Source organism: Candidatus Nitrospira nitrificans (assembly GCF_001458775.1).
Lineage (GTDB): Bacteria > Nitrospirota > Nitrospiria > Nitrospirales > Nitrospiraceae > Nitrospira_D > Nitrospira_D nitrificans.
On sequence record NZ_CZPZ01000001.1, the window covers coordinates 173,015 to 230,685 of the forward strand.

Consider the following 57,671-nt stretch of genomic DNA (forward strand, 5'->3'; position numbering starts at 1 on the left):
CAGGTCATTCCCGGCATGTTCATCACGGAAATGGATATCCCATGGTACCAAAGCCCCTTTCTCTCCCATAAACGTCTGATCAAGGACCTGCAGACCATCCAACTCATGAAGCAACATGGGATCAGGACGGTAACCATCGATACCGACAAAGGAACAGATCTCCCGCCGGAAGCCTCAACAACCATGCGGCACGCGGCAAACCGACAATCGCCCGACTCAGACGCGCCCGTTCTTCCGGATCCCGCTCCCAAACGCGCGCCTGAGGCCAAATCTGATGATCCTTCCGTCGCCGTGATCTATACACAAGCCCAAGAGACGGTTGAGCGCATCTTCGAGGATCTTGAGCGAGGCATTCCTCCGTCTCCCGAAGCGACCAAAGCCATCGTGTCGAACGTGTTGAGCCAAGTTCTGAGCAACCGCGCGGCAATGGCCACCCAGATCGCCATTCAGAAAATCAAGCAGTTCGACCGCTCCCTGACGACTCACGCGTTGGACACCTGCATTTTGTCGCTCGTGGTGGCCATTGAGAGCGAGTTGGATCAGCCGGCGCAAGAACTGGTCGGGATGGGCGCGTTGCTTCACGACGCGGGATATGTCCGTCTCCCGCGCAATCTCGTTCGTAAGCGAGAGGAATGCAGCAAGCAAGACAAGACACTACTCGAACAGCATTGCAAGCTCGGCGTCGCGCTCCTCTCCGAGCATCCCGGCATGCACGAAGATGTCATGCGCATCGTCAGAGAGCATCACGAGCGAGCCGATGGAAGTGGGTTTCCAGCCGGTCTAGGCAACGGTCAGATTTCGCGTCTCGCGCAGATTGTCGGCATCGTGGATTTTTACGACGGCATGGTCACGCGGCGCGGGACGCGTCCGGCCATGATTCCGCACGATGCCGTGCGGCAACTCTTTTTGGCTGGGGAACAGGGACTGTTTGAAAAATCTCTCGTGGAGCTCATGATTCGGAGCATCGGAGTCTACCCGGTCGGAAGCCTCGTCAGACTCAATACCGGCGAACAGGCGGTCGTCGTCGGAGTCAACCCTCAACAACGCCTCAAACCCCTGATCAGAGTCACGACCGACCCGCAGGGAGGCGTTTATGCAACGCCGATCGACATAGACCTGGCTACGCCGTCCTCCGGCCACACAGTCCGAACCGTGCTGCGCGTCCTAGACCCGGCCCGAGAACGTGTCAACATCGGCATACACCTGGACCAAGACCTCTCACGAGCCGCATGATGAAGCCTTCACGTCGGAAACGCAACCTCTTGGAACACCGTCTCACCGCCTCGCGTCCTGCTTCCACGAACCTCGATCTTCTTGAAGGGCTTCCGCTGGCCACCGTCATTCTCGATACCGATCTCACCGTATTGGCCGTTAATCGGGAGACTCTTCGGTTACTGGGCCCACGCTTCCCTTCCTCCACTGTCCGCTCCTTTCCATCCCTGTGGTCGATCCGCACTCAATCCGACACCGCCGCCATCGAGGCGCAACTGAACGGAGTGCTGAAAAGCCGCCGTCCGACGTCTGTGACGCAACCGCTTCTCTTGCGGAAGGCCGCTCGCCCCGTCCCGGTAGAATGGACCTGCGCGCCCAGCACGTTCAATGGGAAGACCGTACTGATTATCAGCATTCGCGACTTGTCACATGAGCTGGAATTGGAGCAGGACCGCAATCGGTTGGCTGCGATCGCCGAGGAAAGTCCCTTATCGATGATCGAATTGGACCGGCATATGAGCCTGCTGTATGCCAATCCGGCGATGATCTCCCTGCTCTCTCGTTTTGGATACAACCTCGAAGGACTTCCCAAGGTCGTCCCGGACCGCCTTCCAGACATCGTGCGCCACTGCCTCACTACAGGCCATGTCGTTCATGATGAAGCCGTGGTGCTACCGGAAGCCAGTTTTTCATGGACGTTCTGCCCGGTTCTCACGCATGGCGTCGTGCGAGGCTATGCGACCGATATGACGAGCATCCATAAGACGCAGCAGGCGCTCGAACTCTCCACCGACCAACTGCTCCGGAGCAATATATGCCTGGACCAAGCCCTCGAGGTGGCGAAGGAATCGGTGCGCGTCAAGACGGCCTTTCTCGCAACTGTCAGTCATGAACTACGCACCCCCATGAATGGGGTGATCGGGATGACGAGCCTGTTGATGGAGACATCCCTGACATCGGAACAACAGTCCTATGCGGAAACCATTCGGCACTCCGGCGAAGCGCTGTTGCAGCTGATCAACGACGTACTCGAATGCAGCAAGATCGAGGCCGGCAAACTGGAACTGGAATGCCTCGACTTCAATCTGAGAACCACGGTGGAGCAGGTGTTGGCGCAATTCGCCGAGCGGGCGGAGACAAAAGGGCTGGAACTGACCGGACTGGTGCATGCTGCGGTTCCGACGGGAGTTAAAGGCGACCCAGGCCGACTCCGCCAGGTCCTCACTAATCTGGTGGCCAACGCCGTGAAGTTTACGGATAAGGGCGAGGTGACCCTGCAGGCCTATCTCGAAACAGACCTGCCCGACACCGCCGTGATCCGCTTTGAAGTCACGGACAGCGGCATCGGAATCAATCCCGCTATTCAAGCCAAGCTATTCAATCCGTTCGTGCAAGCTGATAGCTCCACGACAAGAAAATACGGCGGCACCGGCCTTGGCCTATCCATTTCCAAGCAGCTCGTGGAATTGATGGGAGGACAGATCGGCGTACGCAGCACCGAGGGACAGGGCAGCACCTTCTGGTGTACCGCGCGTCTCCAGAAACAGACTGGTTCGCCACGGGCGATTCTTCCGACCGGAGACCTTTCCGGAAAGCGTGTGTTGATCGTCGATGACAATGAATCGAATCGTGTCATTCTCCATCATTTGGTATCCGGGTGGGGGATGATCGACGACCTTGCGGAAGACGCCGAATCGGCTTTGCACCGGATCGCGGAGGCGAGGCAGGGCGGAGTGCCGTACGATCTTGCGATCTTGGACGTCATCATGCCGGGAAAGGACGGGTTGCAACTCGCGCGAGAGCTGCAAAGTCATCCGGCCGGATCCGGCATTCGTCTTGTCGTCATGACCTCGATGCTGCAACGGGGCCATGCGGAACAAGCCCGCCAGGCCGGCGCGATGGGCTATCTGCCGAAACCCGTCCGTCACGATGAATTACGCGACTGCCTACGAACCGTGCTCGGCTTGACCGAAGGCCCTGCGCCGAAGGATGCCCCGACAGGCTCTGTCGTGGCTCAACTCGTCACCAGGCATATGGTCGCGGAGAATGTGCAACACCGGCGCGTGTTGGTCGTGGAAGACAACATCGTCAACCAGAAGCTCGCCGTGCGGATGGTGGAAAAACTGGGCTACCAGCCCGATGTCGTTGAGAACGGCCAAGAAGCTCTGACCGCGCTCGCCAAGGGAGACTATGCCGCCATCCTGATGGATTGTCAGATGCCCGTGATGGATGGGTTCGAGACCACCCGAAACATTCGGGAACGTGAAGCGTCCGGAACTGTTTCAAGTTTCGGGTCTCAGGTTTCAGGTTCAAACCAGGAGAATTCAATCGACCAACACGAAACCAGCGACTCAAAACTTGAAACTCGCCGGCATATTCCCATCATCGCCGTCACCGCCAATGCGATGCAGGGCGATCGCGAGCGCTGTTTGGCGACCGGGATGGACGATTATCTCGCCAAACCGATCAAACTCGACGAACTGCGGAGCGCCCTGGCTCGTTGGGTATCCGCGCCACCGGATGCGACGGCGGCCGACAACCAGAAGCCGATTCCGACCAGGGCCGACCCGACCAGAGGGATCTTTGATCCTGCAAAAATGTATCAGAACATCGGCGGCGACAGTGAGTTGTTCGCGCAACTCGTCTGCCTGTTTCTTGATCGTTACCACGCGATGCTCACTGACATTCGAACAGCCCTGGCCGATGCGGATTCGACCACCGTTGAACGACTGGCACACACCTTCAAAGGCACCGCCGGAAATCTTTGCGCCTCGGAGGTCGCACTGACCGCCGGTCGCCTCGAGGCAGTCGGCCGCCTCAATACGCTCCACGACGCCCCTTCCGTCTACGCGCAACTCGAACTCGAAGTCGCGCGGCTCGTGCGTGTCCTTGAATCCTACCGGCAGGGCTATCAGCCGATCACCCAGGCAGCGGCCTGATTGATGTCGGCGCAATAGCTTCCCTATTTTTTCGAGGATCGCTCAGGTCTGCGGCAGGCAGGCTCCGTCGGCTCGAACGGTCGGTATCACAAGGTCGGCGAACCATCCGGAGCACCGGAACCGTCGCAACAATGTCTTGGCTAAAGTTGACATTCTGCCGGATGAGACGCCTGCGCCGGTGTCGACGATGAGGACTCGAAGACAGGAAACAACGGGTGCCTGGTAGGAAAATCCTCGGAAAGGACCATCTGCTTGCCCAGTTTGGTCTGGTGGCTGATCACCAGCGGCCCTCGCAAATTGGCGGTGATCCGACCAGGATCATCCGATGGAATGGTCAAGATCACGACCAGTGCCAGCTCTTCTCTCTCTTCCGCTCGAATTTCCGCCAAGGCATCGGCAGGAACGTCGACCTGATAGCCAGGATGAATCATGGCCGGATCCAGAATGACAAATGCCAGGGACGGTTCTTCGACGGATTGCAGCCACTTGAACGGAGCCTCGGTGTCATGATCGAGGATGACGTACCGTTGCTGTTCAGGGAAACCGAGCAACCCGGAAGGGAACGTCAAGATGCTTTCGTCGCGGACTTCGAATGACCCAAACCTGGTCGATAGACTCTTCACGATGGTGCCCTCACGAAGCAATCCGAGGTTTCGCGGCGATCAAGCGACGCAATGCGTCTATGGGAACCACCTGCGTTTTCGCAGCCAACCGGTTCTCCTCTTGAATCCTCACATAGACTTCTTCCCGATGGACCGCAACCACCGGCGGCGCTTCGATTCCCAGCCGGACTTGGCCACTCTTTATCCCAAGCACGACCACCCGGATATCCGGACCGATCGTGACACTTTCTCCACATCGACGGCTGAGTACCAACATACCGGCCTTCCTTGGCGAGAGGCACGAGCCTCACCCTTTTCGGCCTACTCGGCCGGAAACTTTACACGGCAATCGGACTGACTCTATCAACCGGAACAACCAGAAACGCGCGACGCGCTATCAACGCCCCCACCTGTTCTCATATGTAATTCAACAGCGAGTTTTCAAACACCTTGGTCAACGTCCTGCTGGCCGCTTCGATCGCATATTGCTGCAAGGTCAGATCGGAGATCGCTTTGGCCAAATCGACGTCTTCCGTTTCGGAAAGCGTCTTAATGAAAAAGCTTTTCGCTTCTTCGAGCTGTGCCGCGCTCGCCGTCAGTCGGTTCGATGTCGCGCCTACCTCTCCCTGAATGGCGGCAATCTGCGACACCCCCTGATTCAATTGTCCCAACGCGCCGCTGATGCCGAGTCGATAATTCCCACGCAGCGCGGAAACCAGTTGTTTGACCTCGGCGAAGATATCGACTCCGCCTTCGATGAAAGCCCGGCTCCCGGCAACGTTGGTCGGCACAGTCTGGCCTGTCCCGACTTCGATGGCATGAACGCCCGCGTCTCCCTGGTACTGCAGCCCTGAAACGACGGAAAAGAGATCGCCGGTCGCCGGCCCGCCGCTCCCGTTGGCCAACGTCATGCGAATCCCCTCGAAGCTGATCTCACTCCCCGGCGCATAGGTTTGGTTGGTGAGAACATTCCTGGGCGACAGGCTGACGGAAAAGGTATCCCCGGTTTGTGGCCCTCCCTGTTGACCGTTCGCCAACACCACACGCAAGCCGGCGAACGAAATCGCCTCGCCCGTCACGTAGGTATTGCCTGACGACAACGTCGTGCTGGTCGTCTGGTCCACCACCGAATACTGCGTCGGAGAGGTGAACTGGATTTGATAGTTGTGCAACGTGAGCTGCGCCGCATCCACCATGCCGGCGTCCCGTACGGCCACGCCGCCGGTGTTGGATGCCCCGCGGGACGTCGTGACAGGAGCCGTCACGTTCATCACGTCGTAAGTGCCGGGAGAGGTGAAACGAATCACGTAGTCGTCCAACGTCGCCGCATTGTCGTCGACGACTCGACCCTGTCCGGCCAGCGCTCCTCCTGTGTTGCCGAGAGCGGACGTCACCGTCGCGGTAAGGGCAAACGGCGCGCCACCGGTCGTCTCACTGCCGCCCGCGAATCCGACCGCTGCGTGAGCCAGACCTCCAGTGACACGCACCGTGGACTGCGAGCCGTTCAAATCGGACGTGATGCTCAAACGATTGTCTTCAAATGTGACCGTCACACTCTTTCCGGCATTGGTCAGGGCCGTATCGGCGTTGATGCGGCTTTGGACGCGCGCGGCCAGCTGGGCGCCGGTCAAGGACTCTGTCCCGGCTGTCAAATCGATCGTTCCCGACGTGGTTCCATCGACCATCACGGTGAGGGTATCATTGCTGCCGTTTGTCAATGTCAACGGTGTCGTGATCGCAAGTCCCGTCGCCCGCCCATGTGTGCTGGTGCCGGTGAAGATGGGCTGATTGTTCAATTCCATATTGGCCGTTTGTTGGAGCTGCGCGAACAGTTGGCGTACTTCCTTCGCCCCGATCACCCGATCCGCCGCGCTGTTCGTGTCGTTACGAAACTGTACGGCAAGCTGTTGCACGCGGGACAACGACGTCATCGCGTTGCTCAGCGCCGTATCCGAAAGATCCAGCCTTGTCTGCCCGAATACAATATTGCGCTTCCGTTGCTCAATCGCGGCAAGCGAGGCCTTGTCCAATGCAATATGGTTGAAGGCGCTGGGATCGTCGGACGGCTGACGCACCAATTTTCCGGTCGACACCTGTTGCTGGAATTCCAAACCCCGCGCGCGCGCGCGGGCCAGATTATTCGTCAACACACCGAAGGTCTGTAACTCTGTCACCCGCATAGAGACCTCGACGCTAAGGTTTGATCGACAACAGCGTTTGGAACATTTCGTCAGTGAGGCGCACCAGCCGCGAGGCGGCTTCGAATCCTCGTTGGAACTTGATCAGATTCACCAGTTCCTCGTCCATCGAGACGCCGGACACTTGAGCGCGCAATGTCTCGATCTGGTCCTTCAAAATCTCCTTCGCTTCTTTTTCACGGTCAGCCGTTTGCGCAGCGACACCGAGCTCTGCCGCGACAGACCGATAGGCATCCTGCAAGCTCCCGTTTTCCAGACTCGCAAATCGCTGGTGCTGGAGCGCAACCAGCGAGAGCAGGTTGGTATTGTTGCCGGGAGTCCCCGTTCGCGTGGATGAAGCCGCAACAGACGACGGATTGGTGAGCGTGACCGCCAGATCGCGCGCGGCATGACTGTACGAATCCACCTCGAAGACGTCCCCGGCCGCAGCCGCGCCGGTCAACGTCACACTGAGACCGTCAAACGTCAACGTCGCCGGGCCTGCGTACGTGCCTGAGGCCGCCGTACTGAGACCGGCGCTCAAGCCAAGCGATGCTCGAGCTGTCCCTCCGGTCATGTCGACCGCCGATGCCGCGGTCGTGTCATTCGATGTCATGACCAATCGGTTGGTTGTGGCGTCATAGGTGACCGCCACGGTTTTACCCGCCGCTTGCAACGCTCCATCGGCATTGATTTTTGCTTGCACTTCCTGCGCGAGGGCCGAGCCGGAAGTATACGACAAGCCTGGACTCGCAGTGCCTGCGAGTGTGATGGTGCCGGAAGCCACCCCATCGACGGTCACGGTAAGTGTGTCATTCACACCCGTTACAATGGACAAGGGCGCATCGGTGGACGGTGCCGTGATCGCTGTGCCGGTATAGTTACCGCGAATTGTCGCGCCCGTCGTGGCATCCACGATGGAATAGGCCGTTGCGGAGGAAAAGCGGATCTCGTAATCGTGAAACGTGAGCAGACTGTTTGCGGCAATCGCACCGCCATTGATCGCGGCAACTCCCTGGTTGGCAGTCACGGCCCGCGCAGACACCGCCGCGGGATTAAAGAAGTCGAGCCCGGTTGATCCGTCGAGTCCATACCCTCGCCGATGAATCATATTCACGGCGTTCGCCAGTGTCGCCGAGAGCCGGTCGAATGAGGCGTTCAGATCGCGAACGGTGGTATCACGGACATCCAAGAGGCTGCGTAAGCGGCCGTTCGAGATCAGAGCATCGATGCTCAAGGGACGTGTACCCCCTGTGGAATACCCGATGGAAAACAGCCCCTCGTTGTCCGAATCCTCGATGGCATTCAACTGCCGAATGGTGGTTCCTTCCACCAATACCTGCCCGCGCGCCGCAAAAACCGTCAGCGCGCCCGTGCCGGACTCGACGGTCGTGATATCGATCCGCACCGCCAACTCATTCAGTGCGAGCTCGCGCTGATCACGGAGGTCATTGGCGTTCTGACCCGTCACCTCGGCCGTAACAATCTGGTTATTCAGCTCGGCGATTTGTTTCGACAGGCTGTTGATTTCCATGACCGTCTGCTGGACCTGAAAGTTCAATGATTGTCGCGCGGCGACCAGATCGGAAGATACCTGATTCAGACTCGAGGCCAACTGTCTCGCGTTGGCCAACAGCACCGAACGAGCCGCCAACCCTCCCGGATTGGTCGACACATCTTGCAAACCACGAAAAAAATCATTCATTCGCGCGGCAACACCTTGATTGTTACTGTCTCCAAACAAGTTTTGGAGTCGGAACAACTCCTCTCTCGACACCGATAGTCGTCCGAGATTCTGCTGGACGGTCGTAAGCTGCCGGTTGATGAATTGGTCTGTATAGCGCCTGATGGACGTGGCCTGCACGCCGGTCCCCACCATGCCAGGTTGGCCGTTCAGCGGCGGACGTTCGGTAAGCACGGCTTCCTGCCGGGAATAGCCGGGTGTATTCACGTTGGCGATGTTCTGTCCGGTCACCGTGAGGGCTTGCTGCGAGGTGACCAGTGCGCTTCTGGCGATATCGAAGAGAGACGAGAGACCAATCATGCTTAGCCTTGCTGATGAATGAGCACGTTGACGCGGCCTGTGCCGATCGCTTGTCCATCGGCTGCATACAGATCCTTGGCCGGGCACACAGGAGCACCGGTCGACAGCGCTTGATCCACCACGCCGCGAATCCCCTCGATGAGCACCACGTTCTGTCCGATCTCGTCACGGACGGTCTTGGCCACCGTCATGTAACTTCGGTAGACGGCTCGCACGTCGTCTGATGAGGGGTCTTGGACATGGTCGATGAGTTCATGAATCGAGACGGTTCCCGGATGCAGACCATAGCGCCTCGCTAGGTCTTGAACGAGCTGCTGTCGTTCATCGGCAAGAGATTGCAACGATTCTAGAATCGACAGTCGACGGCAATTGATGGCATGAAACTCCGTAATCGCAAGCGTTCGAATAGCGGCTCGTTCAGTGTGGACCGTTTCAAGCAGCTGACGGCACGTGGCCTCTTCTTGGCGCAACAAGCGGCATAGTTGGGTGATCGCTGGGGGGAACGTGGACATACAGACTCCTTCTGACCGTACACATGCGCTGCGTTCCGCCATCCATCCCTTGCCCTCTTTCCCGAAGGGACCAGGACAAAAGGGACCACGGCGAGTGAAGATTCAGGAGCCTGAGCAGATGGATCTTACAGTATGGCGTCGGTTAGAACTTGCTTGACGATGGCATCTCCGACGGCGCGACCGCTGACGTCATACGTGCCGCTGTCAAGGGCACGCCTCACACGCTCCACCTGTTCAGCCCGTCCAGGATCAGGCTGATTGGCCAACTCCCGAATCCGATGAAGTTCCTTCGCTTGGGCCGAAATCTGAACCTCATCCTTACCCACCGGGGTGCGGGCAGCCGCCTGTCGACCGCCGGTCCCCTCGGTTTCCTGAACCCCAAGCAACAGCTTGGCAAGATGATCGACCTTCCCATGACCTGAAATCTGCATGTTGCCGCTCCTTCTCCCGGCTTCTCCTCTCCCAGCGACCAGGCTGAGAGAATTATGGACTTTACCCCGGTCGAGCCTCTTATCGGTTTTTACTCAGAAGAACTTGAGTGTTCCAAGGGAGATGATGAAAAATATTGTTGCGCATACTCCTGCACCATCTTGGCAATGCCTATCCCCCCAGATTCAGCCGCCCGTTTCCCGATCTCCTCGTCATAAAATGAGTAAAAATACGCCCCTTGCTTATTGGTGACGGTGCCCTCTGGAACCGTCTCCCTCATAACCTTCAGTAAATACGAGACAAAGTAGGCTTCGAACTGCCGCCCAGCTTGGACCATTTGTTGACGCGCCTCGGCAGGGTCCTGCGATTTCGAAGCAGTCGCCTGAGAAACAAGATGACCAACGCGCCCGGTCAATCCAGGATCCACATATCCTGGCGCAGATAACCCGGAATGGATTCCGTATGGTTCAGTAGTTTTCATATCTCGTGCATCTAAATGATTTCGAGGTTTGCTTGCAGCGCTCCTGCCGACCGCAGAGCCGAGAGGATTGCGACAAGGTCGCGCGGCGTCACCCCCACTGCATTGAGAGCCCGCACGACCTCTCCCAATGTCACCGTCTCATCCACGACCAAAAGCCGCGATTCTTGCTCCTTGACCTCCGTCTGCACATCGGGGGTCACGGTCGTCTGGCCTGCGGACGAACCGATAAGCGGCGCCGGCGGCTGCGACACGTTCAACGTGTTTTTCACTGAGATCGTGAGATTGCCATGAGAAATCGCGCACGTGGAGATCCGCACATGTTCTCCCAGCACGACTGTGCCGGTCCGTTCATTGACGACGACCTTGGCGATTGAATCGACGGTCACGTCAAGCCCCTCGATCGAGGCGATATATTCGACGACACGGCCTTGAAACACCTGAGGAATCGTCGCCTTCACAGATCCGGCATTCACGGCCGACGCGCTGCCTTTCCCGAACGCGCTCTCGATGGCCTCGGCGGTCCGGATGGCGGTCGTAAAATCAGGTTGCCGGAGAAGGACGGAGACTGTTTCCCATGAGTCGATATTGACGGGAAGCTCCTTTTCGATGATGGCCCCCCCGGGAATCACGCCGGCCGATTGATGATTCTTCACCACCGTCGCTCCGCCGGCCCCTCCCGTCCCGCCGAGAAAACCACCGATCGAGACGGGTCCCTGCGCGACGGCAAAGACCTGCTGGTTGGCCGCCTTTAACGGTGTGAGCAAGAGCGTCCCGCCTTGCAGGCTTTTGGCGTTCGCCATCGACGAGACCACGGCGTCCAGCGTCATCCCCGGTTTCGAGAACGGAGGAAGCTTGGCGGTCACCATCACCGAAGCGATGTTTCTCGTCAATAACTGGATGGGATCGATCACCAGATTGACGCCCATCTTGTTCAACATGGACATCATCGCCTGAATCGTGAACTGTCCACCGATGACTCGGTCCCCGGTGCTGTCCAGCCCGACCACCAAACCGTACCCGAGCAACTGGTTTTCTCGCACTCCTTCGATCACACCGATGTCCTTGATCCTCACCGCATCGGCGCCGGAGGGCATCAAGAGACCACCCGTCAGTATCAGTGCACTGACTATGGAGATACTTCGTTTGACCATGCGCGGGACACCTATCCTCTCCACAAACGTTTGGGAACGGAAACCGGCGACCGGCGACCAAGTATGATGCGCGACAGCCATCCTTGCGTAGAGGCGACTTCATTGTTCGAGTCGTGAGCCGCCTCTTCAAGCGCGTGGAATCGTGCCCTGCTCCCGAAGGTGGGAGGATCGAAGTCAGCGCGCCGCACCACCCCGCTCTGCACCATCATCTGCAGCGTACGCAGATTCATGGGGCGCCGCTTGAGCATGCTCCGCTGAATCGGTTTACGTCTCGTCGCAACCGTCATAACCCTCCTTCTCAGAACGGATAGACCCAATCGAGAATGCGAATGAACCACCCGGGGCGCTGCACATCGTCGAGCACCCCGAGACCTGAATATTCGATTCTGGCGTCGGCGATGGCGGATGACAGCACCGTATTCTTGGTGTCGACATCGACTCGACGCACGATGCCACCGATGCTCATCAACTGTTTTTCACTGTTGACCGTCACTTCACGACGTCCTTCGATGCGAAGATCGCCGTTCGGAAGCACTTCCGTCACGATCGTGGAGATGGTCCCCGTCAACGTCCCTTCGCGGCTGGTCGCGCCCTTTCCGCTGAATTTATTGGTGGCGCTTGCGTCGATCCCCATCCCTCGTCTCGTTTCATCGCTGAATCGTATGCCCGGTATTCCGATGTAGCCCATCGCGCTGCCGACCAGACTGTTTTTAATCGATGACTCACGCTGAGCCGCGGTATCGGCGGACTTCGACCCTTTATGGTTTTCGATGATCTTGACGGTGAGAATGTCGCCGATGCGCATCGCGCGAAGATCCTCATAGAGATAGGATCGCCCATTGTCTTCCTGCCACAGCGATCCGACCGTCTTGGGTGGAGGCAATGGGGGCACGACGATCTTGCTTGAAACATTCGGCGGACTCGAACATGCCTGAAGCAGCAGCACGACACCAACTAGCTGCACAGGATATGCAAAAAGGCTCCTGATCTCACTCGCCCAGCCCCGGCGCGCCAAGACGCGCCGTTCCGCGGGCAAGGCCGCAGCGAAAGAAGGGGCGCGGCGTACGCTTCGGTACGTTGAGCCTCTGAGCGATGCGAGAACGCCGCTGGCAGGCTTTTTCAGCATCGTGTTAGAACTCCACCTCAACGAGACTCGGAGCCACCACTTTGGCTCTCAGCTCCCTTCCGGAATCCAGATTGGCGACCATGACGGTCTGTCCGACCTGTCCGCTCGCCTTCGTCACGCCATAGGCTCGAATCGACAGCCCCCCGCGCCGCGCTTCGATCAGGACTCGATCACCCTTTTTGACCACCAACGGAAGCTTCACAAAGGCTGGGCGCAGCGGGGTATCCGGCGGAAGAGGCCGTGAGGCGCTCTTCCCGATGACCTCTGCCGGATCAGTCATGAAGGGATGGTTCAGCTGATGAACCCGCAGTCCGATGGTCTTGAGATCGCCCATGTCAATCAGTTCATCGGTCTTCAGAAAGCGGGTGACGACGACCGCGTCGATCATCGCCGCGATATCGGCCACAACCCGGATCGTTTTCCGAGCTTTCCCATGTGCCACTGCCTCCACATGAAACATCCGCCGTCCTAGACCTTCTTCCATGGAGTTGGGAGCGACGTGCAACTCCACCGTCCCGCCGGGGATCATCACCGGCTCAGCGGGCTCCAACACTGTCACCTGCACCGTCTTCACCTTGCGACCCCACTCGTCCGTCAAGTATGTCTGAACGGCCTTTCGAATCAGATCGGGAGTGACCTCGCTGACAGTCGCTCGATCCGCAACGGTGTCGGCTGCCCGATGGATTGAGCCTCGGGGCGACGACGCGATCGACCGGGACTCGCTCGACCCCGCGCTTGACGTCATGACATCGAAGCCTCCGGGTGAAAGGAGCACGATCAGCATCAGCCAGAATCTGGACATGAGACGCTCCTTATCGTCTGAGATTGTTCGCAATGGCCATCATTTCGTCGGAAGCCTGAATCGTCTTGGAGTTGATCTCGTAACTCCGCTGCGCAATGATCATGTTGACCATTTCTTCAGCGAGGTTGACATTCGAACTCTCCAAGAAACCCTGCTGGATCGTTCCGAATCCGGTCGTGAAGCCGCCTGTCCCTTGCGTCGGAGGCCCGGATGCAAAACTGTCGATAAAGAGATTGCCTCCCATCGCGACCAAGCCGGAAGGATTGTCGAACCGTGTCAATTGGATTTGCCCCACTTGCGACGCCTGTGTGACGCCCGGCAGCAACACCGAGACCGTGCCGTCCTGCCCGATATCCATCTTGAGCGCGCCGGACGGGATCGTAATCACGGGATTGAGGAGATCGCCGTCGCCGGTCACGAGATTACCCACATTGTCACGCTTAAACGAGCCGTTTCGGGTATACATGATCGTCCCATCGGGGCGGGACACTTGGAAAAATCCAGGCCCATCGATCGCCAGGTCTGTTTCGTTGTTCGTTTGACGCATGTTCCCTTGCAACCATTCTTTAGCGACCGTCGTCGGTCGAACCCCGGCTCCTACCTGGATGCCGACCGGAAACACTCCCACGTTGGATGCGTTCGTGCCCGGGAGTCGTTGAATCTGATACAGCAGGTCCGCAAACTCAGCCCGGCTGCGTTTGAAGGAGTTGGTGTTGACGTTGGCAAGGTTGTGCGCGACGGTGTCGACGTTGATCTGCTGAGCCGTCATTCCGGTCGCCGCGGTCCACATGGCTCTGATCATGGAAATCCTCCTACATATCTCGTCGTTCGTGAAGCGTATCTCGTCCTGACTTCGGACGCTTCACGCTAAACGCTTCACACTCTTAGAGCACCCGCCCTACGTCTTGAATCGCAACCTCGGCCATGCGATCAAGCGTTTGAATCAGCTTTTGCGTCGATTCATAGTTGCGCATTCCCTGAAGCATCTTCACCATCTCGCCGATCGAATTGACGTTGGACTCTTCGATGTGTCCGACCTGAATTTGCGGGTTCTTGTCGATGGTGCCTTTTTCCGAGAAGAACAACCCTTCCGATGATTTCTGCGGCATATTGTCATCCTGGAATTCCATGACTTTGATCGTCGCCACAGCCTTATCGTCGACTCTGATCTCGCCCTGTGCCGTAATATCGAGTTTTCCTGGAGGAATCTTGATCTCGCCCTTCGTCCCCATCAGCGGATAGCCAAGGCCTGTCACCAAGCGACGTTGATTATCCAACGACAGCATGCCGTTACGGGTATATCGAGGTCCTTGTGGCGTCTGTACCTCAAAAAACCCTCGTCCTTGAATTGCGACATCCAGCGGATTGCCGGTCAAGCGGATGCGACCCGGCTCAAAAGTGGTCTTGAGCTGATGCGGCGCGACAAAGGCGCGCTCGGATGGTCCGGATGGTCTGGCCATGATCTGTTGAGCCAATCCCCCGGTTCGGCTTCCGGTGGGAACGCCCGCTTGGTATCGGGGGAATATGGCCTTGAAGGCCTGCTCGTCCTGCTTGAACCCGGCCGTATTCACATTGGCCATATTGTTGGCGAAGACCTGCATTCGCCGTTCATGAGCCAGCGCTCCAGACAGAACGGAATAAATACCTCGATTCATATTGCTGACTCCTTTTGCCTTCGGAGACAGCAACCCTTATGCCAGATTTGTTTCAAACGGAGATTGCTCTATACGGAATTCAAACTCGGCCAAATGCAGGCGTGAATCGACATCCATGGTGACGTGCGAGGTTGGGAGGGACTCGCCCCGCCGTGACGCGAGGGTGGATTCTACCCACCGAGGTGAAAATTATTCCTAGCAATGACTGGTGAGGGACGCCGCGTGCCGATCGGAAGCCGGGGGAAAGGAGCTCGTCTCATGTCCGGTCAACCATGGCTGGGGAGCAGCCACGATCAGTGTGCTCCCCTCTGCGTGTGATCGACCATTCTCAAAGACATCCGATCCAGCCTCAAGAAGTGACTCGGCGTCAGTCCCCTGTTGCGGCCCCACGATTCCCCCAATCCGGCAAGACATCAGCAACTCCTGGCCTTCGATCAGGAGGGGGAGTGCGATGGCGCTCTGAATTTTCTCGGCGCTCACTCGGGCGTCATCCTGTGACGCGAGATTGTCGACGATCACGGCGAAGGTATACTCATTCAGGCGCGCCACCACATCGTGAGGCTGCAGCGCACTCTTGATTCGAGCCGCTTGCACTCGCACGACCAGGGTCATATTCGGAGCGGCCGAAGCGGTGGACAACGGACGAAACTGTTCTAAGCTACATACCAAGACCGCTACGCGCCGTTTGGTCGTCTCAGCCCTGCTCAACGCCTGCTTGAGAAGGACAAGAAACAGTCGTCGAGTGGGAAGACCAGTCACACCGTCATAGGCCGACGGCACACGATCAAGCTCGCGCCGCGCAAGGTCCTGAGCATACGGCCAATACAAAAATCCCACCACGCTGAATCCAGCCGCGACACAAAGACCCATCCATCCCACGACAAGCCGTACGGAGAGGACGTCGACCACACTTCTAGAATCGGCCGGTGTTGGCTCTATCCACGCCATGCTTAAGCCACACACCGCTGCCGAGATACACCACCATGCAAGAGCTCGCTTCCGAGAGCGGGGGAACGCATGGTGTGATACCTTCACGTGCATCGTCGTGATTGCTGATTGAAGGCCTGTCTACGCCAAATACCGGCCGAGATCTTGCCCGGAGGGTGTCGGGTTCTTGGACTCAGGACTGAATACGGGCAATCGCGGACGATCGCGAACAGCCTCGCAACGATTCCACACGGCAGCCCAGCCGGTCGGTCGATGCGGTCAGCTCGGTCTATGCAAATATGCCTTGAGCTGGATGATGGCCTTCGTATGGATTTGGCAAACCCGTGACTCAGTGACTTTCAACAACTCTCCGATTTCCTTCATCGTGAGCTCCTCGTAGTAATACAACGTTAAAACGAGGCGCTCTTTTTCCGGCAACATGTGAATGGCTTCGGCGATCAATTCCCGTTCACGCTCGTTGACCAATGAAGAAAGAGGATCCGGGGTATGCGTATCGGCCAACATCTTGACCACTTTGTGCCCGTCCGGTTCATGCAGGCCCAGATCGTCCACGCTGATCATCACCGCCCCTCTGGCCCTTGTAATAAACTCATCCAGCTCTTCCAGAGACATCTTCAGCTCCGTCGCCACCTCATCGTCATGTGGCGGTCGGCCCAGCCGGCTCATGAGCATCGTGTGAGTCTTTTGGAGCAGGCCGATTCGCTCATGAACCGATCGCGGGATCCAGTCCATCGACCGAATCTCATCGAGCATGGCGCCACGGATTCTGAACTCCGCATACGTCTTGAACTTCGCTTCCCGCGTGGGATCGTACTTGTCCATGGCGTCCATGAGTCCGATCGTGCCGACCGAAATCAGATCCTCCGCGTCGAGGTATGCCGGAAGGCGGAAGGCCAAGCGATGGGCCATCGCCCGGATGACATGGGCAAACTCCTTGATCAGCTGTTCGCGTCCGACTCCCTGGGCCGCAAAGGATTTCCGCTCGTGTGGTAAGGCCGTCTTGCTCATGTTCTTCCCATCGTTCAATCGGTGGTCAGTTACTGGCGGGCGTCGCCGCTCGTTGCCAAACAAGCTGTATGGAACTTTTGGGGAGACCCGGCCTCGGCCATTGAAGGACTTGCTGCGCCAATCGCTTGAACGCTTGGGCGGCCGGCGCATCCGGGAATATCTCAGAGAGCGCCTTCTGCTGCATGACGGCCAAATGCACATAGTCGTCATAGGGAATGACCCCGACTAATTCGACGGCCACATGCAGAAAATGATCCACCGCCACATCCAACTTGCCGAACACTTCCGCGGCTTCACGGGGGCTCTTGGCTTGATTCACCAGCACTTTGAACCGGCGTTCCCGATACTGGCGGGCCAAGACTTTGATCAGGGCATAGGCATCCGTAAGCGATGTCGGCTCCGGCGAGACGACGATCATCGTCTCATCCGACGCCGAGGCAAAAAAGGTGACGTTCGGTGAAATTCCCGCGCCGGTATCGATCAAAAGCACATCCATCTCCGACGTGAGCTGAGCCAACTGTTCCTGGATCATGACCTGTTGGGCTTCCGTCAGCGCCGTCAGACGCGCGACACCGGAGCTGGCCGGAATGACATGAATGCCCGCCGGGCCGTCGAGGACAATCTGGTCGATCGTATGGGTGCCCACCAAAACATCTTCGATGGTATGCCGTGGAACCAGCCCCAGGAGCACATCGAGGTTGCCTAACCCGAGGTCGGCATCCAAAATCAGCACCCGCTTGCCGAGCTTCGTGAGCGCAACGGCAAGGTTCGCAACCACATTGGACTTTCCGACTCCTCCCTTGCCGCTGGAAACCGCGATGACATGGGTGGGCGCGCCGCCTCGACGACTCAGATCCTCCGACATCAGGACTGACCTTCTTGCTCCAAACGGCATATCAAGACCTCCAGCCAGATTATCCATGGTGAATTGCTGCTTCCATTAACGCGGGAGTCGCGTCTGATGATCGACCTGCCCGATTGAGACGCCCCTGAGAACGATCAGAACGTTCCGTCGTCAACAACGCCGCCAAACGTTCAGAGGAGGCAACCTCGAGATCGCCGGGAACTCGCCGTCCGGTGCTCCAATAGGACAGCGGCACACCGGTTTGATGCGCGACTTCAAAGATGGTGCCGAACGATTCCGTTTCGTCGAGTTTGGTGAACAGCAGACGGAGCTGCGGGAGATCACTGAGGCGTGTCGTGATCCGACAGAGCTCCTGCTCCCTGATGGAAGCCGGAAACACCAGATGAGTCGTCACGGCCTCCTGCGGGAGAAGCCGCCGGAGTTCGTCGGCCAAGATCAAGTCGTTCGATCCAATCCCCGGCATGTCGATCAACACCAGATCGACCTGCCTATGGCGACGAAGCCCTTCATGGACCTGCCGAGCCGACACGGCACAAGCAAACGGCACCCCTACGACCCTGGCATACCGACGCAGCTGCTCCACCGCGGTTTCCCGAGAGGTATTAAAGGTAATGAGGGCGACGGATCTCCGTTGTTCGAGGCGATAATAGGACGCCAGTTTGGCCGCAGCCGCGGTCTTGCCGGCTCCGCTGGGTCCGATCAGGAGACCGATGGAGGGAAATCCCTCTCCCTGCAAGACCGGCTCGCTCGTTCGTACCCGAGTCGCGATTTCACGCCGGAGCGCATGCCGAACCGACTCATCGTCATCCGGACCGGCGCCTTGTCCGGTCTTGCACACCTCGTTCACCAACACATCCACAGTGGAAGCACTGATCCCCTGCGCGATAAGCGAGCGGCGCAGCCAAACCAGCATCGACACCGGTTGACTTTCGATGGACCGGACGTCGTCCCGCGACAAATCCTCCAAGAGGCGGCCTAATTCATTCACCACGGCATGCAGCTGTCGCCGCCGATTCGGTTTCATCGTCATTCGAGACGGCTTCACCGAGACGGACCGACCGACGGGCGGTGGCATCGTCTTCCCGTTGGGCTTCAACACTCCTTGCAGAGTCTGTTGAAAGTTCGGCGCAGACTTCGCCTCTGCATCGGACGGCTTCCTGGGCGCGGCACCCTGTGGAACTTGTTCAGCCGGCGGAAGGGGGCGTGAGACGTCTTGATCCGATGCGGCCATCACTTCCAAGACCGGTCGATTGAACGCTCGTAAGACTCGCCCGCCCTCACGCACTTCTTTGGCTGACAAGATAATGGCGTCCGGCCCCAGTTCTTCCTTGATGGCGCGCATGGCGTCCTGCATGGTCAGCGCGTGAAATGTCTTGACCTTCATGGCCTACCTTACGATCAACTATGCCAATTCGAAATCGATCCGCACCGTATCTAACGGCTGCAGGCGAACAAAGGAATCCACTTCATTGAGCCCCATGACGGGAACCGCATGTAACAAACGATCGCTGTGTCGCCGGAGGTGACGGCGAACAACCTGCGAGCAGAGTACGATCGGCTGCTGCCCTCGAGCCGCAACCCGCTCGGCGGCCTGTTTGAGGCCGGTCAACAACTTGTGCGAGAGCGTGGGGTCAAGGTTCAACAGGGCCCCGGGCGGCAAGGCCGCCGCTTGTTCCGCCAACGAGCGATCCAGTCGAGGATCCAAGGTAATGACCTGGAGACTCCCGTCAGGCGATTGATACTGCTTGGTGATGGTCCGAGCCAGCGCCTGCCGCGCATACTCCGTGAGCACTTCCGCGTCCTTGGTGGTGGTGGCTTGATCGGAAATCGCCTCGAGAATCGACCGGAGATCTCGAATCGGAATGCCCTCCTTGAGCAAGTTCCCAAGCACCCGGACGACCGTCCCGAGCGGCACCAGCGTGGGAATGAGCTCTTCCACCAATTTCGGATGCGCTTTCCCGACTTCATCCAACAGCGCTTGCACTTCCTGCCGTCCCAACAATTCAGAGCCGTGGCGCTTGATCAACTCGGAAAGATGCGTGGCGATCGCCGAGCTCGCGTCCACCACGGTATACCCGGCCATTTGCGCCTGTTCTCTGGCATTGTCAGGCACCCAGAGCGCCGGCAATCCGAATGCCGGCTCCTTGGTCGCAATGCCCTGCACCAAGCCCCGTTGGCCGGTACCTGGATCAATCGCCAACAGATGCCCAGGCAACACGTCGGCCTTGGCCACTTCCACGCCCTTCAACATGATGGCGTATTCGTTCGGACGCAGCTGGAGATTGTCACGGATATGAATGGGGGGCACGACAAAACCCATCGATTCCGCGAATTGACGCCGGAGCGCTTTAATCCGATCGAGCAATGCGGTGCCCTGCGTCCCCTCGACAAGACCTATCAAGCCGTACCCGACCTGCACTTCCATGAGATCGAGCGGAGTCACCCGAGTCAGACCTTCCTCGGCCTTGGGCGTGCTCGGAACAGGTGTCGGGGTAGTTTGAACCTGTTCCCGCTGATGGAGGTGATAGGCGACCCATGCGAGGGCGCTCCCTAACGCTAAGAACGCCACATGGGGCAGACCCGGCACCAATCCAAGCGCGAGGAGAATACCGGCGGCCATGCCCACCGGCTTGGGGGAGGTCAACAACTGCCGCGTCATCTCCCCGCCCAAATCCGTTTCCGACGCGGCGCGAGTCACCACGATACCCGCGGCGGTCGACACGATCAGCGCAGGGATCTGCGCCACCAATCCCTCCCCGACCGTCAACACGGTATAGGTTTGGGCCGCGAGCGCGGGACTCATGCCCTGCTGCAGAATACCGATCGCCAATCCGCCGATGATGTTGACGAGGACGATAATGACGGCCGCAATGGCATCCCCTCGAACAAACTTGCTGGCGCCGTCCATCGAGCCGTAAAAGTCCGCCTCTTGCGCGATTTCCCGGCGGCGACGGCGCGCGTCCGCCTCATTGATCACACCGGCATTCAAATCCGCATCGATACTCATCTGCTTGCCGGGCATGGCATCCAAGGTGAAGCGAGCGGCCACCTCGGCTACACGTCCGGCGCCCTTCGTCACCACGACGAAATTGATGATGACGAGAATGGAGAAGACGACCAACCCGACCGTGTAATTCCCCCCGACGATGAAGTTCCCGAACGCCCGAATCACCTCGCCGGCCGCCCCCGCCCCTTCGTTGCCGTGCAACAGAATAAGCCGCGTGGACGCAATGTTGAGGGAGAGCCTGAACAGCGTGATCACCAACAGGATGGATGGAAACACCGAGAACTCGATCGGACGCCGCACTTGCAGTCCGACCAGCAAGATAATCACCGACAAGGTGATATCGAAGCTCAACAACAAATCGAGCACAAATCGAGGCAACGGCAACAGCATCACCATGAGAATGGCCACCACCCCGACGGAGATGACGATGTCCGGATGCTTGATCAACTGAGGTTGTTCTACCGGTTCTATTGCCGTTGGCATAATCTCCTAGTCGTCCGTGAACAATTTCGGTTGATGCAAACACGATGACGGAACGTTTCCATACCTGGTGCGAGCGAAGAGGCGAGGCGTAGATAGTTTTCACCCGGCCCACCCATCGCCTGTATGAACAGGCGTTTGCCTAGGCCGTACGTTGAGCTTCTGAGCGATGCGAGAACGCCGTCGGCGAACTTTTTCAGCATCCTGTTCATGGAGTGACGCCTCTGGCTCGATACACAAACGCGAGGATCTCCGCGACCGCGCGGTACAGCTCGTTTGGAATCTCTTTGCCGATCTCGACGAGTTTGAACAGTGTTCGGGCCACGAATTTCTGTTCGACGACCGGCACCCCGTGATGTCGAGCCAACTCGCGGATACGTTCGGCAACCAAGCCGGCTCCTTTGGCGACGACCATAGGAGCGCCCATCGTGCTCGTGTCATACTTCAACGCCACAGCCAGGTGTGTCGGGTTGGTGATCACCACGTCCGCCGTCTTCACGGCGGCCATCATGCGTTTTTTCGTCATCTCTCGCTGAATGGTCCGCACGCGACTCTTGATGAGCGGATCGCCTTCCGCGGCCTTGTGTTCCTCCTTGATCTCTTGTATCGACATCCGGAGGTTGCGTTCCCACTCAAAACGTTGGTAGGCATAGTCAAACCCGGCCAGGACCGCGATGGCCCCGGCGACGGCCAATCCCACCTTCAACGAGAGCCGGCCGGTGACGTCCAGGACGCTGCCCATATCGAATCCCACCAACCCCGGGATCTGAAGCACGTCGTACCGGGCAACCCACAGGCCGACACCCGTCACAATCGCAATCTTGAGCAGCCCCTTCACCAGCTCCATCACAGACCGCAACGAGAAGAGCCGGGATAACCCCTTGATCGGACTGATGCGTTCGACATCCGGTTGAATCGCTTCGGCACGCCATAACATTCCTGTCTGCAGCAGCGCCGCGGCGCTCCCCATCACCAAAATGCCCAGCACGACCGGAAGACTCAGTGTCACCACCGTGAGGCTGGCCTGGATGACGACCTCGTACACCTGTTCGACGGACATATGTTGGTAAAACGCCAAGGGGAACGAGAGTGTGAGCCCTTGACGGGTCATCTCGGTCATCTTGAGAACGCCGACCGGCAACATGGCCGCCAGCAGCCCGATGCCGCTCAAGAGGATGACGGCCGTCGACAGATCGCGACTGATCGCGATCTGTCCCTTCTTGCGCGCCTCCTCTTTTCGTTTCGGCGTCGCTGGTTCTGTTTTATTGCTCCGATCCTCAGCCATGTCCCAGCGCTTTCATGAACTCCTCGATCGTCAATTGCAGTCGCTCTATTTCTCGGACTAAGAGTTCGACTACAAACGGCACGGACAGCGCCAACACCGCCAACCCGCCGGCGATCGTGACAGGGAAACTCAACACGAATACGTTGATCTGACTGACCGCCCGTCCCAGCAGCGCCAGAAGAATATTGATCAAAAGAATGATGACGAGCACGGGCGCCGCCAACTTCAACCCCACGACAAACATGTTCTGAGCGAGGCGGAGAATCGCCTCTCCCATGCCTCCGGTGAGGGACGCGCCGAATGCCGGAATGGATTCATAGCTCGAGAGAATCGTCGCCACCAGCAGGAGATGCCCGTTCAGCGAAAGGAAGATGAGGGTCGCCAGAAGGGTGAAGTATTGCCCGATGATGGGGGTATGCTCCGATGTCGTGGGATCCAACAGTTGAACGACGCCGAATCCCATCTGCACGCCGATCACCTCTCCGGCCAATTCAAGCGCCCCGAAAAACAATCGCACAGCCAGTCCGATCGCCAAACCGATGACCATTTCACTGATGAGCCCGCCGGCCAAGACAATAGGGTCATAGGGCACGGCGGGAAGTGGGACGATGGGAGCCAACAGCACGCCCAACGCCAGGACGAGCGCCACTTTGACTTTTGTAGGAACGGCCCGCCCGCTCAATACCGGCAGCGCGGCCAACAACCCGCCGATACGGGAAATGAGGACCAAAAACCCTTGAAACTCAGGAAGCAGAATCTGGATGGTCTGCGTCAACGCCGTACCCCCTCGTACGTCTTCGTCGCGAATTCAACGGGTGACGCGCCATGCCACAGGCGCGGCCGCAGCGAACGAAGACCTACATGATGTGAGAACAAGCCGGCCATTGTCACGGTCGCGTTAATGCACATAGTTGGGAATATTCATCAAAAGATCGGCCATGTAGGTGGTCATGGTGTTCATCATCCAGGGAAGGAAGAGCAGCAATGCCACGAACAGGACCACCACTTTCGGAACGAACGTGAGCGTGGCTTCGTTCAGTTGCGTCATGGCCTGGAACGCACTGACCGCCAGACCGATGAGCAGACTGAGCCCCAGAATCGGCGCCGACACCAACAGCGTCGTTTCTAATGCATGTCTGGCCAGCTCCGTGACCATTTCCGGCGTCATAGATTTCGTTCCTCGTCGTTCGTTTCTTCAATCCTAAGTTCCAGGTTTCACGTTCAAAAAACCTGAAACATGAAACTTGAAACCGTTGCCCGGTACGTTTCACGATCCACGTTTCACTGAAAGCTCCGCACCATCGAGCCTACGACCAGGTACCAACCATCGGCCAATACGAATAAGATCAACTTGAACGGCAGAGAGATCACGACAGGCGGAAGCAACATCATGCCCATCGACATGAGAATGCTCGCAACGACCATGTCGACGATGAGAAAGGGGATATAGATCAAGAACCCGATTTGAAACGCGATGCGTAGTTCGCTCAGAATGAAGGCCGGAATGATGGCCTGGGTCGGCACGTCCTCCGCCCGATCCGGTTTTGGCACGTGACTCAGCTTGATGAAGAGTTCGAGGTCCTTCTCCCTCACCTGGCGCAGCATAAAGTTGCGCACCGGCTCGATACCCTTCTTCCACGCATCTTCATACGAGATCTGCTCGGCCATCAATGGTTGGAGCGCGTTGTTGTAGACGGCCTGCCCCACCGGAGCCATGATGAAGATCGTCAGAAACAGCGCCAAGGACAGCAACACTTGATTCGGAGGAACCGACTGCGTTCCCAGCGCCTGTCGGAGAAAGGCCAACACGATGACGATTCTGGTAAAGGACGTCACCATGATGAAGAGGGCCGGCGCCAAGGAGAGCACCGTGAGCAGAATTAAGATCTGGATCGTCACGGCGGTTTGTTTCGGGCCATCCGCGCCGAAGTCGATGCTCACCGACGGACCGGCCGCCGCCGCTTCGGAGAGCGACAGCCCGAGCAGCGTGATCCCTCCGGCGATGATTCCCCAGACTATGTGCGCGCGCGACTCGTGCCTATTGATCATGAAGTCCCTTATGGCGATGCCACGCGTCGGGCAATACCCGCCGCGCCCAGGAGCCGAACCGTTCCTGGGACACCGGCGGGGTCTCACCGGAGACTTTCTCGCTGGTGAGGGCGAGTAATTCCCGCAATTCGGCTGAATCGTTGATGCGTCCCAGGGGAACAAGATCGGTCGCCGTCGTCCCCACGATCAAATACTCGCCCGCAACCGACACCAGAGCGATGGTCTTGCGCGGAGCGATATAGCCGCTGGCCAAGAGTCGAACGAGCGGGCGCCCGCCGGCCATCCCCAGTCGTTGCCCCATCACTCGCCGAACGGTCACTGCGACAATCCCCATCAGCACCAGCACAATGGCCAGGGCCGAGACGGTGCGGAACAAGCTTTCCCACAGATCGATCACAGGCTTCCCCTTGGGCGGCTCACCGTAACTGCTGGACACGCTCCGCCGCGCTGACGACATCCGTCAGGCGAATGCCGAATTTTTCATTGACGACCACGACTTCGCCGCGCGCGACCAGCTTGTTGTTCACCATCACTTCCATCGGTTCCCCCGCGAGTTTATCCAGCTCGATGACGGAGCCTTGCGCCAGTTGCAAGAGATCCCGGATGGCCATCTTCGTGGATCCGACGTACACCGTGATGCTCATCGGGATATCCAGGAGAAAGTCGATATTTTTCGGAGCGCCGTCCGTCACCGTGCTCTGGACCGACGGGAATGAAGCCGTCGGCGGAGACTGGTGATCGGTCGTCTGTGAATCGGCACGGGTTGCGGAATCTGACTCAGCCATAGTCACTCTCTCGTTGGTGTCATGACGAGCTCACCACTTTGGTCACGCGGCACGCGTGATTCCCCTTGTACACTCCAGGACTCCCCTGAAATTTGTGATGGCCCTCGATATAGCAGTCAAGCGGATCTCCCGGATGCTGATCGAGCAGGATCACATCGCCCGGCGCAAAATTCATCACGTCCTTCACCGTCACCGTGGCGGTGCCCAGCCTCACCGCGATCGGAAGCGGACAGTCGTGGAGTCGCTCTCGGAATCGCTGGATCCACTCGCCGTTTTGATCGACCTGATCGGAGACGAGACCTGAATAAAGTTTTTCTTTGATCGGCTCGAGCATGCTGTAGGGATACACGATGTACAGCTCCCTGGCCGTTTCCCCCAAGATGACCTGCAAGGTGACGACGACGACGATTTCGGATGAGGTCACCACCATCGCGAACTGCGGGTTGCTCTCAGACCGCACATACTCCACATTGATCGGCACGACGGCATGCCACGCCTTTTCCAGATCGACAAGCGAGTGGAGCAACAGCTTCTTGATGATCCGCAGTTGGACGGGCGTGAAGTCCCGCCCCTCGGGCTTCACGTGGGTTTGCCCTTTGCCCCCGAAAAAATAGTCCACGATCAGGTACACCAGGAACGCGTCCATCACGAAGAGCGCGCTGCCCCGTAACGGCGCCATATGAAACACGTTCAACGATGACGGCATCGGAACCTTTTTCAAGAACTCCCCGAACTTGATTACTTGCGTCCCGACGACGGCAAAATCGACAGCCTCCCGAAACATGCTGGTCCAGACGACCGATTGGCGGCGAATGAATCGGTCGTTGATCATTTCCATGGTCGGCATCCGCCCGCGGATGATTCGTTCCTGATTGAACAGATCGTACCCCTTGACACCCGTGGCTTCCTGGGCCGTGTCCTTCGGAGTCGTGTCCACATCACCGGAGACGACGCCCTTCAAGAGCGCATCGATCTCGTCCTGCGAGAGAATTTTTTCCATAGATCCCGCTGCTACTGAACGACGAATTCGGTGAAATACGCCGACCGGACGCCTGGTTTCTTTAAGAGGCCGTTGATGCGCTGCGTGATTTCATCACGTAACTGGAATTTCCCCTGCGTCGTCCTCACCGCATTGACGTCTTTGCTGCTGAGCAAGACCAGGACCGCATCCCGTATCTGAGGGATGTGCGCCGACAGCTCCGCGGAGACCGCTTCGCTGTCCGCCTCGAGTTTGAGGGTCAGCTTCAAATACCGAACGTCCGGCGTGTCCGCGAGATTGACGATGAAGGGATCCAAATCGAACATGGCGCCGGGCGAAGCGGCCTGACCATGTTTGCCGCCGGTCTCGCTTTTCGATTCGGTTTTGACCTCGGCTTCGGCTTTCTGTTCCTCTGAGCTCTCAGCCCCTTTACTGGCTCCTCCCAGGAATTTGACCGCCACAAACGCTCCGCCGACGCCGAATAGCAAGGCAACAACCGATACAATAATGAGCAGTTTAATGGGGAACGCCGGAGCGGGAGCTACGACGGGAGCTTTTTCGTCACCTGCGGCTGCATCTGCCATAACTCCTCCTCGATTGACTCGTTGGCCCGGTGCGAAGAGTGCAATGCATATGCCACTACACTTTGCGGTTCACCGATCAAAAGGACCAGAAATCACCATATCTGGCGCATACTCGTATACGACCAGCGCCACACACGGGTGGGCGCAGGAGCGCCCTGTCAAGCAACCTCTTGACACCGTCAAGAAGCTGACAGGGCGCAGGCTGATGTCCAGGGGTAGAGACCGACACCGGATGAGAAGGGGGGAGTAAGAGAGAAAGGCTGGGAGCGACGATCGCTCCCAGCCCTACCGCAAAAGAACGGAACTAGCGTTTCAGATTGACCAACTCCTGTAATATTTCGTCGGACGTGGTGATCACGCGCGAGTTCGCCTGGAAACCGCGCTGCGCCGCGATCATATCGATAAAGCTTTCCCCCAGGTCGACATTCGACAATTCCAACGAATTTGACAACACCCGCCCAAGTCCGGCGCTGTCCGGAGTTCCCGTCACCGGTTGGCCGGAATTCCCAGACTGAGCAAAGGTGTTTTTACCGGTCCTCGTCAACCCGATGGGATCCGGAAAACGCGCAAGCACCACCTGCGCCAACGCGCGCAGCTGACCGTTAGAAAAACGGCCGTTGATGATGCCGTTCGCATCCACGGAAAATGCTTGGAGCGAGCCGGCGGCAAAGCCATCCTGTGTTTGCTGCACCAGCGCTGACGTCGACCCGAATTGCGTCGTCCCATCGAGCCCGCTCCCGCCGTCGGTCGTCACACTGGAACCGAAATTCATGGCGAGCAGCTGGTCCGGCGTCGCGCCGTTGAAGTCGATCTGTAGCTCTCCCGGTGTCGTGCCGGACGTTCCGGCCGCCGTCCCTGTATCGTACCGAATCACCGTGCTTTCTCGATCCAACGTTCCATCCGTCCCGAACGTCAAGGTGCCGGACCCTACACGAACGATGCCCAAGCTGGCGTCGATATTGCTCGAATGGTAATTCGCCGTGACGACGTCGCTCACAGGCGCCACCGTGTTGTAATTCCAGCTGTTGGCGCCGACCTTCGTGAAGTACGTCGTCAGCAAATGACTGTTCCCGAGTGAATCGAACACCGTCATCGAGGTCGAAAAATTCGAGGTGGCGGGCGGGTCGGAGAGCAGAAAGTCCGTCCCGGCGGTCGACGTCGGCGCCAGCATGTTGAGAGTGGCGCCCAGCGTATCGCCGCCGTTCGCCGTCACCACAACCGTTCCGGTCCCCGTCGTGGAATTGTTCGTCGTGCCCGTCATGCCGGACGCAAATGTAAAGATATTTGAGGCATTGACCGAGGCGGTAAATCCCGCATAGGCAGCGGCTTTGAACGGATCGTTGGGGACCAACGCGCGCACGGCGTTTTGAACTGCCGTGGCAAGCGCCGAGCCGGTCAACCCGTTCGCCACGGTGATCGTCCGAGCCCCGTCGCCGTTCAGATTGATATTGAATGAATTGTTCCCGGCTGCGGTGGTGGTCGTCGATGCCGCGGACGCCACGATGTTGCCGCGCACGCCGCTGAGCGCCGTCGCTGAATTCAGGTTGGCGGCGACGAACGCCGTGGTCGTGGCCCGCGGCGACGCGGTGGTGGAAGGCAGCGCCACATCGCCGATCGTGCCGGTGATGGTGCCGGTGGCATCGGCGAGAAAGCCCTGCAATTTGAATCCGGTCGGATCGACCACATTGTTGTTCCTGTCGAGCCGGAACAGACCGGCGCGAGAATAGAAGGTGGCATTCTGCGCATCTCTCACGATGAAAAAGCCGTTGCCGTCGATGGCCAAGTCCAACACATTGGACGAGGTCGCCAGCGATCCTTGAGAGAAGTTTCCCTGCACGGAGGTCAGCGCCACGCCGATGCCGGTCTGAACCGAACCTGACCCTCCTGAAATCGACGAACTGATCAAGTCCGCGAAGGTCGCCTTGCTCCCCTTGAAGCCGACGGTACTGAGGTTGGCGATGTTGTTGCCGATGACGGAGAGCGCCGTGCCATTGGCGTTGAGCCCGCTGACTCCGGCAAACAATGACGACAGAATTCCCATGGGTGCATACCTCCTTCTTCAACCGGTTCGGATAGGTCTTGTCTATTGCACTTCCACAATCTCCGACGGATCCAGACTGAGCGCTCCGACGGCCAACCGTGGTTGCCCCTCTTCCATGCGCACGCCCGTCACCATGAGTTGCGCGCGGCCTTTTGCGACAATCGCCGCGCCCTGCTGATCGACGGCGGAGATGGCATACTCATACACGCCGGGCGGCATGACGGCGCCCTTACTGTCTTTCCCGTCCCATCGGGCCTGGTTGAGGCCGGCCTGGAGATTGGTGGCATCCAACGTTCGGACGACCTGCCGCTGTTGATCAAGAATTGAGATCTGTACGCGAGCCGCGTTCTTTTCGAGCGCGTACGTCATTGAGCCTTGCCCGTTCTCAAGCTGGACCAACGGACGATCAATGCTGACGCGGCGACCGACCATGGGCAGCAGCGTGAACTGCAACGAGGCGCTCTGCGCATCAAGACTCTTCTGAAGCAGCTGTGACTGCTTCGCGGTCTGTTCCAACTGACTGAATTGGGCGAGTTGCGAGACGAATTCGGCGTTGTCGGTGGGTTTTAACGGGTCCTGGCTCTTTAATTGTGTAACGAGCAATTTGAGAAAATCGTCCTGCCCCAATTGTCGAGGTCCGGTTTGGCTCGTTGTCGCTGGGGGTCCCGCCGTGTTGAGTGTCGATACATCGATCATGTCTTGTATCTCCCTTCCGATCTACGCCACGACATTCAAGAGGCCATGGCGCGATGCGCGTGGGGCATCCTGTCGGTCAGGATTCTGCCCCCACTTCGTTTCGTGCGACCGCTGATTCCCGGTGTGTCCTTGTTCCTGAGAAGAGTCCTGCTGGAAAGAGCGACCGGCGCTCTGGCGATCGATGTCCACGCGGAATTGTCCCATGTCCAATCCGTTTGCCTGAAACGCCGCTTGCAGGCGATCCTGACCGCTGATGAGGAATTGCCCCACCTCAAGCCTGTCGGCGGACAAATGGGTATGCACCACATCGTTCGCCATAGCCACGCGGATATTCACATGGCCCAGGCCGGGCTGCGCCACATCCAACACGACCGATCGCGCCATGAACCGCGCCGACGATTCAGCCGCATCATGGCCGGGCACGGACGACGGCGCCGAACTCACGACAGGAGGAGTGGGAGGAGACGGCGGTGGACTGGAGATGACACGCCCGTGAGCGCCGGCCACCAGCGACTCGGTCGGCGATCCTCCGGAAACTTGCCGATCAATGACCGTCGGCTGCGGGAGCTTGGTCTCGCTCTGGTCGTGTGGAGGACTGTGTTGCTCACCCCAGAGCTCGCTGAAATGTTCCGCCCCATCCGCACTCGAGTGCTGCCCCTGTTGGAACCCCCACTGCGTCCTCACTCCGCTATCCTGCGCGTCGCGAAGGGATTGCGCATGCCAATTCATCTGAGCCGGAGCCGAGCGATCGGATGAGCCTCCATCGCGCATCATGGAATCCGACTTGGAGAGAGCTGGCTTGCCGTCCGGTAACTCCATCCCCACTGAGGCAGGAGAGACCCGACGCACCATCATTTCGGGCTGAGAAGGAGTCACGCCAGGCTGCGACTCCAGAGGCACGGGGCGAGTTTCGGCACGATTCACCGTCTCGGGACCGGCATCCTCGGCAATCATGTGGGAACCCGGCTTGATGACGTGAGCCCTATGCGAATCGCCGCTGTTGGCAATCACCCGAGCGTCTGGTTCAGAAGCGGGTCGATCGAGCGGAGCGCTCCGTTCATTCTCAGGCCGAGCCTGGTCTGCCGGCAGATCAGATACCTTCACGGCCGAATTCGTCGCCCTAGGCGATATCAGCGGAGACTTTGAAGCACCATCGCCAGACTTGGCTTCCCGCTCGGCATCGTGATTCTCCTCGGATATATCCCCCTCGCCTTCGGTGTGAATGTTCGCCTGGGTCGGTACCTGAGGTAGAACCAGCGAGACGCCCGGCATCGAAGTTTGCTCCTGAGAGTCGCCACCTATCTGACTCGATTGAGCCGTCGCCTCCACAGCAGTTCTGGAATCCTCAGCGCCCCTCGTTACATCGTCACCGGATCTGCCTTCCTCTTGGACCTTGGCATCAGACGATGACGCATCCGCGCGCTCAGTCTGAGTTGAGGGAGGATTCTGCTCTCGTCTTTCCATTGAGCGGGGTGCACGATCAGACCTGTTCGTTGATCGCGCCTCAGCGCGCTCCACCTGAGATGAGGAAGGATTCTGCTCTTTCGTTTCTCTCGATCGGAACCCACGATCAGACTTGGTCGTTGATCGCACGTCGTCTGCTTCCCGAGCCTCCATTCTCCGTTCATCGGCGCGAACTCCGTGGAGAACAGCGGGAAAACTCTTCCGGCTACTACTGGAGTTATGGGAAGTCGCTGCTCGAGACATTCTGGCTCCCCTATCGCCAGAGACTTCTGACTGCTTGGGGATGATGTCGGCCAGGCTAAAATCCATGTGCGTCAGTCCTCGTGGGATTCGAGCAAAGAGGGAATACAAGCCCCATGCCACCTGAACGACTCACTAAACTCTTACATTATTGGGCTATTGTGACGAAGGTCTCTTAGCTCGTACCGCGAGAGAGGAAAACTTTACTGGGTAGTAGGCAAAAGTAACCTGAGAAGCGCGTCAGCGATCCGGCTTTGCCTAATTAGAGCGGTGCATCAGATTGCAGAGGGAGTTTTTTTACGGAATCGTGAGGTGGTTTGAATGTGAAGTGCCAATCATGCTGTCCGGCTTCCGGGGAGAAACGGAACAAACCCTCCGCGGTGAGATGTTGATCCGATTTTGACTTGCCCTCCGGATAGAACTTGAAGCGGAAAAGCCTGTCCTTGTTGTCCTTTGACGCATCAGGATTGAGATGACCGGTGATTTCCACGTGGTCTTCCAGCCTATCGAGCGCCTGATTCAGCAGCGAACGAAGCAGGCTGGTGGTGAGCGCCTGTTTGAACGGTTGATCGGGATCGAACGTGTCCGTTTCAGCAGCCCAAACCGGAACGGCCAAGCACATCACAAAGAGCGCGGTTGCCAAGACATGTACCATGAGAGCACTCTAATCCCCGGACATGGCATGGTCAAGACCCAACAAGACACTGTCTTCCTGAGAATTGGTTTTGGTGCGTGCTGAACTTATTAGGCACCGAAGGCATTGGGCTTGCCCTCGCCACTATAGCGTTGGACGATACGATCGTGCCCGGCCTTTCCGTGACAAATCCAAGGCGCGCTGCCGCGTTTCGCCCGTCGTTTTGGCACCGAGCGCTCTTGGGGCTCGGCGAAGTTGTACCGAATTTAATCTGACGGACCCTTAAAAGAGGGCCATGCAGAACCTCTTGTCCCTCCAATCCTCATAGAATCAAGAAAAACCTACACGAGGTTGAAACATACCAATGGCGCTCTGCTGCCAGACATGATGATAAACCTGTTTGGCTACGTCTTGCTTCTCAGCATCGGTGAATGGCGGGCTCGGCAGCGCCGCAAAGAGGCTGTCGAGTATGAGCACTTCGATCTCGGCCTGAGTTTGCGCCCTTTCAGTCCACCGCTCCCGCTGGGCGATGAGCTTCCTCAAGGAATCCAGCAACCCCTGGCTCGCGAGCTTCACCTTCTCCCGGTCGGCCTTGCTGATATTCTCCTTCTGCAACAAACAAAACACCGCGTACTCGTCTTCGCTCAAACCTTCTTCGGCAGCGCGATGGTCTTCGGCATCAAGCCCGCTCATAAAGTCCACCAACCTGGCGAAAGTGTCTTCTATCGTCACGCGGTCTTTGTCGCGATTGTAGTCGGCGATGATCTCGGAATACTTCTTGTAGTAATCCATTCGCTGCGGATTGCGCGCGAGCATCTGCGCCAGCTTCTTCTCCACCAACTGACGAATATCCTCCAGCGCCGACGCCTTCCGCTTTACCTTTTTGGCAAACTCATCCCGCAACTTCTCCAGGTCAATCGTGCTCATATCGAAGCGCTTCGAGGCCACCTGGTCATGGCCAGGTTCGACGGCGCGGATGGCTTCGTTGATAATTCGGTGGAGCTCCTTCAGCAACTCCGTCACGTCCGCCGTGTCACGGCGCTCCTCCAACTTCTTGTAAATCGCCTCGATGTTGTCGTGCCGTACCGCATAGGCGAATGCTGCCGGCTCCATGATAAGTGCTTTGAAACGGATGAATACCTGTCGCGCGAGAATCTCAAAACGCCAACGGCCTTCGTCGCGTGAGCCGATGACTGCGTCTGCCCCATCGGCGATAGCCCCAATGCGCGTAAACCCTTTCGCACCATTCAACCGGTCCGGCTCAAACCCCAGCCCGCGCAAATGTTTCTCCGTTTCCTCGATTGCGGAGAGCAAGGCCTTCACTCGCTCCTCGATGGGGGCAACGATCTCATCTTGGTCCCCATCTTCATGCCCCAGCGCGTATTGCGCGAGTGCGGCGCGCAGGCTCTTGAGCATCCCGTTGTAGTCCACTATGAGGCCGAAGTCTTTGCCGGGATACACGCGGTTCGCGCGGGCGATGGCCTGCATGAGCGTGTGCGCCTTCATTGGCTTGTCCACGTAGAGCGTCGATAGACATTCCACATCAAAACCCGTCAGCCACATGGCGCAGACAATGGCCACACGGAACGGATGCTCCGGGTTCTTGAAAGCCGACTCCACATCCACCCGCTTGCCGTCTGCCGTCTCGAAGCCCTGCTTGATCAACGCCCGGTGCGGGATGATGCTGATGCCCCACTTCTTGAAATCAGCGACCTCATTCTGGCCTTCGCTGACGATCATTTGAATAAGCGTTTGCTCCATCCACTTCACCTGGCCCTGCAACCAGGCCAACTCTTTGGCCGCCGCCTCTCGCTGCCCCTCTCCAACCAGCACCACACGCTCCGCTTTCTTCCGCAGAATCAAAAATCGCACTCTAGCGAGCTTGAGTTTCCAAAGACGCTTGATACGCTTGAGCATTCGTCCGCAGGTAATCTTGTCGATACAGACCAGCATCGACTTCCCCGACTCCCAGCGCGTCGCGCAATGTTCTACGAAATCAACCGCCAGCTTGTTCAAACGGTCGCCTGAGGTAATGACTTCGTAATCCTTCCCCAGCAGCTTCTCAAGCAATGCCTCTTTGTCAGGATCGAGTTCAGCCCTGGCAATAGCGTCAGCGATGCGGTCGTTGAGATCGAGCCGGGCAATTCCAAGCTTCTCGCCACGATTTTCATAGACCAGCTTGACCGTCGCCCCGTCCTCCTCGGAGCGCTTGAAATCATATTTCGATACGTAGGTGCCGAATATGCGCTTGGTGAGTTGGTCATGCTTGAATAGCGGTGTGCCAGTGAAGCCAATGAATGCCGCATTCGGCAACGCGAGACGCATGTTGCGCGCAAGCTTGCCCGCCTGCGTCCGGTGCGCCTCGTCGGAAATGACGATGATGTCGTCGCGGTCGCTGTAGGGTTCGTGCGGGTTCACATCCTGATTGAACTTGTGAATCAGGCTGAAGATGTAGCGGTGGTTCTGCTGAAGTAAATTCTTCAATTCCTCGCCCGTGGCTGCGCGAGGCGTCTTATCATCCCCCACGCCGCAGCCGACGAATGTCCGGTAAATCTGGCTATCCAGGTCATTCCGGTCCGTCATGAGCAGAAAGGTGAACTTGGCCGAAATCTTCCGCCGAACCTTTTCGGTGAAGAACGCCATAGAATACGACTTGCCCCCGCCTTGGGTGTGCCAGAACACACCCAACTTGCCGAGGTCTGGGTGCGCCGACTCGACAATATCCAGCAGCCGAACAGACCTCTCTTGCTCCACCGCCTCTACGACTTCCTGCGTATAGAGCCCCGGCCCGTCTCCTGGCGATTCAGCTGCCAGAAGCTCTGGTATCTCCACCACACGATAGGTAAGCCGACTCTCCGGTGGGAACTGCTTCCGCAATTCCTCCTGTCGCCGCACCGACGCAACCGCATTGTTCACGCCCAGCACCTGATGATTCTTGGCAATGATTTTGCGCGTTGCGCCGGCTCTACTGGAGTCGAACAGGATATAATTCTCCACGAGGTCCAACAACCGGTCGTGCGCAAGCATCCCGTTGATCAGCCGCGCGGCTTCTACACTGCCTTTCCGGTCGTCCTCATCTAATCGCTTCCACTCGGCGAAATGCTCCCACCCAGTCGTGATTGATCCGTAACGGGCGCGATGACCATTGCTCACAACAAGAAAGGCGTTGTGATGAAAGGCGTGGGCGATGACGTTCTCGTCCAGGTAATCCCGTAAGTTGCCATCAAACCCAGTGCGAATGTTCTTATAAACTGCCTTCAACTCGATGAACACGAGTGGTAGCCCGTTGACAAAGCAGACAAGATCCGCCCGGCGATTGTAGCCCGGCGTACGCAGACCGGTCAGTTTCAACTCGCGCACTGCGACGAACCGGTTGTTTGGCTTGCCATCTGCTCCGACGCGGTTCTGGAAATCAATCACCCGCGCCCGCGTCTCGAGAAGCTGGCCTTGCGTATCTTTGTAATTTACCGGCACGCCATCGCGGATAAACTTATAGAACTCTTGATTGTGCTGAAGCAGCGAGCGCGTAAAGTCATGCCGTGTCAACTTCTGCACGGCATCAGAGATGGCCGCAGCAGGTAACTGCGGATTCAGCTGTACCAGCGCCGCTCGCAGATCGCGGACGAGCACCACCTCGCGCGTGTCCGACCGACCTAGCGTGCCATCCGGTCCGAAGCTTTCTTCGTTCCACGCATAGACACTGTCCCAGCCGAGCCGATTCTCCAGATGATCGGCGAATGTCTTTTGGACGAGTCGGTCTTCGCTGTTAATGTCGGTGTAGGCCATTCAGATTCGTCTCACTCGATTGTCCAAACCTGCTCGGCGAGCTTCAGGAGACGCTCGTGCCGTCTCTTGATTATTTCTACAGCCCATTCTGGTTGGTCACACACTTCCTTTGTGATATCGAATGATACTTTCTTGTTCCGGTCGCTATAAATCCTCTTCTTCCGCTCAAAGTCGTAATACTGGGCTTTGTAATTTTTGGGGCCACTCAATAGCGCTAGATTTCCCAGGCGATGTAGCCATATCTTGTGCTGCTCGTCACTGAAACGGATCTTCCAATAGTCGTCCTTCAGTGCCTGAGGGAGCACATGCTCAATCGTTACGCTTCCACTGTACGTCTTGCTCACAGATTCATCCTGGGTCGCTTCCTCAAGTCGCAAAAGTACGGCTGCGTCAAAAGGCTTTCCATAAAGCTCCCCGCCCAATAGCTCAAGGAATTCGGTGTTCTTGGCATTTTTCCGAAAGATCTGCCGCACGTCATCGGCACGCTTGCCGTCCTTGATAGCACTAATCAACTGATGATAGGCAGTGATCCGAGCCGTGCGCCCGAGTCTCCTCACCCAACTCTGTATTGTGATCTTCTCCAGCAATCCAACGAATTCTTGCTCAGGCAGGCCTGGCACCGGCTGGTTTAGATACGCAAGCAAAGGTGGAATCCATTCGTCGTAAGCCACACGACGCAGCCCCCGCAGAGATCGCAGTGTGGATGGGTCCTCAAAATCATCACCCCCGATTTGCATATAGTTCTGCGCGGAAACAATCACGTTCTCGAGGAAGGCAAACGGTCCGCCCTTTGTTTCCCGGATGAGTGGCTCGATCTCCTCATGCAGTGTTTTTTGCGCTTTGATCGCGGTCAAAGCAGTCCGATGGTGTCCAAAGAACGCGTCCAACCGTTCTATCCCGACCTCCTCCTCAAGCTCCAGCCACCGCTCTTCTAGTTCTTCACTTCTGCTAGCCTGCGGGCCAAGCTGGCTGAAAAGAATATTCTTAATGAGGTCAGCATTCGATAGAGACATCCCGCGTGCGTTTAGCACATTGAACAGACGGTAAGCCGACTGCCATGAATAAGTGGTTACGAAGACCACATATACTTTGCTAAGGAGATAGTTCGCAAAAAGCCTGAGAACTTGTTGGCTCTTATTTTCACAAAACTTATCCACAGCCTCTAGGTTTTCAGCCAGATGCCGCTGTGGGGCTTCGAGGTCCTCACGGTCCTTTTCTGCCAAGGCCTGCGCGTCCACCACGTACTTACGGAAGAAGGCCTGATCCTTCTTTCGCAGCAACAGGCGAGGTGTCTCAGCCTCTCCCGTCAAGACATTGCGTGGAAGAATGCGCTTCCCAAGCTCGGCCTTTGCCGCTTCATCCGCAATATGGTCTCGCAGGCGCGCGAAGATAAGATTCAGTGTGGTTAGGCGCTGCTGGCCATCAACTACCTCGTACCTACGGTCGCGCTCCTTTTCAATCGTGATGAGTGAGCCAATGAAGTATTCATTGTCGTTTGCCCCATAGGCTTCCCACACATCCTCTAATAGTTGCTGTGTGTTCTCTTGTTCCCATGAATAGGGACGCTGATAGGGTGGAATCTCGTAACAGATTTGCTCGGTGAGAATGTTTGATATAGCGCGTTCTTCAGCTTTCATTCTTGAGCCTTTCTATTCTTCATACGGCAATCTCTCCGCTCATGAGGCGCGGCAGCAACAGATCACGAGCGGTACGGAGCTTTTGGTTTAAAAAAGTAAGCGCCTTCAGTTGCTCAACAATGGGTTGAATCACACTTTCAAAACTGTTTCGAAGGCCGTCTGGCGGTAGCGGCACCACATATTGCTTCATTTGTTTCCAATCCGCGCGAGGCATCTTTGACCCTTCCTTCATTGTCTGTGCAGTCACGGCGACAAATGGGTCACTCGAAACAGTCATTAGCAGCAGCCCTCTAAATTTAGAGTTGCGCGGACGAATGACGATTGCGTCAGATGAGGCGACGCCGTCGACAAAAGCAACGCCTACTTTATGAAAATAAGGACGAATCTTCCCAAACAGAATCTCACCTTCACGAAAGCGATGTTTTGTGCTCGTCACCTGGTCTGCTTGCCTCCATTCCGACAGCGAGATAGAGCGACGGGGCATATGTTCAAGGCCGATGTAAGGGGTCTCAGGTTCTAACTGATCGGGCGATGCTGCCTCGCGCACATCGGTGCAGAGATCACCAAGAGTCATTTGTTTCCACCCATGTGGGAGGCCGTTGGTGATTCGAGCGTGCTCGTGCCCAGGGAATCGGAGGCGGACGAACCACTCCCGATAAAGCAGCCGCGCCGCCTCTTCCAACAACGCCATCCGCCGCCGGTTGTTCTCAATCAGGTCGTCGTAGGCGGAAAGAGTTTCAGCGATGCGCAGTTGAATCATTAGTGGTGGGATAGCAACTGGGACTGCGTAAAAATCCTCGCGCTTTGTTGATGGGATTGCCGAACCGCTATCCATTCGATTTATGTCCACGGTGGAAAGCTGATAGAAGGCCCATTTAAGGTCAATCTGCGGATCGCGAATATCCAGATAATACGCAGTATCGATCACGAAAAATGGCCCATCTGAATAGTGAACTCCACGATAGGCGCCTTTTCTTCCAATGACTATTCCTGGCCTATCAACAAGTGGGGTCTTATGCCAGCCGATAGGTCCATTCGTTCCAAATACACGAAAACGATTTTCTTCTGATGATGTTTCAGGATATTCACGAAGACTCTTGCCGTATTTCAGCTCAGCAACATCGCCCCAATGAAGATTCCGTATCATGCAAGCTCCTCAAAGTTCCTCTGAATCTTCTTTGCCAGCACGGCGGCTTCCTGGGTCAGGTCTGTTAGTTCGATGTGGATGTCGGCCAGAGCTTGCTCAAAATCGAAATTTTCGTCGACTTCCGGCGGCGCAACTCCCACGTAACGACCAGGCGTGAGGCTCCAGTCGGCGGCTTTAATGTCTTTCCGGTCCACCAGCTTCACCAGACCCGGCACCGCCACGAGTTTTGCATCGGGAAAGCGCGAGAGGAGCCAATGCGCCTGCCGCTCGAAGTAGGCGGCGGCCTTGAGTTGCTCCACGGCTTCCTTGCGCCGAGCGTCGAGTTCTTTTTCCAGCCGCCCGATGGCGCGACCATCCCACGCCTCGTGCTCTTTGGCGTTGAAATCCTTCTCCGCCATATCCACCAACCGCGTGTCAAGTTTGAAGGCGAGATCCACATCCTTGACGAGATCACGACAGGCGGTGGCCAGATCTTCGAGTTCGCCTAGTAGCTTCTTCTGCGCGGCCAGCTTGGGCTCACCGGGTTTCTTCCAATCTTTGGCGATCCTCTTGGTCAAATATTCCAGCCCTTGGAAACAATTCTTGGCCGCATCGTCACGCTCTTTCACAAGTTCACGGATCGGCGAGTCTTTGGGCACGGTCTTGATGAACGGCGCGACGGCATTCGTCAGCGCACCGTAGGCTGTTCGATAATCGGCTGACTTCCCGACAATAGCGGCGGCTTCCGTGAGCGTGCGTTCAAGATAGTGCTGGACGAGCGCAATGAACCGGTCGGATTGCCCCCGATAGAGCCAGACGATGGCCGTAAGGTTTTGTAGTTGCTCAGGAGAGAAGTCGTAAATCTTGCGCGTGACCTTTCGGTAGATGTTCCGCGCATCAATCATGAGCACCTGGTCGCGGCGATCAACGGGCTTACCTCTGTCGAAGTGCCACAACTCACACGGGACGGTGCGTGTGTAGAAGAAATTTGATCGGATGGAGATCATCACGTCCACACCGCCGGTTTCGACGAGCTTTCGGCGCACGTCCATTTCACCATGCCCGGCGCTGGAGGCCTGTGATGACATGACGAACCCAGCGCGGCCAGTTTTGTTCAGGTAGCTCCAGAAATAGGAAATCCAAAGGTAATTCCCGTTGGAGACTTTCTTGTCCTTGTTCACACCCGGCAGACCAAACGGCAGACGGCGATCAACTTTTGCCTTTTCGGCATCCACCTTGTCCACGTTGAACGGCGGATTGGCCATGAGGAAGTCGCAATTCCCCCATAACGGCTTTCCCTCGGGCAGTCGATGCGGGTCTTCGTAGAAGGTGTTGGCCTCAACGATGTTCCCCTCCAGCGCGTGAACGGCAAGGTTCATTTTAGCAAGGCGCAGATTGCTGGTCTTATATTCTTGCCCGTAGAACGTCACACGATGGGCCGCGCTCTCGCCGCGCCGCTCGATGAAGTGGCTGGACTGGACGAACATGCCGCCTGAACCGCACGCAGGATCGAACACTGTGCCGTGATCCGGTTCGATAACGTTGACGATGGTCTGCACGAGTGACGGCGGGGTAAAGAATTCGCCATTGTCCTGCGCACCCTGCATGGCGAACTTCATCAGGAAGTATTCGTTGATGCGCCCGAATATGTCGCCGCTGGTGCTACGGAGCGTCTCGCTGTCGAAAACGCGGAGAAGGTCTTCAAGGAGGGTATTCTCGAACTTGGTGTAGTCCTTCGGGAGCTGGCCCTGGAGCGGCTCGAAGTCACGCTCAATGGCGTTCATGGCCTCCACGAGTGCGGTTCCGAGGTCCGATCCTTTAGGGAGCTTGAGCAATTCGTCGTAGTGGGCTTCCTTCGGCAGCAGGAGTGCGCGGCGCTTTTTGAAGTCGGCGGCGGTGAGCGGGCGCTTGGGAATCTTGCCAGTGGCCTGCTCGGCCTGAATCTCCCGTAGGGCTTCGGCGTAGCGATTCGTGGCGTGACGCAGAAAGATGACGCCCAACACGGGCATGCAGTATTCGCCGGCCGTCAACTTTGAGTTGGCGCGGAGATTATCGGCAGCGTCCCAGAGGTTGGCTTCAAGTTGTTCGATATGAGCGAGTTGATTAATGGTCATCAGCAGAAGGCGAGCAAGGAGTTAGAAGTGTGTCTGGGTAAATGCCATTGCCAAGTGATCGATCTCTTCGGCCCATGTGCCTATAGAAAAATCAGAACCGCCCTGGATTATTCGAGGCAATTGCCGCCGCAGAATACATTCATTCGTAAACGAAGTCACCCCATGTTTCGCCTTCTAAGCAGAAACGCTCTTTAACCGTTTGGACACCGGGCGAGTGAGTTCACATGTGAAAGACATGTGCTCGCTCAAGAAGTTGGTTTGCACAAGAAGTGAGGTCGGAGTTTGAATCGTGCACGATGTTGGAAGTGGATTCGGTCTTGTCACTCAATACGCTAGCAACCGCCATGTCTGCCAGCCACTACGGCGTTTGGACCAGCAACTGCTCGGTGAGTTTCGCGGCCCGGTCGGCTTTGACTTGCGCGAGGATCGCCCCGGCGGTCTTGGCTTTCACCAGCTTGAGGATTTCGATCGCTTTGCGATCCGGCATATGTTCCAGACGCGAGGCGGCGTCTTCAGAGGGCATGGACTCGAAGATTTTGGCCAGCTGCGTCCGTTGCTCTTGAACCACACGATCCTTTGCTGCCAGGGCCTTGGCCTGTTGTGGCGTATCCTTGGCCTGCGCATTCTGAATCCGCTTCTCCAAGGCTTCGTTCTGGTCCAAGAGCTCCTCGATCTGCCCCCTCACGATCATGAGTCGTTCTTCGTTCTGGCGAAGCGCTTGCTCGCGCCGGTCAAGATCGCGCTTTCGCTGGGCCAGCATATCAAGCACTTCACGTGGCATATCGACCGCCGGCCCATGGGCCGCCGGCGGCGCCAACAGCTTGGCATCGTCCTGAGACTCCGCTCCCGAGCTCTCTGCTTCCTGCGCTTGCGACGGTGTGCCCTGCGTCGGCCCACTGGTCGTCGCCGTCTGTGTTTTGTTTTTGGGTTCGGAGGAGGCTTGTCCCAGTTGCACCATGACCCAGAAGAGAATGGTTGAACCGAGGATGCCACCCACCATCGTCCACAACTGGGAATGCCGATTCATCCTTGGCATCGCTCTTTCCACCTGTCCAAGACTGCCGAGACCGCAACGATCTACCAACCCTCTGATGGATCGTGTGTTCATGAGCGGCTCTCTCGCCGAGTGGAATGTCCGCGGCTGGCGGCTTCATCCATGGTCCGCCGCTCCTGGCGCGCCGCGTCGGCGCGTTCTGCGTCGCGGCGTTTGTCGGCGACGATATCAAGCAGCTTGCGCTCCAGGCTGGCTTCAACGAGAAGCGCCTTGGTACGCTGCCACGCCTCGACAGCGTGATCGATCTCTCGACGGACCCGGCGCAGCCCCGCCTGTTGCGAGTCCATACGCCCCTGCCATTCCAACCAGGCTTCTATCGTGAGCCCTTGCGCAGATTGTCGGTCGTGGGTGACGACCTCCTGTTGAATTTGGGCCTCAAGGTCCCGATACCGTTCCTCACCCTGCGCCAGCGCGCGAGTGATCTGCGCCAAATCCATCATCAGTCCCTCGACGGTCTGCGCGCGCAGTTTTCGCAATGCCTCGAGGCTCATGCTGCCTGCTGGGCCAGCGCCTCAAGTTGCTGCACCGACACAGGCAAGCCGGCCGGCTGGTCGATGTCTTGCCGCAAGTAGGCATTGATCCCCTCCTGCGCTTGAACGGCACGGTCGAGGGCCGCGTTCATTCCCGGCTTATAGGCTCCCAGCACGACAAGGTCCTCGGATTGGCGATAGCGCGCCACCAATTCAAGGAGCTTCCTGGCGGCATCGTAATGCGGCCGCCCGACGATATCCCGCATCACGCGGCTGGTGCTCTGGAGGAGATCGATCGCCGGAAAGTGATTGCGAGCGGCCAAGGCGCGCGACAAGACGATATGGCCGTCCAAGATCGAGCGAACCGTATCGGCAATGGGATCACTGAGATCATCGCCGTCGACCAGCACGGTATACAATCCGGTAATGGTTCCTGGACCTGGTCCGGTCCCGACACGTTCCAGCAACTTCGGCAAGAGCGTAAACACGGAGGGCGTATAGCCTTTGGTCGTCGGAGGCTCCCCGATCGCCAATCCCACTTCCCTCTGGCTATAGGCCAGTCGCGTCAGTGAATCCATCAACAGCAACACCTGTTTTCCCGCGTCACGGAAGTATTCAGCGATGGTCGTCGCGACCAACGCCGCGCGCAACCGGATGAGCGGGGCTTGGTCGGACGTCGCCACCACCACCACCGTGCGTCCGAGCGCCTCCGCGCCAAGATCGCGTTCCAGGAATTCGTTGACCTCACGGCCTCGCTCGCCGATGAGGGCAATGACATTGACATCCGCTTTCGTGTAGCGGCTGATCATTCCCAACAGCACGCTCTTTCCCACCCCCGAACCCGAAAAGATGCCCATCTTCTGGCCGCGCCCACAGGTCAAAAATCCATTGATGGCGCGAACGCCGAGATCAAGCGGAATGCGTAGACGGGCTCGTTGCAAGGGGTTCGGCGCGCCGGCATAGAGCGGATACCGTTTCGTGGCCGTCAGCGGCCCCTTGCCGTCCATCGGATTGCCACAGCCGTCGAGCACCCTTCCTAACAGGCCTGGCCCGACGGCAAGATCGGCCACGTGGCCGGACATGGTAATTCGACTGCCCGGCCCGATCCCGTGCATGTCGCCCAGCGGCATCAGGAGGACACGGTCTCCCCGAAATCCCACGACCTCCGCGGCGATCGGCCCTCCGGCCACCTCTCGCGTAATTCGGCAGAGCTCTCCGACGGTCGTCATCGGCCCGTACCCTTCCACGACGATCCCGACCGCTTGCGCCACTCTTCCGGACACTTCGATGGGATCGACGCGTTCGATCAGCCGACTAAGACTCATGATGAGCCCTGTTCCTCAGGGCATCGCCCAAGCGGAGTAACTGGGTGTCGAGGGACGCATCGACTAATCGTGTTGCCGTGTGCAGCAGACAGCTTCCTCGTGGGAGAGAAGCCACCGGCTCGATGGCGAGCTTCAGCGCGACCTGCCGGCGTCCTGTCAACTCCGCCCGAACCGCTTCAAGCACGGCCGCGTCGGCCGGATGCGCCTGTATCACCACGCCGTCTGCCTCCGGAACCGCCCCAAGCGCCGCCTTGACCTGCGTCACGATCTGTTCGCGGCCGGACTCGGCTGAGTCATGCAGGATTTTAGACACGATCTGAAGCGCGAGCGCGATGACTTCGTCGTCGATCGTCTGCTGAAGCGCGGACCGAGCGGCATCAAACTTTCCCACGGCCTCGGTCAACACCGAAAAATCTTGTTGCCGCTGCGCGTCCGCATATCGCCGGCCGTCTTCCAGACCACGCTCATATTCCGTCAGCCCATCGGCTCCTTTCAGCGCGCCGTCGTCCCCGAAGGTTTGAAACGGCATGCTCTGCAGCCGCACCGCGCCGGACCGTACCGCGGCATGCTTGAGGACCGTATGGTCGGCGCGAATCCGATGAAGTTCCAGGAGCCGACGAACCGTGTCGAGGACAATGTCCGGCGGAAAGGGTTTCGTCAAAAAATCGCTGGAGCCGGCTCTCATGGCGCGGACGGCAAGTTCGACCGAGGCTGCTCCCGTCATCACGACGCCGATCATGCGACTGTCGATCCGCTGCGCCTCCTCCAAAACCGCGATGCCGTCTCGATCCGGCAGGGAGGCGTCGACGATCAACAGCGCGGGCGCCTTCTGCTTGACCATGGCAAGCGCCTCCTGTCCTGAGCCTGCGAGTCGGACAGACACTCGCTCCGGCTGAAGGAGCTCGTGCAACAGATGTCGGACCTCTTCGTCGGCATCAACGATCAGGACCGTCCCTTGGAAGCGTGACACGCTTCGCTCGGAACCGGTCACTGCAGGCATGGTTCCACCCGCCACTACAGCATCTCCTCCCCCGCGCCTGCGATGACGATGCGGCCCTCTTCTTCCAGCTTGCGGCAGACTTTCAGAATATTCTGCTGGGCTCTCTCGACATCGGACACCTTCACTGGCCCTTTCGCCTCCATATCTTCCTTCAACATTTCCGCGGCGCGACTCGACATATTCTTGAAGAATTTCTCCTTCACCTCCGGATTGGCGCCGCGAAGAGCCAGCGGAAGGTCGTCCTTGCTGATTTCTTTCATCAATTCCTGCACGCCGCGATCGTCGATCTTCACCAGGTCGTCGAAGACAAACATGAGCGCCCGGATCGCGTCCGCCAACGGCTGGCTCTTCTCCGCGATCTTGACCATGATGCCCCCCTCATTGGTCTTATCCATTCGTGTCAGGATGTTGGCCATCACCTCGGGCCCGCCGAGGCTCTGCGACCCCATTCCCGTACTGGCCAATAGTGTCTCTTGTATGCTTTGGCTGAGCTCTTCCAAAACATCGGGCTGCACCTCCTCCATGGTGGCCAGCCGGAGCGCCACGTCTCCGCGCATCGCTTCCGGAAGCCCTGCCAGCACTTGCCCGGCTTGATCGCTCTCAAGATGCGCAAGCACGACCGCCACGGTTTGCGCATGCTCGACCTTCAACATTTGGACAAGCGTTTTCACATCGGCCCATTTCATCGCGTCCAGCCCCGGATAGCTTTTCCTGGTCATCGATTCGATGATCCGCGCCGCCTTTTCCGGGCCCAGCGCCTTGATGAGCACGGTCCTGATGAACTCTTTTCCCTGAAACTGCACCTCGCCGGACGCGCTGGCGGTCTGAAAATCCGAGATGACGGCATCTTCCTCATCCCGCGAAATCTGAGCCGTGCCGTTCATGAATGTTCCCAGCCGCTTGATTTCTTTGGGGTCGAGTTGTTTCATGACCTGGGCGGCTGATTCTTCTCCGATCGCACGAAGAAGAATGGCCGCCTTTTGTTCGCCCGTCAGATTTTTCGCCATGTCTCTGCGTTATGTGAGCTGTTGTAATGCCGTTACATCTACAAGGACCACGAAATAGCCGGCAGAGGATGTTGAAAAAGCTTGTCCAGCAAGGCCGCAGCGAGCGAGAGACCGAGACGCACGCTTTGCCGTACGTCGAGCCTCTGAGCCCGCATCGCCGACTTTGCGAGGCGTGCGATGCGACCTGCCTCGCGAAGCCGCTTCGGCAAGGCGGGGAACGACGCTGGAGAGCTTTTGCCACATCCTCATGAAGGATTCTTGAGCCACTGCTTCACGACCACCGCCGTCGTGTCGGGGTTCTTTCTCGCCATATCGATGATCTGCGCCCGGTCCTGCGCGCCGGCCAATGAAGCCTCCGACGTTCCGAGGGCGCCGGGCAACGCGGACATCGACGCTTCGGCCGAGAGTCGTTCGGTCGTCGAACCCAACATGGCCAACAACGGACGAACCACGAACAGAAGAATCACCGTAAACAGTAGAATGCCGACCCCATACCGAAGATACGGCAACCATGGCTTCGGACCCTCGGACACGGCTTCCGCCGTCGCGCTCTGGAGCTCTTCCGGTTCCGCGCCGAATTGCACGTTCACGACTTGAACCTGATCCTGCCGCTCGGGCGAAAAGCCCATTGCTTTTTTGACGATGTCCTCGATCCGCTTGAGGTCTTCTTCCGAACGGGGAATGTATTTGCGCGCGGCAACCGGCGTCTCCGTCGACTGTCCCTCTCCCGTTTTGGCCGTTTCATAGATCCCATCGACCAGCACGGCCACGGACAACTGTTTGATGACACCGACCGGCTCGACGATTTTGGACACCGTTCGACTGATCTCGTAATTGACCGTTTCATTTTTCGTCTGGCTGTTGTTCGAACTGGTTTGCGGAAGCTCCTGGTCCGTGCCGGGCGGGACATTCGACTGGACACCCGGCACGCCGCCGCTGACGCCGTTCGTGCCGTTCGCCTTTTCCTGCCCTCGTTGTTCGCTCCTCACGACCTGGCTGTTCGGATCGTAACGCTCCTCCGTGGTCTCGACCTTGCGAAAGTCCACCACGCTGGACACACGCACGACGGCTTTGTTGGATCCGACGATCCGCTCCAGCATCGTTTGGATACGCGTTTCGACATCCTTTTCGATGCTCCGCTGATACTCGAGCTGTGTATTGGTCAAGCCGGCGGTTTCATCCGTCATGGTGGACGACAACATGCGGCCGTGCCCATCCACCACGGTCACATCGCGGGCCTGCAGGCCTTCCACGCTGCTTGACACCAAATGGATGACCCCTTGCACCTGCGCCTGAGCCAGCTGTTGGCCGTTGCGAAGCGACACGATCACGGACGCGCGCGCTTTCTCCTGCTCGTTGGCAAAGAGTCGCCGTTCGGGAATCGCCAGATGCACCCGCGCCCGCTCGACTTCCGGCAACTGCGCGATGGTCCTCGCCAACTCGCCCTGTAAGGCGCGCCGATAGTTGAGCTTCTGCACGAATTCGGACATGCCGATCGACGTGCGATCGAAAATCTCGAAGCCGACGCCGCCTCCATGAGGGAGCCCTTGGGTCGCAAGCTGTAATCGCAGATCGTGGACTTGGGCGCTGGGAACCAGCACCGTGGCTCCACCGCCGGTCGTTTCATACGGCACCTTCGTCTCTTTCAGCTTATCGATGATGGCGGCCGCGTCTTCGCCGCTGAGATTGGTGAACAACACCTGCATGTCGGGCTGCTGCGTCCACAGCGTGAGCGCGATGAGGCCCGCCACCGACCCGGCCAGGGCAATGAGGATGATCATCCGCTGATTGATGGAAAACTTGGAAAACATGCTACCCACGCTCCTTCATCGGGCCCGACTGCTTACATCTGCATCCGTTGAATTTCTTCATACGCCGTGACCAGTTTGTTCCTGATTTGCATCATCAATTGGAACGACACGTCCGCTTGCTGCAGCGCGACCATCGTCCGGTGAAGGTCTTGCGTCTCGCCTGTCATGAGGGCACCCACCGCTCGGCCGGCTTCCATCTGCGTGTCGTTGACCTTTCCGATCGCGGTTTTGAGAGAATCCAAGAACCCAGTGGCGCCGGCTGCTCCCGCCGAAGCGCCCGGGGCCACATCGGGAATCGGAGCGATGCCTGAGGTCGGACCGTAAATTTGATTCATGATCACCTCCCGATCTCCAGTGCCTTGTTCCACATGGCGCGTGTCGCGTTGATGGCTTGGACATTGGCTTCGTACGCGCGCGACGCGCCGATCATATTCACCATCTCTTCCATGACATTCACGTTCGGAAGACGCACGAACCCTTTGGGATCGGCATCCGGATGATGGGGATCATAAATGAGCTGTCCTGGTTTGGGATCTTCCACCACGCGCGCGACGGAAACCCCTTCGAGCGCATGCGCCGACGGCCCCACCGCGACCTGGCGGAAAGCCCGCTGGAACGCACTTGGAACCGCCGTTGAGCGAAAGACGACATCCCGCCGCTTGTACGGACCGCCGGTCGGTGTTTTCGTCGATTGGGCGTTCGCGAGATTGCTCGCAATGACGTTGAGCCGTCGCCGTTGGGCATCCAAGCCGGACACCGATACGGCCATACTGTCGGACATCTCCATAGGTACCTCCGTTAGAACAGTTGCTGGTTTCACGTTTCACGTGATCAGACTCTATTCCGAAGACTCACAACTCGAAACGTGAAACACGTCCATGAAACAGCCGGATGACCTCAGTCTGATTTTCTCTCGCTATCTCCCCTCCCGTATCACGTTCAGCAATCCGTTAAATTTCTTGGCCAGTATCGTGGCAGCTGCGTTGTAGTGCATGGCGTTCTCGGACAGTTTGGCCATCTCCAGCTCGAGATTGACGGAGTTGGCGTCGAGCGGGAGATCGCCGGCGGGAACCTCACTGAGTTTCCCCGTCACCGCTTGCACACCCTGCGGCCCATGCACGCCGAAATGTCGAGACTGAGTCGCCGCCAGGACGATCGGCAGCCGCCCCTTGTGGGCCGACTGCAATTGATCCATAAAGGTCAAGTCGGACGCGCGATACCCCGGTGTTTCTTCGTTGGCCAGGTTCGAGGCGATCACACGCTGTCGCGCGCCGCGAAGATCCAAAGTCCGCTGTAACAGTCGCATGGTTTTGTCAAAGATCGTCATGCTCTTCGGCTCCTTTCCATCGGCTGTTCGTTATCATTGCAACCATAATGCCCGCCTGCGGGTTGAAGTAATGGTGTGAACGCGACCTTCTACAACCTCATTGGTTTTCCCATCGCCGCCGATGACCCTCCGCGTGACTCTTGCCGCCGCCGGCGCAAACTTGCCCACCGGCAATTCTTGCCGCCCTTACGGCCCGCTGATCGAACAAGGTCGCTCGCCCTCCCGATACTCTCGCAGTTTATTGCGTAACGTGCGAATGCTGATCCCCAGCTCTTTCGCCGCGTGCGTGCGATTGTCTTTCACTCGCGCCAATGTTTTAAAAATCAGCTCCCGTTCCATTTCCCAGAGAGAACCGTTGGCGGGTTGTTGCGTATGGACGGCCGGAACCGGCGGCGCGCCGCTCTGTTCAGGCGGACAGTGTTCGGGAAGAATCGGGCCCGGCCCCGCCAGCAACACCGCCCGCTCCATGACATTCTCCAATTCACGGACATTTCCTTTCCAGGCCAACCGTTGCAAATGCGCATTCGCGCCATCGGACAGAGTCGGCGGCGCGAGACCATTCCTCGCGGCCGACTGGTTCACAAAATGCCGCGCGAGCAATGGAATATCGATCGTGCGTTCACGCAGCGGCGGAACGGTGACGGGAAAGACGTTCAGACGATAGTACAGATCCTCTCGAAAGCGTCCTTGCTCGACTTCCCGATAGAGCGCTCGATTGGTGGTTGCAATCACCCGTATATTGACCGACACAGGGTCGCGCCCCCCGATCCGATCGACCTCGCGCTCCTGCAAGACGCGCAGCAACTTGGCCTGCAAGCTCAGGTTCATTTCACTGATTTCGTCCAAGAGCAACGTGCCCATATGCGCCATCTCGAACTTGCCGATTTTTTTGATCAACGCTCCGGTAAACGCGCCGCGCTCATGGCCGAAGAGCTCGCTCTCGAGCAGCCCGTCAGGCAACGCCGCGCAATTCACGGCGATGAACGGCCGATGCGCCCGCGGGCTCCGATTGTGGATGAACCTGGCCAACAACTCTTTTCCGGTGCCGCTCTCCCCTTGAATCAAGACAGTGGCCTGGCTGGACGCCACCCCTTCGATCGTGCTTAAGAGCCGGATCATTCCCGGGTCCTGGCTTAACAGAGCTCGGTTTTCCGTCGGATGGAGCGGGTGGCTCGCCGTGATCCCTTCTTCTCGTCCCGCCTTAAGATTCACGATGACCCGCTCCAGCAAGTCCATTGAAAACGGTTTCAAGAGATACTCGCTGGCCCCCAGCTTCATGGCTTCGACGGCGGTCTCTATGGCCCCGTACGCCGTCATCAGAACGATCGTGGCGTGGGGAGCGCGCGCCTTGACCTCCTTGATCAAATCGAGACCGTTCAGACGCGGCATCCTGAGGTCGGTCAGCACCATCCAGGGACGGAAACGGGTAATCCGGTCGATGGCATCCATTCCATCGACCGCTCCTTGCACGGAATAACCGAGTCGCCTGACCGTCTCCATCAGCGCGGCGCGCATCGATGGGTCGTCATCGACGATCAGAATGCGCTCGTTCTCGTCACCATTGTCGGACATGGGGTTATTCTTCTCGCGGTCATTCATGAGAGCACTCCTCCGCTAACAGCATATGATGCTCGACAGGGCAGGATTGATTGGGTTCACACTCGTTCCGCGTCGGGACGTGCGTCGCATGGGGATCTCCACCGACCGCCGGATGAGGCAGGATGATCGAGCATGTGGTGCCCTGCCCGACCGCGCTCTCGACATCGATCCGTCCTTGGTGCGCGTCGACGATCGAGTAGACGATCGCCAGCCCAAGACCGGTGCCCTCATCCTTCGTTGAAAAGAACGGATCGAATATGCGAGACCGATGAGCCGGATCGATGCCGATGCCGGAGTCACGGACGCTCAGCCGAACAGCGGGCAGGCCAAGCGTCTCCAGCTGCTCTCGGCACAGACTGACCGCCACGACGCCTCCATTCGGCATCGCCTGAATCGCATTCAGAACCAGATTCACGAGCACTTGTTTCAACTGTCCGTCGTGACACCAGATCGAACGGATCTCGTGACCGATGTCCACTCGGATGTCCACGGGGACTTTGCTCATCGCATGGGCTGCCAACTTGATCGATTCATCGATCAACGATTCAGCCGCATGCCAGCCACAGGCCAAGCGAACAGGCCGCGTATAGAGCAAGAGATTGGACAGCAAACGATCCATCGACTGGACGGCCTGCGAGATCTGTTGGGCGTAACGTTTGGCGGATGACTGCTCGCCGAGATCGCGTTGCAGCATGGACGCGAAGAGCTCGACGCTGCCCAATGGATTTCTAATCTCGTGGGCGATCCGGCCGATCAGCTCGCCCATGGCCGCCAGTCTTTCCTTGCGCTGCAACTGTTCTTCCAGCTGATACACACGCGTGACGTCCTGGAACAGAATCAGGTGGCCGGTATGCTCTCCGGAATCGTTGTGGAGCGGAACCTGACTGATGGAGACGACCGCCTGACCGATGCGTTGTGGCCGATCACACAGGCCGAGACCGGCGCCCGCCAATATTTCCGACGCCCGACGATTCCGCAGCGCGTCATCAGTGGCGCCCAGTAACATCTCGGCGGCTCGATTGCTGCGCGTAATCGTCTCACGGTCGTCCAGCACCAACACGCCCGTCGACAAGGACTCGAGAATTCCGTCCAAATGGACGCGCATGGCCTCGTTGTCGCACAGGTGCCGGCGGAGCGCCTCATTGCTGTGCGCCAACTCCAGATCCATCTGTTCCACACGTGTCGTCAGCGCGCTGTATGATTGCTGCAACGTTTGGGCCGCCTCATCAAAACTTCTGAAGGCGGCATGCAGCAGCTCCCGTTCTTCCGGATGTCTGGTTGCGGCGCTCGTCATAGCCCCTCCGGCCTCCTTGAATGATTGGCCGCCCGCACGCTCGTTTGAAGGGATGCGGAAAGTCGATTGAGCAGCGGGTCGTCCGCGACGTCCAGCTCGGCCAGCGCCACGGTGGCACGCTCGTATTGCTTCAACGCCGTCCAATGCCTGGCCGTTTGCAGCCGCGCCCAATCAGCGTGAGCCGCGTTCGGTTTGTGGGCCAGCACTGATTGATAAGCTGCGATCGCCCGTTCGTGGCGGTTCGATCGAGAGACGGTGTCTGCATAGGAGACGAGCAGGTCGGACGATTGCGCCATGCCGGCTTTGAACGCCTCTTCATAGGCCAGCGCGGACTCATCCAGCTTTTCCAGCTCTCCCAGCGTCTTGGCCAACTGCACATACATGGCCGGCCGTTCTGGATGAACGGGGTGGCGCAACAACCACATGCGGCACAGATGGAGAAGCCCTTGCAGATCCCGCTGTTGCCTCATGGCATCGATCAGAAGATGCAGCCCCTCTCCGTCATAGCGACCGAGGGGGAACTGAAACCGGTATCGCTCCAGCACTTTTCTGGCGGCCTCGGGGTCCCGTTGATCCAGGTAGATTTTGCCAAGGCCGATCAAGGCCGCTTCGAGCAACGCCGAATCGTGGTGCGATTTAAGAATCTGTTGATACAGCCGCGCGGCTTCCGGTGAGAATCCCAGACGCCGATGGGATTCCGCGATGTTCAGCAACAGAGGGGATCGCGCATAACGCTGTTCGGCCGTCGCTCCCTGTCTATGAAAGAGGCTGACGACCGTCAAATCGTCTCGCGATGCGATCGCCGCTTCGATCCAGGGTGTCAAGATAGCGGACAGGCGCTCCGCGGATTTCATCGCCCATGGATCATTCTTATTGGTGGCTCGAAGCGTGATCTCCTTGTAAGCTCGAAGCGCTCGATGCATGTCGCCCGCGTTTTCATATTCCTTGCCAAGGTAGTACAGGGCCTCGCTACCCATTGGACCGTTCGCCTCTCGAGTCGCAATCTGTTCCAGCAGCGCCCGGTAGGAGGCATCGGTCTGGTCCGGAATCGGCACATTGTGGATCATGGCGCTGATCGTGAGCCCGAGCGAATTGCTTCCGGCCGGCAGCATGTTCTCCGCTCGAAGCGCGGCGAGCCTGAGCTTGGCCGTCGCATCCCACGCGCTGTCCGGATAGAGCGAAGGGATCAGCGCATAGACGAACTCGGCAAGCGGCTGTCGAGCCCCAGCTCGTAAACTCTCGGCCACGTGCAGCAGAGCCGTGGCCGCATACTCATGGCGAGGATAGAGATTGTAAAAGAGCAACATGAGTTCTCGAGCGGAAGCCTCATGACGCAGTTTCACCTGGGTCACGGCGTACCGCTGAAGCGCCAACGGATCTTCCCTCAAGAGATGCGGCCACCGTCGATAGCCGACATCGTAGATCGGCTCCGCCTCGGAAAATCGTTGCGCTCTGAACAGCGTATGGGCCAACCCCAACGTCGCTCCTTGGAGCAACTGGTCGTCCTCGCTTCGCTTTCGCACGTCGGCAAACGCATGCTCGGCATCGCTCCATTTCCCCATGGCCATGAATGTATAGCCTAACCCCAGCAAAGCCCGATGGCGGTCGAAGGGAAGATTGGCCGAATGGGCCATGGCGTTCTCGTAAAACGCCTGTGCTTCTTGAAACGCGCCCTGTTCGAAATATAGATCCGCTACCCGCCACTCCGCCCTCCGAGCGTTTGACGATTGTGGATGGTCTCGAAGGAGTTTCTTGTACTCCTGAATCGCCTCGGATCGGATTTCTCCCGTGACATCATCCCGCAACAAGAGCTCGACCAAGAAGGCTTTCGCCGATGGGACGAGTGGACTTTCAGGATGTTCCTTTATGACCTTCCCAAAGAAGCGTTGCGCCTCCGGCCATGCATTCTTCCTGTACGCAGACCGGCCTTCTTGCCAAGCGAGTCCGTCGATCCCCGAGGATTGGCCTTCCTGGCGAGGCCCGTCATCCGGCAACCGTCGTACGAATCCCTCAATCGGTACCGGGTTCCGTATCGAGGTCGCTTGTTCGGTGGCCGTCGCGATCGAGAGAGTCGGCGTAGGTTGCGAAGGAACCGCCCCGATTGCCGGCGAAGAGAACGCGATCCAAGCGGAGATCGAGAAGAATAGTCGACGATATCGTAAATGGTATCGATACACGGCGATAGGGCATCAGCAAAGCTCATGCCCTGGAGACAGGTAGAAAACTCTCAGGAAATCAGATGAGTTATCGAGACCAATCGGGAATCCGGATAGATCGTGTCAGGATTGGCATCGGCTAGATCGATAGGTCGTCAATCTTTTGACTGGAGGGGCGCGGCCATAGCGGAAGGGTTTCCAGATGGGATCGCGGATCCACCCCTTTACGCTTAAGTTTTTCAACCAACGTGGTCCGGTTCAAGTGGAGCAACTGCGCCGCCCGCGAGGTGACGCCGTTGGCTTTGCGCAAGGCTTCCATGATGAGATGCTTTTCGTACTGCTCAACCTCTCTGGAAAGATTGATGCCATCCTCATTGAACCGAATGAACTGCTCCTTGAGTTCAGGAGCCGGCGATCTCCGACAAATTTTCTCGGGTAAATCTTCGACGGATAGGACACCCTGCTTCTTCAGCACAACCAACCGCTCGATCATGTTCTCTAACTCCCGAATGTTGCCGGGCCAGTCATACTCGGTCAACATTTGAAGCGCATCGGGGGCAAGGCCGGACACCGTCGTGTGCTTGCTGTGATTGAAGCGAGCCAGAAAATGATCGATGAGGAGCGGAATGTCGCTCCGGCGCTCTCGCAGCGGAGGGATGACGATGGGAATCACATTGAGCCGATAAAACAGATCCTTACGAAATCGCCGTTCCTCGACCAACGTGTCCAAATCCTGATTGGTCGCGGCAATGATACGCACATCCACGTGAATCGTCCGATTTCCGCCGACGCGTTCGAATTCCCGCTCTTGTAATACCCGCAGAAGTTTCACTTGCAACGGCAAGCTCATTTCGCCGATTTCATCGAGAAAGATGGTTCCTCCGTTTGCCAGTTCAAAACGCCCCATCCTCGAGTGCGTGGCTCCCGTGAACGCGCCCTTTTCGTGCCCGAAGAGCTCCGACTCCAGTAGATTCTCCGGGATCGCGCCACAATTCACCGGGACCAACGGACGATCCTTTCGAAAACTATTGAAGTGAAGCATCCGCGCCACCAACTCCTTGCCGGTGCCGCTTTCGCCTTGGATCATGACCGTGCTGTCGCTGTCGGCGACTTTCAGAACGAACTCCATGACTTGTTGGATCGGCTCGCTGGCTCCCACCAGGTGTTCGAGTCGATATTGATCGCGTACGGCCTTCCGCAAGAGATGGTTTTCTTGACGAAGCCGAAGGAGCTCCGCCGCTTTTCGAACCACCACGGCCACGGTGTCAAGATCAAACGGCTTGGTAATGAAGTCGAACGCGCCGGACTTCATGGCCCGGACCGCGGTTTCGATCGTGCCGAATCCGGTCATCATAATGGGAATGATCTTCGCGTCGAGCTTCGCCAGGCGCTCGATGATCTCAAGTCCATCGATATCCGGCAGCTGAAAGTCGGTGATCACGATGTGGATCACCGAGTCCTTCACCGCCTGAATTGCCGCCGCGCCGTCCTCGGCAGTGGAGACACTGTACTCCTCCTGCATCAGGGCTTCCTGCAGCACATCCCGGACGGCAGGATCGTCATCGACAACAAGCACGTGGGCTTGACTCATACGCGATACCATTTGGAATACTAAACAGAGAAATGTAGGATAATGGCCTACCGTCACCAATGCAAGGAATATCCGTTACCTGCGAAAGGACACGCAGCGAGACAACCGTTCTTGTGTCTCCTTCGCTTGGGAACAGCTCCAACTTTATGCATGCCCCAAAGACAGAGGTCGGTTCAGATCATGACTGCGGGCCAAGGACGTCCCGCCATACAGCGGCGAGGTCATGGAGCGCTTGGCTCCCGTCGCCGACGTAGACCGATCCGTGCATGGGCGCCAGCCGCCTCGGCTGTAGCGACGCCAGCCGGCGCAGCGTCGCATCCGTCAACGAACAATAGGGCACGTAATTCGCCAACGGACCTTGCTGATAGTCCACCAGCGTTTTCCGACAACGGTCGATGACGTCCGATTCCGTTATCGCCTCGACATTCCCGTCTTGATGAAAGAGATCCGAGCATAGGAGCGTCCGTCCTGTCTCCTCGAACAGCAGTCCCGCTTCCCAGCAATGGGGTACATGCGGCGTCGCCAGAAAGCGGAAACGGTATCGTCCGGTCTCGAGCACCTCGCCGTCGACCATCCCCCTGGCGGGACGAAGCGCCAGACAATCATCGACGCTCACCAGCTTGCCCACCATGCTGCACACCACTTCCGACTCCGGAGCCAGTTGCTGCCACTCCGGCACCGTTGCGCATTCGTCGGACTCAAAATGGCTGAACCCGATCCAACGCAAGGTCTGCGGCTCGATGAGCGACGCCACAGCGGCTTTGACTTCTGGAAACAGGGCGCGCGGACCGGTATGAAACAGCAGCGGCTCCTCGTCGCGCATCAAGAACTGACTGAACTGCATATTGAACGGTTCAACGAACGTCGTAATTTGAAATAAGTCCGGAGCGATCTCGGTAATCTTCGCCATAGAGCCTCCTCAAGCGCGTAGCCGTGCAATCTTACGCACCGCCGGATTGAGGTGCAATACGGATAAATCAGATCAGGATGGTGAAAGAATGGCGGTAGGCTACTGGCTTATACAGGTTCAGCTAAGGAGCGGTCCCTAAACGTCATATAAACTGACCGAGCAGCAGGGAATGCATTCATATGCGGCGAAGAAACATGCAACAAGGATTCTCGAACCTTTTCATTCTCCGGTCTGGCCCTTTCGTTTCCTTCAAAGTTAGACGTCCTTTTTGAGATGGCCCCAATGCATACGATCTCTCCAAGCGTCCAGCCTGCGGTGTTGCCGCTCGCGTATGTAGTAACGATAGTCTTCGATGCACTCTCCTAAACTAGAATTCCAGTACCCGGTTTTGCGGAAGAAACAGTCGAGCTCGTCTGGCGACGGAAACTTAACGAATCCACCATCACGCATACTTTTCCATTCGGTCATTTGCTCGGCCGACGCGTTGTCAGGAATTCGGTTTCCTCCGAGTATGTGATGGACGTAGTCGAACTCAACGATGCGGTGCCAGTCGCGAAAAACAAGGGCACGTTGTTCGCTCGGAATGCCAAGACGCTCCAGATTCTCCATCACTGAGGACTTCAGCCGATCGAGATCTTCGTCAGAGAATCCACCCCATCGACCTTGCCTCATTGCCAGGGAAAGAGAAACTTCTGCAGCATGAAGAGCCAAGATTCTGAGTTCAGCAATCGCTCCTTCTGCCCGGTTGACTACCTCGCGGGTGCGTGCTTCGATGCCACCGGTTGATGCCTTGAATTCTGCGACAGCATCGAGGTTAGCCGTTACCAGAAGGGCCAGCGAAGCAAAGAGCCCAGCGATCAGAAGATCCATAGCCCAAGGTAACCAAATGTCATCGCTGCGATTAAGGCAGCAACCGAAGCGAGTGTGAGAAACCATTTCATAGTGTGCAGAATAGAGACGGATACTAACGCAGATACCTGACATTGAGTAAACGGTCCTGCTCAAGCGGATGATCTTTGAGTTTCACATATTTTCAGCAAGTTCGAAAGCTCCGTCAAGTACCACTGAAACTCATCATTTCCCATGCCCCGCTCGCGCTATTAACTCCTTGAGCCCCTTCAAATCCAACCACCCAGGCACCAGTTCATTGCCCACGATGAAGCCGGGTGTTCCCGAGATGCCGAGGTCGCGGGCGAGGGCTCGATTCTTGTCGATGGCGGTCTGCCACATCGGATTGGCCATATCGGCTTCCAAGCGCTTCGTGTCGAG

52 protein-coding genes (2 of these 52 running past the window's edge) are annotated in these 57,671 nt (G+C 57.9%); 2 read left to right on the plus strand and 50 right to left on the minus strand.

Translation table 11 applies throughout. The features are described from left to right. Together COMA2_RS00750 and COMA2_RS00755 are read left to right on the plus strand one after the other, a co-directional pair. A protein-coding gene (locus COMA2_RS00750; RefSeq protein ID WP_175304300.1) for a cyclic di-GMP phosphodiesterase crosses the window boundary here: on the plus strand, positions 1 to 1,233 show its 3' portion. 27 nt of this gene lie to the left of the window's left edge; the window shows 1,233 of its 1,260 coding nt (coding positions 28-1,260); the start codon falls outside the window, past its left edge; its stop codon occupies positions 1,231 to 1,233. After that, positions 1,230 to 4,151, plus strand: coding sequence for a hybrid sensor histidine kinase/response regulator (locus COMA2_RS00755; protein ID WP_090893779.1), 2,922 nt, complete (start codon positions 1,230 to 1,232; stop codon positions 4,149 to 4,151). Before COMA2_RS00750 ends, COMA2_RS00755 begins: the two co-directional genes overlap by 4 nt. Before the next feature lie 140 nt (positions 4,152 to 4,291). On the opposite strand, the gene fliW is transcribed toward COMA2_RS00755, so the two are convergent. The 50 genes from fliW to COMA2_RS01010 all read right to left on the minus strand — a co-directional run. Beyond that, complete coding sequence (gene fliW, locus COMA2_RS00760) at positions 4,292 to 4,774, minus strand: flagellar assembly protein FliW (RefSeq protein ID WP_175304301.1); 483 nt, start codon at positions 4,772 to 4,774, stop codon at positions 4,292 to 4,294. A 10-nt stretch (positions 4,775 to 4,784) separates the two neighbouring features. Continuing rightward, entirely contained in the window at positions 4,785 to 5,030 is a 246-nt protein-coding gene (gene csrA, locus COMA2_RS00765) for a carbon storage regulator CsrA (protein ID WP_090893783.1), read from the minus strand. A gap of 139 nt (positions 5,031 to 5,169) precedes the next feature. Beyond that, positions 5,170 to 6,933 carry a flagellin N-terminal helical domain-containing protein gene (locus tag COMA2_RS00770; protein WP_090893785.1) on the minus strand — a complete coding sequence of 588 codons (1,764 nt, stop codon included), beginning with the start codon at positions 6,931 to 6,933 and terminating at the stop codon, positions 5,170 to 5,172. A 13-nt stretch (positions 6,934 to 6,946) separates the two neighbouring features. Beyond that, a complete protein-coding gene (gene flgK / locus COMA2_RS00775; RefSeq protein WP_090893787.1) occupies positions 6,947 to 8,974 on the minus strand; it encodes a flagellar hook-associated protein FlgK in 2,028 nt (675 codons plus the stop codon). A gap of 2 nt (positions 8,975 to 8,976) precedes the next feature. Then, positions 8,977 to 9,486, minus strand: coding sequence for a flagellar export chaperone FlgN (gene flgN, locus COMA2_RS00780; RefSeq protein WP_175304302.1), 510 nt, complete (start codon positions 9,484 to 9,486; stop codon positions 8,977 to 8,979). Positions 9,487 to 9,611: 125 nt separating this feature from the next. Continuing rightward, a complete protein-coding gene (locus tag COMA2_RS00785) occupies positions 9,612 to 9,917 on the minus strand; it encodes a flagellar biosynthesis anti-sigma factor FlgM (protein ID WP_090893790.1) in 306 nt (101 codons plus the stop codon). Between the two features lie 89 nt (positions 9,918 to 10,006). Beyond that, positions 10,007 to 10,396 carry a rod-binding protein gene (locus COMA2_RS00790; RefSeq protein ID WP_090893792.1) on the minus strand — a complete coding sequence of 130 codons (390 nt, stop codon included), beginning with the start codon at positions 10,394 to 10,396 and terminating at the stop codon, positions 10,007 to 10,009. A gap of 11 nt (positions 10,397 to 10,407) precedes the next feature. Next, the gene (locus COMA2_RS00795) at positions 10,408 to 11,547 is read right to left on the minus strand and encodes a flagellar basal body P-ring protein FlgI (RefSeq protein WP_090893793.1); all 1,140 of its coding nucleotides are present in this window, start codon (positions 11,545 to 11,547) and stop codon (positions 10,408 to 10,410) included. A gap of 11 nt (positions 11,548 to 11,558) precedes the next feature. Further along, entirely contained in the window at positions 11,559 to 11,834 is a 276-nt protein-coding gene (locus tag COMA2_RS00800) for a hypothetical protein (RefSeq protein WP_090893795.1), read from the minus strand. Between the two features lie 11 nt (positions 11,835 to 11,845). Next, positions 11,846 to 12,673 carry a flagellar basal body L-ring protein FlgH gene (locus tag COMA2_RS00805; protein ID WP_090893796.1) on the minus strand — a complete coding sequence of 276 codons (828 nt, stop codon included), beginning with the start codon at positions 12,671 to 12,673 and terminating at the stop codon, positions 11,846 to 11,848. 4 nt (positions 12,674 to 12,677) lie between these two features. Beyond that, complete coding sequence (gene flgA / locus COMA2_RS00810; RefSeq protein ID WP_090893798.1) at positions 12,678 to 13,475, minus strand: flagellar basal body P-ring formation chaperone FlgA; 798 nt, start codon at positions 13,473 to 13,475, stop codon at positions 12,678 to 12,680. A gap of 10 nt (positions 13,476 to 13,485) precedes the next feature. Continuing rightward, positions 13,486 to 14,277, minus strand: coding sequence for a flagellar basal-body rod protein FlgG (gene flgG / locus COMA2_RS00815; protein WP_090893800.1), 792 nt, complete (start codon positions 14,275 to 14,277; stop codon positions 13,486 to 13,488). Positions 14,278 to 14,359: 82 nt separating this feature from the next. Then, a complete protein-coding gene (gene flgF / locus COMA2_RS00820) occupies positions 14,360 to 15,130 on the minus strand; it encodes a flagellar basal-body rod protein FlgF (protein WP_090893801.1) in 771 nt (256 codons plus the stop codon). 195 nt (positions 15,131 to 15,325) lie between these two features. Then, positions 15,326 to 16,078 (minus strand): diguanylate cyclase domain-containing protein, encoded by a 753-nt coding sequence (locus COMA2_RS00825; RefSeq protein WP_175304303.1) that lies wholly within the window; start codon positions 16,076 to 16,078, stop codon positions 15,326 to 15,328. Positions 16,079 to 16,336: 258 nt separating this feature from the next. Further along, complete coding sequence (locus COMA2_RS00830) at positions 16,337 to 17,086, minus strand: sigma-70 family RNA polymerase sigma factor (RefSeq protein ID WP_175304304.1); 750 nt, start codon at positions 17,084 to 17,086, stop codon at positions 16,337 to 16,339. Between the two features lie 25 nt (positions 17,087 to 17,111). Beyond that, positions 17,112 to 17,951 (minus strand): MinD/ParA family protein, encoded by an 840-nt coding sequence (locus COMA2_RS00835; protein WP_245630790.1) that lies wholly within the window; start codon positions 17,949 to 17,951, stop codon positions 17,112 to 17,114. A 49-nt stretch (positions 17,952 to 18,000) separates the two neighbouring features. Next, on the minus strand, positions 18,001 to 19,335 hold the full coding sequence (gene flhF, locus COMA2_RS00840; RefSeq protein WP_090893806.1) for a flagellar biosynthesis GTPase FlhF: 1,335 nt from the start codon (positions 19,333 to 19,335) through the stop codon (positions 18,001 to 18,003). Between the two features lie 18 nt (positions 19,336 to 19,353). After that, entirely contained in the window at positions 19,354 to 21,441 is a 2,088-nt protein-coding gene (gene flhA / locus COMA2_RS00845; RefSeq protein ID WP_090893808.1) for a flagellar biosynthesis protein FlhA, read from the minus strand. Between the two features lie 205 nt (positions 21,442 to 21,646). Continuing rightward, positions 21,647 to 22,723, minus strand: coding sequence for a flagellar biosynthesis protein FlhB (flhB, locus tag COMA2_RS00850; protein WP_090893810.1), 1,077 nt, complete (start codon positions 22,721 to 22,723; stop codon positions 21,647 to 21,649). Beyond that, positions 22,716 to 23,498: a flagellar biosynthetic protein FliR gene (gene fliR, locus COMA2_RS00855; RefSeq protein ID WP_175304305.1), complete on the minus strand. Its 783-nt coding sequence runs from the start codon at positions 23,496 to 23,498 to the stop codon at positions 22,716 to 22,718. Before fliR ends, flhB begins: the two co-directional genes overlap by 8 nt. Before the next feature lie 123 nt (positions 23,499 to 23,621). Then, entirely contained in the window at positions 23,622 to 23,891 is a 270-nt protein-coding gene (gene fliQ, locus COMA2_RS00860; protein WP_090893814.1) for a flagellar biosynthesis protein FliQ, read from the minus strand. A 113-nt stretch (positions 23,892 to 24,004) separates the two neighbouring features. Further along, positions 24,005 to 24,772, minus strand: a complete 768-nt coding sequence (gene fliP / locus COMA2_RS00865) for a flagellar type III secretion system pore protein FliP (RefSeq protein WP_090893816.1) — start codon at positions 24,770 to 24,772, stop codon at positions 24,005 to 24,007. Next, positions 24,762 to 25,169 (minus strand): FliO/MopB family protein, encoded by a 408-nt coding sequence (locus COMA2_RS00870; protein ID WP_175304306.1) that lies wholly within the window; start codon positions 25,167 to 25,169, stop codon positions 24,762 to 24,764. Before COMA2_RS00870 ends, fliP begins: the two co-directional genes overlap by 11 nt. A 19-nt stretch (positions 25,170 to 25,188) precedes the next feature. Then, a complete protein-coding gene (gene fliN, locus COMA2_RS00875; protein ID WP_090893820.1) occupies positions 25,189 to 25,557 on the minus strand; it encodes a flagellar motor switch protein FliN in 369 nt (122 codons plus the stop codon). Positions 25,558 to 25,576: 19 nt separating this feature from the next. After that, on the minus strand, positions 25,577 to 26,557 hold the full coding sequence (fliM, locus tag COMA2_RS00880; RefSeq protein ID WP_090893822.1) for a flagellar motor switch protein FliM: 981 nt from the start codon (positions 26,555 to 26,557) through the stop codon (positions 25,577 to 25,579). Between the two features lie 11 nt (positions 26,558 to 26,568). Beyond that, a complete protein-coding gene (locus COMA2_RS00885) occupies positions 26,569 to 27,120 on the minus strand; it encodes a flagellar basal body-associated FliL family protein (protein ID WP_090893824.1) in 552 nt (183 codons plus the stop codon). Positions 27,121 to 27,424: 304 nt separating this feature from the next. After that, positions 27,425 to 29,161 (minus strand): flagellar hook protein FlgE, encoded by a 1,737-nt coding sequence (locus tag COMA2_RS00890; protein ID WP_090893826.1) that lies wholly within the window; start codon positions 29,159 to 29,161, stop codon positions 27,425 to 27,427. 42 nt (positions 29,162 to 29,203) lie between these two features. Further along, positions 29,204 to 29,857 carry a flagellar hook assembly protein FlgD gene (locus tag COMA2_RS00895; protein ID WP_090893828.1) on the minus strand — a complete coding sequence of 218 codons (654 nt, stop codon included), beginning with the start codon at positions 29,855 to 29,857 and terminating at the stop codon, positions 29,204 to 29,206. Positions 29,858 to 29,878: 21 nt separating this feature from the next. Then, positions 29,879 to 31,129, minus strand: a complete 1,251-nt coding sequence (locus COMA2_RS00900; RefSeq protein WP_175304307.1) for a flagellar hook-length control protein FliK — start codon at positions 31,127 to 31,129, stop codon at positions 29,879 to 29,881. A 694-nt stretch (positions 31,130 to 31,823) separates the two neighbouring features. Beyond that, the gene (locus COMA2_RS00905; RefSeq protein ID WP_090893831.1) at positions 31,824 to 32,216 is read right to left on the minus strand and encodes a hypothetical protein; all 393 of its coding nucleotides are present in this window, start codon (positions 32,214 to 32,216) and stop codon (positions 31,824 to 31,826) included. A 309-nt stretch (positions 32,217 to 32,525) separates the two neighbouring features. Then, positions 32,526 to 35,981 carry a type I restriction endonuclease subunit R gene (locus tag COMA2_RS00910; protein WP_090893833.1) on the minus strand — a complete coding sequence of 1,152 codons (3,456 nt, stop codon included), beginning with the start codon at positions 35,979 to 35,981 and terminating at the stop codon, positions 32,526 to 32,528. Positions 35,982 to 35,992: 11 nt separating this feature from the next. Next, positions 35,993 to 37,618: a DUF262 domain-containing protein gene (locus COMA2_RS00915; protein ID WP_090893835.1), complete on the minus strand. Its 1,626-nt coding sequence runs from the start codon at positions 37,616 to 37,618 to the stop codon at positions 35,993 to 35,995. Between the two features lie 19 nt (positions 37,619 to 37,637). Then, positions 37,638 to 38,765: a restriction endonuclease subunit S gene (locus COMA2_RS00920; protein ID WP_090893837.1), complete on the minus strand. Its 1,128-nt coding sequence runs from the start codon at positions 38,763 to 38,765 to the stop codon at positions 37,638 to 37,640. Further along, positions 38,762 to 40,858, minus strand: coding sequence for an HsdM family class I SAM-dependent methyltransferase (locus COMA2_RS00925; protein WP_090893839.1), 2,097 nt, complete (start codon positions 40,856 to 40,858; stop codon positions 38,762 to 38,764). Before COMA2_RS00925 ends, COMA2_RS00920 begins: the two co-directional genes overlap by 4 nt. Before the next feature lie 358 nt (positions 40,859 to 41,216). Further along, positions 41,217 to 41,966: a MotE family protein gene (locus COMA2_RS00930; protein WP_139076939.1), complete on the minus strand. Its 750-nt coding sequence runs from the start codon at positions 41,964 to 41,966 to the stop codon at positions 41,217 to 41,219. After that, positions 41,963 to 42,403, minus strand: coding sequence for a flagellar export protein FliJ (locus COMA2_RS00935; RefSeq protein ID WP_090893844.1), 441 nt, complete (start codon positions 42,401 to 42,403; stop codon positions 41,963 to 41,965). The genes COMA2_RS00930 and COMA2_RS00935 overlap by 4 nt, the downstream gene beginning before the upstream one ends. Continuing rightward, positions 42,400 to 43,707: a FliI/YscN family ATPase gene (locus COMA2_RS00940; RefSeq protein WP_090893846.1), complete on the minus strand. Its 1,308-nt coding sequence runs from the start codon at positions 43,705 to 43,707 to the stop codon at positions 42,400 to 42,402. The genes COMA2_RS00935 and COMA2_RS00940 overlap by 4 nt, the downstream gene beginning before the upstream one ends. Then, complete coding sequence (locus tag COMA2_RS00945) at positions 43,697 to 44,707, minus strand: response regulator (protein ID WP_139076941.1); 1,011 nt, start codon at positions 44,705 to 44,707, stop codon at positions 43,697 to 43,699. Before COMA2_RS00945 ends, COMA2_RS00940 begins: the two co-directional genes overlap by 11 nt. A 14-nt stretch (positions 44,708 to 44,721) precedes the next feature. Next, positions 44,722 to 45,714, minus strand: a complete 993-nt coding sequence (gene fliG, locus COMA2_RS00950; RefSeq protein WP_090893850.1) for a flagellar motor switch protein FliG — start codon at positions 45,712 to 45,714, stop codon at positions 44,722 to 44,724. 245 nt (positions 45,715 to 45,959) lie between these two features. Beyond that, positions 45,960 to 47,525 (minus strand): flagellar basal-body MS-ring/collar protein FliF, encoded by a 1,566-nt coding sequence (gene fliF / locus COMA2_RS00960; RefSeq protein WP_090893854.1) that lies wholly within the window; start codon positions 47,523 to 47,525, stop codon positions 45,960 to 45,962. 32 nt (positions 47,526 to 47,557) lie between these two features. Next, positions 47,558 to 47,860: a flagellar hook-basal body complex protein FliE gene (gene fliE / locus COMA2_RS00965; protein ID WP_090893856.1), complete on the minus strand. Its 303-nt coding sequence runs from the start codon at positions 47,858 to 47,860 to the stop codon at positions 47,558 to 47,560. A gap of 2 nt (positions 47,861 to 47,862) precedes the next feature. Next, positions 47,863 to 48,306, minus strand: coding sequence for a flagellar basal body rod protein FlgC (gene flgC, locus COMA2_RS00970; protein ID WP_245630794.1), 444 nt, complete (start codon positions 48,304 to 48,306; stop codon positions 47,863 to 47,865). A gap of 135 nt (positions 48,307 to 48,441) precedes the next feature. After that, complete coding sequence (gene flgB, locus COMA2_RS00975; RefSeq protein WP_090893860.1) at positions 48,442 to 48,852, minus strand: flagellar basal body rod protein FlgB; 411 nt, start codon at positions 48,850 to 48,852, stop codon at positions 48,442 to 48,444. A gap of 186 nt (positions 48,853 to 49,038) precedes the next feature. Then, positions 49,039 to 50,451 (minus strand): sigma-54-dependent transcriptional regulator, encoded by a 1,413-nt coding sequence (locus COMA2_RS00980; RefSeq protein WP_090893862.1) that lies wholly within the window; start codon positions 50,449 to 50,451, stop codon positions 49,039 to 49,041. Further along, complete coding sequence (locus COMA2_RS00985; protein ID WP_090893864.1) at positions 50,444 to 51,745, minus strand: two-component system sensor histidine kinase NtrB; 1,302 nt, start codon at positions 51,743 to 51,745, stop codon at positions 50,444 to 50,446. Before COMA2_RS00985 ends, COMA2_RS00980 begins: the two co-directional genes overlap by 8 nt. Beyond that, positions 51,742 to 53,922: a tetratricopeptide repeat protein gene (locus COMA2_RS00990; RefSeq protein WP_090893866.1), complete on the minus strand. Its 2,181-nt coding sequence runs from the start codon at positions 53,920 to 53,922 to the stop codon at positions 51,742 to 51,744. Before COMA2_RS00990 ends, COMA2_RS00985 begins: the two co-directional genes overlap by 4 nt. 118 nt (positions 53,923 to 54,040) lie before the next feature. Beyond that, positions 54,041 to 55,492 carry a sigma-54-dependent transcriptional regulator gene (locus tag COMA2_RS00995; RefSeq protein ID WP_090893868.1) on the minus strand — a complete coding sequence of 484 codons (1,452 nt, stop codon included), beginning with the start codon at positions 55,490 to 55,492 and terminating at the stop codon, positions 54,041 to 54,043. Positions 55,493 to 55,670: 178 nt separating this feature from the next. Next, on the minus strand, positions 55,671 to 56,402 hold the full coding sequence (locus COMA2_RS01000; protein ID WP_090893870.1) for an oxygen-binding di-iron domain-containing protein: 732 nt from the start codon (positions 56,400 to 56,402) through the stop codon (positions 55,671 to 55,673). Positions 56,403 to 56,657: 255 nt separating this feature from the next. Next, positions 56,658 to 57,272 carry a hypothetical protein gene (locus COMA2_RS01005; protein ID WP_090893872.1) on the minus strand — a complete coding sequence of 205 codons (615 nt, stop codon included), beginning with the start codon at positions 57,270 to 57,272 and terminating at the stop codon, positions 56,658 to 56,660. Between the two features lie 204 nt (positions 57,273 to 57,476). Beyond that, positions 57,477 to 57,671, minus strand: the final stretch of a protein-coding gene (locus tag COMA2_RS01010; protein ID WP_090893873.1) for a DsbA family protein. 570 nt of this gene lie beyond the right edge of the window; the window shows 195 of its 765 coding nt (coding positions 571-765); its start codon lies beyond the right edge, outside the window; the stop codon is at positions 57,477 to 57,479.

Coding starts and splice junctions, on each gene's coding strand:
- COMA2_RS00755 (WP_090893779.1), top strand. CDS start 1,230: ATGATGAAGCCTTCACGTCGGAAACGCAACCTCTTGGAACACCGTCTC.
- csrA (WP_090893783.1), bottom strand. CDS start 5,030: ATGTTGGTACTCAGCCGTCGATGTGGAGAAAGTGTCACGATCGGTCCG.
- COMA2_RS00770 (WP_090893785.1), bottom strand. CDS start 6,933: ATGCGGGTGACAGAGTTACAGACCTTCGGTGTGTTGACGAATAATCTG.
- flgK (WP_090893787.1), bottom strand. CDS start 8,974: ATGATTGGTCTCTCGTCTCTCTTCGATATCGCCAGAAGCGCACTGGTC.
- flgN (WP_175304302.1), bottom strand. CDS start 9,486: ATGTCCACGTTCCCCCCAGCGATCACCCAACTATGCCGCTTGTTGCGC.
- COMA2_RS00785 (WP_090893790.1), bottom strand. CDS start 9,917: ATGCAGATTTCAGGTCATGGGAAGGTCGATCATCTTGCCAAGCTGTTG.
- COMA2_RS00790 (WP_090893792.1), bottom strand. CDS start 10,396: ATGAAAACTACTGAACCATACGGAATCCATTCCGGGTTATCTGCGCCA.
- COMA2_RS00795 (WP_090893793.1), bottom strand. CDS start 11,547: ATGGTCAAACGAAGTATCTCCATAGTCAGTGCACTGATACTGACGGGT.
- COMA2_RS00800 (WP_090893795.1), bottom strand. CDS start 11,834: ATGACGGTTGCGACGAGACGTAAACCGATTCAGCGGAGCATGCTCAAG.
- COMA2_RS00805 (WP_090893796.1), bottom strand. CDS start 12,673: ATGCTGAAAAAGCCTGCCAGCGGCGTTCTCGCATCGCTCAGAGGCTCA.
- flgA (WP_090893798.1), bottom strand. CDS start 13,475: ATGTCCAGATTCTGGCTGATGCTGATCGTGCTCCTTTCACCCGGAGGC.
- flgG (WP_090893800.1), bottom strand. CDS start 14,277: ATGATCAGAGCCATGTGGACCGCGGCGACCGGAATGACGGCTCAGCAG.
- flgF (WP_090893801.1), bottom strand. CDS start 15,130: ATGAATCGAGGTATTTATTCCGTTCTGTCTGGAGCGCTGGCTCATGAA.
- COMA2_RS00825 (WP_175304303.1), bottom strand. CDS start 16,078: ATGGCGTGGATAGAGCCAACACCGGCCGATTCTAGAAGTGTGGTCGAC.
- COMA2_RS00830 (WP_175304304.1), bottom strand. CDS start 17,086: ATGAGCAAGACGGCCTTACCACACGAGCGGAAATCCTTTGCGGCCCAG.
- COMA2_RS00835 (WP_245630790.1), bottom strand. CDS start 17,951: ATGTCGGAGGATCTGAGTCGTCGAGGCGGCGCGCCCACCCATGTCATC.
- flhF (WP_090893806.1), bottom strand. CDS start 19,335: ATGAAGGTCAAGACATTTCACGCGCTGACCATGCAGGACGCCATGCGC.
- flhA (WP_090893808.1), bottom strand. CDS start 21,441: ATGCCAACGGCAATAGAACCGGTAGAACAACCTCAGTTGATCAAGCAT.
- flhB (WP_090893810.1), bottom strand. CDS start 22,723: ATGGCTGAGGATCGGAGCAATAAAACAGAACCAGCGACGCCGAAACGA.
- fliQ (WP_090893814.1), bottom strand. CDS start 23,891: ATGACGCCGGAAATGGTCACGGAGCTGGCCAGACATGCATTAGAAACG.
- fliP (WP_090893816.1), bottom strand. CDS start 24,772: ATGATCAATAGGCACGAGTCGCGCGCGCACATAGTCTGGGGAATCATC.
- fliN (WP_090893820.1), bottom strand. CDS start 25,557: ATGGCTGAGTCAGATTCCGCAACCCGTGCCGATTCACAGACGACCGAT.
- fliM (WP_090893822.1), bottom strand. CDS start 26,557: ATGGAAAAAATTCTCTCGCAGGACGAGATCGATGCGCTCTTGAAGGGC.
- COMA2_RS00885 (WP_090893824.1), bottom strand. CDS start 27,120: ATGGCAGATGCAGCCGCAGGTGACGAAAAAGCTCCCGTCGTAGCTCCC.
- COMA2_RS00890 (WP_090893826.1), bottom strand. CDS start 29,161: ATGGGAATTCTGTCGTCATTGTTTGCCGGAGTCAGCGGGCTCAACGCC.
- COMA2_RS00895 (WP_090893828.1), bottom strand. CDS start 29,857: ATGATCGATGTATCGACACTCAACACGGCGGGACCCCCAGCGACAACG.
- COMA2_RS00900 (WP_175304307.1), bottom strand. CDS start 31,129: ATGCCGGGCGTCTCGCTGGTTCTACCTCAGGTACCGACCCAGGCGAAC.
- COMA2_RS00905 (WP_090893831.1), bottom strand. CDS start 32,216: ATGGTACATGTCTTGGCAACCGCGCTCTTTGTGATGTGCTTGGCCGTT.
- COMA2_RS00910 (WP_090893833.1), bottom strand. CDS start 35,981: ATGGCCTACACCGACATTAACAGCGAAGACCGACTCGTCCAAAAGACA.
- COMA2_RS00915 (WP_090893835.1), bottom strand. CDS start 37,618: ATGAAAGCTGAAGAACGCGCTATATCAAACATTCTCACCGAGCAAATC.
- COMA2_RS00920 (WP_090893837.1), bottom strand. CDS start 38,765: ATGATACGGAATCTTCATTGGGGCGATGTTGCTGAGCTGAAATACGGC.
- COMA2_RS00925 (WP_090893839.1), bottom strand. CDS start 40,858: ATGACCATTAATCAACTCGCTCATATCGAACAACTTGAAGCCAACCTC.
- COMA2_RS00930 (WP_139076939.1), bottom strand. CDS start 41,966: ATGAACACACGATCCATCAGAGGGTTGGTAGATCGTTGCGGTCTCGGC.
- COMA2_RS00935 (WP_090893844.1), bottom strand. CDS start 42,403: ATGAGCCTCGAGGCATTGCGAAAACTGCGCGCGCAGACCGTCGAGGGA.
- COMA2_RS00940 (WP_090893846.1), bottom strand. CDS start 43,707: ATGAGTCTTAGTCGGCTGATCGAACGCGTCGATCCCATCGAAGTGTCC.
- COMA2_RS00945 (WP_139076941.1), bottom strand. CDS start 44,707: ATGCCTGCAGTGACCGGTTCCGAGCGAAGCGTGTCACGCTTCCAAGGG.
- fliG (WP_090893850.1), bottom strand. CDS start 45,714: ATGGCGAAAAATCTGACGGGCGAACAAAAGGCGGCCATTCTTCTTCGT.
- fliF (WP_090893854.1), bottom strand. CDS start 47,525: ATGTTTTCCAAGTTTTCCATCAATCAGCGGATGATCATCCTCATTGCC.
- fliE (WP_090893856.1), bottom strand. CDS start 47,860: ATGAATCAAATTTACGGTCCGACCTCAGGCATCGCTCCGATTCCCGAT.
- flgC (WP_245630794.1), bottom strand. CDS start 48,306: ATGTCCGACAGTATGGCCGTATCGGTGTCCGGCTTGGATGCCCAACGG.
- flgB (WP_090893860.1), bottom strand. CDS start 48,852: ATGACGATCTTTGACAAAACCATGCGACTGTTACAGCGGACTTTGGAT.
- COMA2_RS00980 (WP_090893862.1), bottom strand. CDS start 50,451: ATGAATGACCGCGAGAAGAATAACCCCATGTCCGACAATGGTGACGAG.
- COMA2_RS00985 (WP_090893864.1), bottom strand. CDS start 51,745: ATGACGAGCGCCGCAACCAGACATCCGGAAGAACGGGAGCTGCTGCAT.
- COMA2_RS00995 (WP_090893868.1), bottom strand. CDS start 55,492: ATGAGTCAAGCCCACGTGCTTGTTGTCGATGACGATCCTGCCGTCCGG.
- COMA2_RS01000 (WP_090893870.1), bottom strand. CDS start 56,402: ATGGCGAAGATTACCGAGATCGCTCCGGACTTATTTCAAATTACGACG.
- COMA2_RS01005 (WP_090893872.1), bottom strand. CDS start 57,272: ATGGATCTTCTGATCGCTGGGCTCTTTGCTTCGCTGGCCCTTCTGGTA.